25 protein-coding genes, 1 pseudogene and 1 riboswitch (2 of these 27 running past the window's edge) are annotated in these 57,671 nt (G+C 63.0%); of the genes and pseudogenes, 13 read left to right on the top strand and 13 right to left on the bottom strand.

Annotation, left to right across the window (positions count from 1 at the left end; all coding sequences use genetic code 11):
* Positions 1–544, top strand: the 3' portion of a protein-coding gene (locus BLU24_RS13330) for a helix-turn-helix transcriptional regulator (protein WP_093106653.1). Its footprint begins 185 nt before the window's first position; only the last 544 of its 729 coding nucleotides appear in the window; the start codon falls outside the window, past its left edge; it ends in the stop codon at positions 542–544.
* 10 nt (positions 545–554) lie between these two features.
* Here BLU24_RS13330 and BLU24_RS13325 read toward each other — a convergent pair whose 3' ends face one another.
* From BLU24_RS13325 to BLU24_RS13305, 5 genes are all read right to left on the bottom strand, one after another.
* Positions 555–2,513 carry a MacB family efflux pump subunit gene (locus BLU24_RS13325; protein WP_093100923.1) on the bottom strand — a complete coding sequence of 653 codons (1,959 nt, stop codon included), beginning with the start codon at positions 2,511–2,513 and terminating at the stop codon, positions 555–557.
* Between the two features lie 2 nt (positions 2,514–2,515).
* Positions 2,516–3,664 carry a macrolide transporter subunit MacA gene (macA, locus tag BLU24_RS13320; RefSeq protein ID WP_093100921.1) on the bottom strand — a complete coding sequence of 383 codons (1,149 nt, stop codon included), beginning with the start codon at positions 3,662–3,664 and terminating at the stop codon, positions 2,516–2,518.
* Between the two features lie 67 nt (positions 3,665–3,731).
* On the bottom strand, positions 3,732–12,032 hold the full coding sequence (locus tag BLU24_RS13315; protein WP_093100919.1) for a non-ribosomal peptide synthetase: 8,301 nt from the start codon (positions 12,030–12,032) through the stop codon (positions 3,732–3,734).
* Entirely contained in the window at positions 12,029–25,024 is a 12,996-nt protein-coding gene (locus tag BLU24_RS13310; RefSeq protein WP_093100917.1) for a non-ribosomal peptide synthetase, read from the bottom strand. Before BLU24_RS13310 ends, BLU24_RS13315 begins: the two co-directional genes overlap by 4 nt.
* Positions 25,025–25,217: 193 nt before the next feature.
* The gene (locus BLU24_RS13305) at positions 25,218–31,625 is read right to left on the bottom strand and encodes a non-ribosomal peptide synthetase (protein ID WP_093100915.1); all 6,408 of its coding nucleotides are present in this window, start codon (positions 31,623–31,625) and stop codon (positions 25,218–25,220) included.
* Positions 31,626–32,095: 470 nt separating this feature from the next.
* On the opposite strand from BLU24_RS13305, the gene BLU24_RS13300 reads away from it, so the two are divergent.
* Positions 32,096–32,890, top strand: coding sequence for a helix-turn-helix transcriptional regulator (locus BLU24_RS13300; RefSeq protein ID WP_093100913.1), 795 nt, complete (start codon positions 32,096–32,098; stop codon positions 32,888–32,890).
* Between the two features lie 89 nt (positions 32,891–32,979).
* A complete protein-coding gene (locus BLU24_RS13295) occupies positions 32,980–34,332 on the top strand; it encodes an efflux transporter outer membrane subunit (protein ID WP_231990223.1) in 1,353 nt (450 codons plus the stop codon).
* Positions 34,333–34,586: 254 nt separating this feature from the next.
* Here the strand turns inward: BLU24_RS13295 and BLU24_RS13290 are convergent, their stop codons facing one another.
* The gene (locus BLU24_RS13290; RefSeq protein ID WP_093100909.1) at positions 34,587–35,603 is read right to left on the bottom strand and encodes an ABC transporter substrate-binding protein; all 1,017 of its coding nucleotides are present in this window, start codon (positions 35,601–35,603) and stop codon (positions 34,587–34,589) included.
* Between the two features lie 356 nt (positions 35,604–35,959).
* On the opposite strand from BLU24_RS13290, the gene BLU24_RS13285 reads away from it, so the two are divergent.
* The gene (locus BLU24_RS13285) at positions 35,960–38,170 is read left to right on the top strand and encodes an LTA synthase family protein (protein ID WP_093100907.1); all 2,211 of its coding nucleotides are present in this window, start codon (positions 35,960–35,962) and stop codon (positions 38,168–38,170) included.
* Positions 38,171–38,320: 150 nt separating this feature from the next.
* Positions 38,321–40,591, top strand: coding sequence for a catalase/peroxidase HPI (gene katG / locus BLU24_RS13280; RefSeq protein WP_093100905.1), 2,271 nt, complete (start codon positions 38,321–38,323; stop codon positions 40,589–40,591).
* A gap of 80 nt (positions 40,592–40,671) precedes the next feature.
* Here the strand turns inward: katG and map are convergent, their stop codons facing one another.
* Entirely contained in the window at positions 40,672–41,463 is a 792-nt protein-coding gene (gene map / locus BLU24_RS13275; protein WP_093100903.1) for a type I methionyl aminopeptidase, read from the bottom strand.
* Positions 41,460–41,807, bottom strand: a complete 348-nt coding sequence (locus tag BLU24_RS13270) for a ParD-like family protein (protein WP_157720877.1) — start codon at positions 41,805–41,807, stop codon at positions 41,460–41,462. The genes map and BLU24_RS13270 overlap by 4 nt, the downstream gene beginning before the upstream one ends.
* A gap of 233 nt (positions 41,808–42,040) precedes the next feature.
* A riboswitch (cobalamin riboswitch) is annotated at positions 42,041–42,234 on the top strand.
* A 142-nt stretch (positions 42,235–42,376) separates the two neighbouring features.
* On the opposite strand from BLU24_RS13270, the gene BLU24_RS13265 reads away from it, so the two are divergent.
* From BLU24_RS13265 to BLU24_RS13245, 5 genes are all read left to right on the top strand, one after another.
* Positions 42,377–43,390, top strand: coding sequence for an ABC transporter substrate-binding protein (locus BLU24_RS13265; protein ID WP_093100901.1), 1,014 nt, complete (start codon positions 42,377–42,379; stop codon positions 43,388–43,390).
* The gene (locus BLU24_RS13260) at positions 43,387–44,403 is read left to right on the top strand and encodes a FecCD family ABC transporter permease (protein ID WP_093100899.1); all 1,017 of its coding nucleotides are present in this window, start codon (positions 43,387–43,389) and stop codon (positions 44,401–44,403) included. Before BLU24_RS13265 ends, BLU24_RS13260 begins: the two co-directional genes overlap by 4 nt.
* Positions 44,400–45,164, top strand: a complete 765-nt coding sequence (locus tag BLU24_RS13255; RefSeq protein ID WP_093100897.1) for an ABC transporter ATP-binding protein — start codon at positions 44,400–44,402, stop codon at positions 45,162–45,164. Before BLU24_RS13260 ends, BLU24_RS13255 begins: the two co-directional genes overlap by 4 nt.
* 1,095 nt (positions 45,165–46,259) lie before the next feature.
* Positions 46,260–47,636 carry a pyridoxal-phosphate dependent enzyme gene (locus BLU24_RS13250; protein WP_090284095.1) on the top strand — a complete coding sequence of 459 codons (1,377 nt, stop codon included), beginning with the start codon at positions 46,260–46,262 and terminating at the stop codon, positions 47,634–47,636.
* Positions 47,633–48,805, top strand: a complete 1,173-nt coding sequence (locus tag BLU24_RS13245; protein WP_093100894.1) for a cystathionine gamma-synthase — start codon at positions 47,633–47,635, stop codon at positions 48,803–48,805. Before BLU24_RS13250 ends, BLU24_RS13245 begins: the two co-directional genes overlap by 4 nt.
* A 33-nt stretch (positions 48,806–48,838) precedes the next feature.
* Here BLU24_RS13245 and BLU24_RS13240 read toward each other — a convergent pair whose 3' ends face one another.
* Positions 48,839–50,470 carry an ATP-binding response regulator gene (locus BLU24_RS13240; protein ID WP_093100891.1) on the bottom strand — a complete coding sequence of 544 codons (1,632 nt, stop codon included), beginning with the start codon at positions 50,468–50,470 and terminating at the stop codon, positions 48,839–48,841.
* A gap of 113 nt (positions 50,471–50,583) precedes the next feature.
* Between BLU24_RS13240 and BLU24_RS13235 the strand changes: the two genes are divergently transcribed.
* Entirely contained in the window at positions 50,584–51,183 is a 600-nt protein-coding gene (locus tag BLU24_RS13235; RefSeq protein ID WP_093100886.1) for a LuxR C-terminal-related transcriptional regulator, read from the top strand.
* 18 nt (positions 51,184–51,201) lie between these two features.
* Here the strand turns inward: BLU24_RS13235 and BLU24_RS13230 are convergent, their stop codons facing one another.
* The 4 genes and pseudogenes from BLU24_RS13230 to BLU24_RS13215 all read right to left on the bottom strand — a co-directional run bounded on the left by BLU24_RS13230 (position 51,202) and on the right by BLU24_RS13215 (position 55,324).
* Positions 51,202–51,570 (bottom strand): fe2+ zn2+ uptake regulation protein, encoded by a 369-nt coding sequence (locus BLU24_RS13230; protein ID WP_093100883.1) that lies wholly within the window; start codon positions 51,568–51,570, stop codon positions 51,202–51,204.
* 90 nt (positions 51,571–51,660) lie between these two features.
* Positions 51,661–53,898, bottom strand: a complete 2,238-nt coding sequence (locus tag BLU24_RS13225; RefSeq protein WP_093100880.1) for a TonB-dependent receptor — start codon at positions 53,896–53,898, stop codon at positions 51,661–51,663.
* Positions 53,899–54,008: 110 nt separating this feature from the next.
* Positions 54,009–54,410 (bottom strand): ParB N-terminal domain-containing protein, encoded by a 402-nt coding sequence (locus tag BLU24_RS13220; protein WP_093100878.1) that lies wholly within the window; start codon positions 54,408–54,410, stop codon positions 54,009–54,011.
* Between the two features lie 23 nt (positions 54,411–54,433).
* Positions 54,434–55,324: pseudogene (locus BLU24_RS13215) on the bottom strand (HpcH/HpaI aldolase/citrate lyase family protein).
* 614 nt (positions 55,325–55,938) lie between these two features.
* Between BLU24_RS13215 and BLU24_RS13210 the strand changes: the two are divergent.
* Both BLU24_RS13210 and BLU24_RS13205 read left to right on the top strand, forming a co-directional pair.
* Entirely contained in the window at positions 55,939–57,333 is a 1,395-nt protein-coding gene (locus BLU24_RS13210; protein WP_231990212.1) for a Y4yA family PLP-dependent enzyme, read from the top strand.
* Between the two features lie 13 nt (positions 57,334–57,346).
* A protein-coding gene (locus tag BLU24_RS13205; protein ID WP_090284111.1) for a PLP-dependent cysteine synthase family protein crosses the window boundary here: on the top strand, positions 57,347–57,671 show its beginning. Its footprint extends 719 nt past the window's final position; 325 of the gene's 1,044 nt are visible here — the first part of the coding sequence; the start codon lies at positions 57,347–57,349; its stop codon lies off the right edge, out of view.

Below are 57,671 nucleotides of genomic sequence, written 5' to 3'. Positions count from 1 at the left end.
GCGCGCCGACACGCTGTTCAGCGAACACAGCGACCGGCCGCCGCCCGAGACATCGCCAACCGCCGCCGACGCTGCGCAACTGCACCTGACCCGGCGCAAGGACGGTTACCGCTACGTGATTTCGGTGTACCGCAACGATCAGTCGGAACGTTTTTCCGCCCAGGAGCGCAGCCTGCTGCAGGACATCTCGCCGGTACTGCTGCCGATGGTCGAAAAACACATCAACGCCGTGCAGCCGCTGGAGATCGACTCGCAAGCTCTTGCACCGAACGCGGAAACCAGCGGCCTGGAGACCCTGCGCCTGCGCTTCAACGAGCGCTTGGAGCAACTGGGTTTGAAGCTGTCGAACCGCGAAAGCGCGGTGTGCATCGGCCTGCTCGCCGGGCACACCGCGCCGGAACTGGCCGCGCAGCTGCAGCTAAAGGTCAACACCGTGGAAAGCTACCTCAAGCGCGCGGCGATCAAACTGGGCATCAGCGGCCGACATTCGTTGATGAAGTGGATGTATTCGCCGCAGGACAGCGCGGCAGCCCCCACCCCCTGACCCAGCACGATCAATCCCGCGCCAGCGCTTCGATCGGGTCCAGCCGTGAAGCGTTGCGCGCGGGCACGAAGCCGAACACCACGCCGATCAAGGTCGAACAGAACACTGCGGTCAGCACCGAGCCCATCGAAAACACCATCTCCCACTCCTTGATGAACACCGAAAACAGATGGCCGATGGCGTACGACAGGGAAATGCCGATGGCGCCACCGAGCAGACAGACCATCACCGCTTCCACCAGAAACTGCTGACGAATGTCCGACTGGCGCGCGCCCACCGCCATGCGAATGCCTATCTCGCGGGTCCGTTCGGTCACGGAAACCAGCATGATGTTCATCACGCCGATGCCGCCGACCACCAGCGAAATCACCGCAATCAGCGATAGCAGCAACGCCAGCGAGCGGCTGGTTTTCTGCACGGTCTGCATGATGCTGTCGAGGTTGTTGGTGAAGAAATCCTTGCTGCCGTGACGCTGCAGCATCAACTTGTTGACGTTGTCCTCCACCACTTTGCTCGGCTGGCCGTCCTTGATGCGCACGCTGATGCTGTCCAGATAGCGCTGGCCGAGCAGGCGCCCGGCAGCGGTTTCGTAGGGCACCCAGACGTTGAGTGACTTGCTCGCGGCAAACAGGTTCTTGTTCTCCGCCGCGACGCCAATCACGGTGCACGGCAGATTACCGATCAGGATCACCTGCCCCAGCGGATCGACCTGCTCGCCGAACAGGCGCTGACGGGTCTTGTGATCGATCACCACCACCTGAGCCTGACGTCGCGCATCGCTTTCGCTGAAATGAATGCCCGCCGCCATCTTGATCCCGCGCACCTGGAAATACAGATCGCTGACGCCATTGACCTGGGCATCGACATCGATATTGCGGTAACGCAACAGCAGATTGCGGCCAACCACCGGTGTCGCGCTGTCGACGTAATACAGTTGATTGAGGGCCGCAACATCGGCAGGCACCAGGGTTTCGATGGCGGCGGATCGGCTGTCGCCGAAACTGGTTCCGGAATAGATATCGATGGTGTTGCTGCCGATCGCCTGAATGTCCTTGAGCACATAGCGCTTGGCACCCTCGCCGATCGCCGAAATGGACACCACCGAAGTGATGCCGATGACGATGCCGAGCATGGTCAGCAAGGTGCGCATGCGGTGCGAAATCAACGCGACCCAGGCCATGTTGAAGGCTTCCTTGAACAGCCCGAGGCTGGCGACCAGACGCCGTGCTGCGGTGGCTTGCGGCGCCGCCCGGTCGTCGCTCACCGAGGCTTCGCTGTCGGGCACGTTGCGCCGGTCGCTGAGGATTTCGCCGTCGCTGACTTCGATGATGCGCTCGGCGTTGGCCGCCACTTTCGGATCGTGGGTCACCAGAATCACCGTGTGCCCGGCGGCGTGCAGCTCCTGCAGAATGTGCATGACCTCCTTGCCGCTGGTCGTGTCGAGGGCACCGGTTGGCTCATCGGCGAGGATCACTTCACCGCCGTTCATCAAGGCGCGGGCAATACTGACGCGCTGCTGCTGGCCGCCAGACAGCTGGCTGGGCCGGTGCGTCAGGTGCCGTTCCAGCCCCAGCCGCGCCAACAGCTCGCGGGCGCGGGCGTGGCGTTGCGGCTCCGGGGTGCCGGCGTATATCGCCGGGATCTCGACGTTGTGCATGGCACTCAGATGCGGCAGCAAGTGATAGCGCTGGAAAATGAAACCGAAGTAGTCGCGGCGCAGTGCTGCCAGCGCCTCGCTATCGAGGTCGCGGGTTTCCCGGCCGTTGATCCTGTAACTGCCGGCGGTGGCGTAATCGAGACAGCCAAGGATGTTCATCAGCGTCGATTTGCCGGAGCCGGACGCACCGATGATCGCCACCATTTCCCCAGCGTGTATCGTCAGGTCAATGTCTTTCAGCGCCAGGAATTCACGATCGCCAGCAATGAAGCTGCGGGTGATGCCACTCAGTTGCAGCAGGGCTTCGGCCATGATCAGGACCCCGCCACAGCAGATACCGGATCACCGATCACCACGCGATCACCTTCAGTCAGACCTTCGTTGATCTGCACCTTGACGTTGTTGTTAATGCCGACCTGCACGGTGCGTGGCTGGGCCTGCCCCTTGGCATCGAGCACACGCACCGGATAGCTGCCGTCACCGTTGCGCGCGCCGAGTGCCGCCACTGGAACCATGAGCACTGACTTCGCCGTGTCGAGCACCACGCGCACCTGCGCGGTCATGGAAATGCGCAAGCGATGATCCGGGTTCGGCACCTCGAACAATGCGTTGTAGAACACCGCGGTGTTCTGCTTCGGCGTGCCGGCCGGCGGGGTTTCGAGGAAGTTCTGCGGTGCCGGCTCAGTGCCGCGCAGCTTGCCGTAATAACGCTTGTCTTCACCCAGAATGGTGAAATACACCTCCTGCCCCGGCGCGATGTGAATCACATCCGCTTCCGACACCTGCGCCTTGACCGTCATGGTATCCAGATCGGCCAGCTTGAGCAGGATCGGCGCCAACTGGTTAGCGATCACGGTCTGCCCTTCCTGCGTAACGATGCCGACCACATCGCCGTCGATGGGCGCAATGATCCGTGTATAGGCCAGGTTGACCTTGGCGGTGTCGATCTGGATATGCGCACTCTTGATCTGCGCGTCCAGTGACAGCAGATTGGCCTGCTGCACTTCGTAATTCGACTGCGCGGTTTCGAAATCCTGGCGAGAGATCGACGCGTCTTTCTGCAAGTTCCGGTAACGCTCGAACAAGGCCTTGGTCTGGCGCAGTTGCGCCTGGGTCGCACGTTTTTGCGCTTGCAGGTTTTCTTCATCGACCTGGGCCTGACGCAGAGTGTTCTGCAACACCAGTGGATCGATTTCCGCCAGCCACTGGCCCTTCTTCACCTTGTCGCCCACCTTGACCTTGAGCGACTTCAATTGCCCCGACACCTGCGCGCCGACATCGACCTGCTTGATGCCCTCGAGCAACCCGGTGGCGAGCACCGCGTTCTCGATGTCACCGCGTTCCACCGTGGCCGTCAGGTACTGCGGCGCTTGCGCCGGCGCCTGTACCGCGTACAGCAACAAGCCGGCGACCGCCGCCAGCGCCACACCCAAAGCGACTTTGCGCAACTTCGACTTTTCCATAAATAAACCACAAATCCGTTCAGAGTTGAGCCCGGCCAGCGACCGGGCTGCAAGACGTACACATCGATCAGGAGAACATTGCCTTGGCCGGTTGCTTGTGACCCTCGTGCCACCACGCGGCGAAACTGAACACGTTGGGCGCCTTGAGCAAGGTGAAATGGTTGCCCGGCCCGGACCACACCGTCAGATCCGCGACCTCGCGGCGCCAGCCTTCAACCATCGCCGCTTGCTCGCGCTGATTGCCCGCCGCATCGAGCGTCGGATCGTCCACCAGCGCCAACCGCACCGGGCCGCTGTAGCGCTGACGCGGTTGATACACCGTGCGCAACGCACTGGCGAACGTGCGCGTCGAGCCGAGCAAAGACTGCGGCGCAGATCGCGCCGACAGCACGCCCGCACGCACCATGCCCTCGTGCAGCAGACGTAGTTGCGTGGCGTCATCGGCTGCGGCGAACACCTCGGCATCGATGCCCAGTGAGGCGCCGGCCGACAGTTGCAGCGCCTCGATCAGCCGCTGTAACGCCGCGGTTGCGGTGTAGGGTTTGCCAACGACGCCGTTGCCGCCGGGTGACTCACTGTCGATCAGCGTCAGCGACGCCACTTCGCGCCCGTCGGCCTGTAATTGCGCGGCCAGAGCGTGCGCCACCCAGCCACCGAAGGAGTGTCCGATCAGGTGCACGGGGCCCTGCGGATAGAGCTGCTCGATCGCCCGCCGGTAACAGCGCGCCGCCGCCTCGACCTGACTGTGCGGCACCGCGTCGCCTTCCAGCCCGCGCGGTTGCAGACCATGCACCGGCCACTCGGGACCGAGGGCTTCGGTCAGATGAATGAAGCCGGTAACACTGTCGCCGGCCCCCGGCACGCAGAAGATCGGCGCCCTTGCACTGTCGCCAGTCTGGATGGTCACCAGCGGTTGATAGACCGGCAATGTCGGCGCCTTTGCTTGCACCAGTGCCTGGCTGAGCGCCTGACCCAGCGCTTGAATATGCGGGGCTTTCATCATGTTCTGGTGATCGCCGGGCACGTCGATGCAACGCAACTCGGCATTGGGCAATTCTTCGGCCCAGCCGAGGGTCGGGCTGAGCTGCGCCATCGCCGCTGAACGTTGCTGTGCGCGAAACACATGCAGCGGCACCGGCAGCGGACTGACCCGGTAATGCGCCAGCGCATGCCCGTGGGCAACTTCGCGATCAAGGTAATGCCAGGTATCGGCTGCCGAGGCTGCTGCCAGCTCCGGATGGAGCAATTGCTGCTGCTGGCAGCGCTCCAGCAGGTCGGCGAACGTCAGTGCGTCCAGCTCGGTTTGCAACGCGGCCAGCGCCGTCAATCCACGCTGACCATCCTCGCCAAGGCCCAGCCAGTGCGCGGTGCAATGCAGGAGCAACTGCCGCTTGTGCACGTGGGCATCGTTCCAGCGCGCCTTGTGCGGATCGGCCAGACGCGGCACGTAGCTGTCGATCAGGCCGATGAATTCGACCACTTCGTCCTGCCCCAGCAATTGCTGCGCGACTTCGTAAGCCAGTACACCGCCGAACGACCAGCCAGCCAATCGATAAGGCCCGTGAGGTTGTCTGTCGCGAATGATCCCGGCCATGCGTGTCGCCAGGCATTCGAGGGTGCGCAATTGCGCCTGGCCGAACTCGATACCGGGCAGACCGTAGATCGGGAAATCACCGTCGATGTGTCGGCCCAGCGCCGGGAAATACACATCGCGGCCGCTGAATTCATGCACCAGAAACAGCGGCGTACCTTGACTGCCCGCGCGGACCACGATGAGCCCCGGCTCCGCCTCGCTGATCCCGTCACGCTCAGCGAGCAGCGCAGCCATCGCCTCAATGCTCGGCTGCTGGAACAACTCGGCGAGGGTCATCGGCAGACCGGCCTGCTGCATCTGACTGACCAGCCGCACCGCCAGCAACGAATGCCCGCCCAGTTCGAAGAAATTGTCGTGACGACCGACCCGGTCAACCTGGAGGATTTCGCTCCACAATCCGGCGAGACGGATTTCCAGCGCGTTACCCGGCGCCTCGTACACGCGGTTGAGCAAAGCCTCCTGGGTCGGCTCCGGCAAGGCCTTGCGATCGACCTTGCCATTATTGTTCAGCGGCAGATTCTCCAGCCGCACCCACGCCGAAGGCACCATGTATTCCGGTAAGCGTGCCTGCAACAACGCGCGCAAGGTGGCGCTGTGCAGTTCGGCATCGTCAGCGCTGAAATAGGCCACCAGACGGGTGGTTTGCGCGCCGTCACGCCGCGCCAGTACCACGGCTTCCCTGACCCCGGGACAGCTGAGCAGACGGTTTTCGATCTCGCCCAGCTCAATGCGGAAGCCGCGGATTTTCACCTGATCGTCATTGCGACCGATGCACTCAAGCTGCCCCGGCGCCAGCCAGCGCACCAGATCGCCGGTGCGGTACATCACCGCGTCGGGCCTGCCGCTGAACGGGTCCGGGAGAAATTTCTCTGCGGTCAGCTCGGGCCGATTCAGGTAGCCCAGGGCAACGCCCTGCCCGCCGATGTACAACTCACCGGTCACGCCGAACGGTACCGGTTGCTGGAAGGCGTCGAGCACATAGACCTGGGTGTTGGAGATCGGCCCGCCGATCGACACGCTGTCGGCCTCATCGGCGACATTCTGCACGGCAAACGTGGTGGCGTAAGTGGTGGTTTCCGTCGGGCCATAGCAATGCACCAGACGCACATCCGGCGCCTCGGCGCGCAACGTGCGAAACGCCGCCGGATCGCCGCGCTCGCCGCCGCAGAGCAGGATGCGCAAGCCCTTCAGGGCGTCGGGAATCAGCTGCACATACTGGTTGAACAGTGCGGTGGTGACGAACAGGATGCTCGCGCCGCTGCGCTTGAGTTCGGCGCCGAACGCGTGCGGGTCGAGCAACGTCGCGTGATCGATGATCGCCACCCGCGCGCCGTTGAGCAGCGCGCCCCAAACGTCCATGGTGCTGGCATCGAACGCCGGATTGGAGGCAAACGCAACGCAATCCTGGCGATTGAAATCGGCGTAGCCGTTATTGATCACCAGCCGCGTGATCGCCCGGTGCGGGACCATGACGCCTTTCGGCATGCCGGTGGAGCCCGAGGTGTACATGATGTACGCCAGCGACTCGGCCGACTGCGGCAGATCCGGGTTATGGCTGGGCTGAGCCTCGAGCGGCAGCCGATCAAGATCGATGCGCCGTGCGGCAAAGGTCAGCGGGGTGGTGCTGTGCGTCAGCAGCGCGGCGGCCTGGCAATCCTCGAGCATGAACGCCTGGCGCTCGCTTGGGGCGTGAATATCCAGCGGCACCCACGCCGCCGCGCACTTGCCGACCGCCAGTTGCGCGATCAGCAGGTCCAGCGAGCGCGGCAACAGGATCGCCACCGCGTCGCCAGGTTTTACTCCGTCGCTGCGCAGATGATGCGCCAGCCGATTGGCCCGGCGGTTCAACTCGGCATAGCTCAGCGTCTGCTGGCCGTGCAGCGCTGCGACGGCGTCGGGTTGTTGCACGGCCAATGCTTCGAACAGATGCTGCACGGTGTGGTCGTGCGGGTATTCCCGTGCGGTGTCATTGAAATCCACCAGCAAGCACTGGCGTTCTTCGTCCGTTATCAATGGCACCTGGGCAAGCAGCGCCTGATCGTTGCTGACCATGGCCTGTAGCAGTTGCTGCAGGTAACCGGCAAAACGCTGCACCGTGGTTTCATCGAACAGCGCCGTGGCGTATTCCAGCCAGCCGCCAATGCCCGCGCCGGTGTCGCCGAGGGTCAAAGTCAGATCGAACTTGGCAAAGTGGCTCGGCTCGGCCACGGCTTCCAGGGTCAGCTCACCCAGGGCCAGTGCCGGGCCGTCGCTGTTGCGCCAGTTGAACATGGTCTGGAACAGCGGACTGTGCGCCAGGCTGCGCACCGGCCGGGTCAGCTCCACCACTTGCTCGAACGGCAGATCCTGATGCGCCTGAGCCTGCAAGGTCAGGGTCTTGACCCGCGCCAGCAGCGCTTCGCCGGTCAGCTCGCCCGCGGTGTCGATACGCAGGGCCAGAGTGTTGACGAACAGGCCGATCATGCCCTCGACTTCGGCCCGATTGCGGTTGGCCACCGGCGAACCGATGACCACGTCGGTCTGCCCGGCCAAACGCCCGAGCAGCAACGCCCAGGCACTGAGCAAGGTCATGTACAACGTCACCCCGTGGCGCTGACTCAAGGCCTTGAGCCCGGCGCTCAGACGCTCGTCCAGTTGTAGCGCAATGCTGCTGCCGGCGTAGTCCTGCTGCGCCGGGCGCGGCCGATCCGTCGGCAAGGTCAGCAAGGCCGGCACGTCACGCAGGGTGCGTTGCCAATATTCGCTTTGGCGCTGCAACACCTCGCCGCTCAACCAGCGCCGCTGCCACACCGCGTAGTCACCGTATTGCAGGGTCAGCGCCGGCAACGGATCGTCTTCGCCCTGACTGAAGGCCCGGTACAGCGCCATCAGTTCGCGGGTCAGCACGCCCATCGACCAACCGTCGGAGATGATGTGGTGCAGCGTCAGCAGCAGCACATGATGATCATCGGCCAGACGCACCAGACGCCCGCGAATCAGCGGGTCGTCAAGCAGATCGAACGGCCCCGAAGCCTCGCCCTGAATCAGCGCCTGCAACGCCTCGTCCGCCTGAGGGTGCTGGCGCAGATCCTCGACCCGCAACAGCAGGCCGCTGTCGACCGGCGCAATCAACACCTGAGCGTCGCCAGCGAGCGGTGCGAAGCGACTGCGCAACGTCTCGTGGCGGGCGACGATACGGGCCAGCGCGCGTTGCAGGGCATCGTCGTCCAGGGCACCGCGCAAGCGCAGGGCGATTGGGATGTTGTAAGCAGTGTTGGCGCCCTCCATCTGCGCCAGAAACCAGAAGCGCTGCTGCGAAAACGACAACGGCAGCGCCGTTTCACGCGATGCCGGCAGGATCGGCGGTTGCGTGCAGCGCCCGGCTTCGGTCAATACCTGCGCCACCGCTGCCAGCTCGGCGTTGGCAAACAGATCGCTGAGCACCAGCTCGACGCCGAGTCGCTGGCGCACCTGCGCAACCATGCGCATCGCCAGCAGCGAATGCCCGCCCAGCTCGAAGAAATGGTCTTCGCGCCCTACCCGCTCGACCTGCAGCACATCGGCCCAGATGTCGGCCAGGGCGATTTCCACTTCCCCTTGCGGTGCGGCGTATTCACGGGTGAACACGGCCGAGCGCTCAGGCTTGGGCAAGGCCTTGCGGTCGAGTTTGCCGTTGGCGGTCAGCGGTAATCCGTCGAGTTTGACGAAGGCAGACGGCACCATGTATTCCGGCAACTGCGTCAGCAACAACGCGCGCAATTCCCCAACGGCCAATGCCTGCACCTGCGCCTGCTCGGTGAAATACGCCACCAGGCGCGGCTGTCCCGGCTGATCTTCGCGCGCCAGCACGACCGCCTCCTGAATCCCCGGCAACTGATTGAGGCGATTCTCGATCTCGCCCGGTTCGATGCGCACGCCGCGAATTTTCACCTGGTCGTCATTGCGTCCCAGGTACTCAAGCGTGCCGTCTCTCCGCCAGCGCGCGAGGTCGCCGGAGCGGTACATGCGCGCCTGCGCGGTATTGCTGAACGGATCGCGCAGGAAGCGTTCGGCCGTCAGCTGCGGCTGGTTCAAGTAACCCCTCGCCACACCTCGGCCGCCAATGTACAGCTCGCCGACCGCGCCAATCGGCACCGGGTGCTGGTGCTCATCGAGCAGATACACCGTGGCATTGCTCACCGGTTTGCCGATGTGCAAGGCGTCATCGCTGTCGATGCGCCCGGAGGTCGCGACCACTGTGGTTTCGGTCGGGCCGTAATTGTTGATCACGTCGAAACGCTGGTTGCGCGAGAACTGGCGCAAGCGGTCGCCGCCGATCAGCAGCGTGCGCAACGTCGGGTGTTCCAGGTGTTGGCTAAAGGCGTATTCGGCCACAGGCGTGGGCAGGAAACTCACGTCCAGCGGCTGCGCGCGCCACCAGTCGAGCAACGTGTCGATGTCTTCACTGCCGTCATGCGCCGGGGCGATGTGTAGCGTGGCGCCCGCGCACAGCGCCGGCCAGATCTCCCACGCCATGGCGTCGAAGCCGAATCCCGCGAGGCTCGAGGTGTGACGGCCGGCACACAGGTCGAAGGCCGAACAGTGCCAATCGACCAGGTTCGACAGCGTGCCATGCTCGACCATCACGCCCTTGGGCAAACCGGTCGAGCCGGAGGTGTAGATCACGTAGGCCAGATGGCTCACCTGCAGATTCGGCAGGTGCGGGTTACGGGTGATGCCCAGCGGCCAGGTGCGCGGGTCGAGATTGAGCATCGGGATCGCCAGCCTCGGCAGGCGTTCACGCAGATCGGCGCTGGTCAGCACCGCCACCGGCGCACTGTCGCGCAGCAAATGCAGCAGGCGTTCGGCCGGGTGCGCCGGATCGACCGGCACGTAAGCGGCGCCGGCCTTGAGGATCGCCAGCAAACCGGTCAGCGCTTGCAGACCGCGGCGGGCGACGATGGCGACACGGTCATCAGGCTGCACGCCCAGATCGAGCAACTGGTGGGCCAGCGCATTGGCCTTGTGGTTCAGCTCGGCAAAGGTCAGCGACTCGCCCATGTGCACCGCGGCCAGCGCATCCGGACGCGCCAGCACCTGCGCTTCGAACCGCTGATGAACAGGCTGCGCTGGCGGGTAATCGACCTGGCTGGCATTGAACCCGTGCAACAGTTGCTCGCGCTCCTCCGCCGACAGCACCGACAACCGATTCAGCGGCGTTTGCGGCGCCTGTTCGAGTGCCGACAGCAATTGCTCGATCGCACACAACAGATAGGCGCACAGACGCTGACCGTCGACGGCGCGAGTGGCCAGCAAGGTCAGGCTGAAGCGCTCGCCGAAGTCGTCAATGCTCAGGGTCAGCGGATAATTGGTGCGTTCTTCCGAGCGCAGCACACTGATGCCCTCCCAGGCGGCGAGTGCTTCGGCGCTGGCGTTGGCGCCGGAAGCGCTGTGGCGATAGTTGAGCAGCGTGCTGAACAACGGCGATGAGGCGACCACGCCACTGCATCGCTGCGCCAATGCCAACGGCGCATGTTCGTGGCGCATCAGGGTGGTCAGCCGCGCGTGAGTGGCCTTGATCGCTTCAGCGACGGCCAGCGTGGTGATGTCGACTCGCAGCGGCAAGGTGTTGATGAAGATGCCCAGTGCACGTTCGGTGCCTTCGGCGTTGTGCATGCGCCCCATCAGCACGGTGCCGAAAACCACGCTCGCCTGCCCGGTCAGGGCACTCAGCACCTGGCCCCAACCGAGGTGGAACAAGCTCGCGACGCTGACGCCCTGGCGCCGCGCCTGTGCGCGCAAGCGGCGCTCAAGTGGCGGGTCGAGCGCCTGGCTGAATTCGACAATATCGCTGCCATCGCCGTGCACACCTTGCAGGCCATAGGGCAAGGTCGGTTGGTCGATGTCGGCGAGCATCTCGCGGAAAAACCCTTCGTGTTGCGCCTCGCTGATGCCCAGGCGCGCCTGCGCCACGTAATTGCGAAACGGCACAGGCGCGCCCAGCCGCGCGGCCTGTCCGCACAGGCAGGCCTGCAATTCCTCGCTGACCACCGCCAGTGCCGAGTGGTCCATCGCCATGTGATGGAACAGCAGCATCGCGACGATGCGCTGTTCGCGCGCGTCCCAGGCATGCGCCAGGCGCAACAGCGGCGCGCGCGTCACGTCGAGGCGGAACTGGCGAGCGTCGAAGCGTTCGTGCAGTTGGCTCAGCGCATCGCCGCCCTCAGCCTCCAGCAGCACTTCTTCCAGCGGCAGGCGGGCATCGCGCAGGACCACTTGCAGCGGCGTGTCGAGGCCTTCCCAGACCACCGCAGTGCGCAGAATGTCGTGGCGATTAATGACCGTTTGCAAGGCGTCGACGAATGCCTGCAAACGCTCCGCGCCGCTGAAGGCGAAATGCGCCTGCATGACATAGGGATCACCGTGCTGCGCGCTGACGTGATGATAGAGAATGCCTTCTTGCAACGGTGTCAGCGGATAGATGTCCTGCACGTTCGCCGCCCCGCCGGGAATGCCTTCGAGCAGTTGATCGATAGCGTCCTGGCTCAGTTGCGTCAGGGTCAGCATCGCCGGGGTGATCCGGGTGCAACCGGGCGCAATACCATTGGCCGGCACCTCGACCTGACCGACGCGGGCGGCGGAGTACCCGCCGGCCTTGATCAGTTCGATCAGCGCCGCCTTGTGCTCGCGCAACGACGCCAGCAGTGTCGGATCTCCAAGCGCCTGCTTGTTGCCATTGACGCGCAACTGGTCGTTTGTGACCGTCAATTGGATGTCGCGGGCTTTAAGGGTTGCCAACAAGGGATTCAGGCTCACAGGACGATCTCCATTCTTTCCGTGATTGCTGCGTAACCGGCCAGTGTCGGGTGCTCGAACAACGCCCGCACGTCAGCCTCTATGCCTTCCTGTTGCAGCCGGCCGACCAGACTCACCGCCAGCAGCGAGTGCCCGCCCAGCTCGAAAAAGTGGTCGTGACGGCCGACCCGTTCGACATTGAGCAATTCGCCCCACAGCCGCGCCAGGGTGATTTCCACCTCGCCGATGGGTGCCTCGTACGGCCGGCTGACCAGCGAATCCTGATTCGGCGCGGGCAGCGCCTTGCGGTCGAGTTTGCCGTTGGGGCTCAGCGGCAGACGGTCGAGATGGATGTAGGTGGCCGGCACCATGTAGCCCGGCAAGCCGTGCAGTAATGCGGCGCGAAGGATGTCGATGTCCAGCCGCGCACCGGTGTAATACGCCACCAGGCGCTTGTCCCCCGGCACGTCTTCGCGGGCCAGCACCGCCGCTTCCTGCACGCCGTCGATGCGGGTCAGGCCCGCCTGGATTTCCCCCAGTTCGATGCGCAGGCCGCGAATCTTCACTTGATCGTCGTTGCGGCCCAGGTATTCGATATTGCCGTCGGCACGATAACGAGCGATATCACCGGTGCGATACATGCGCGCTTGCGCCTGCGGGCCGAACGGGTCACGCAGGAAGCGTTCGGCACTCAGTTCGGCGCGATTGAGGTAGCCGCGCGCGACCTGTACGCCACCGATGTACAGCTCGCCGACCACACCTTGCGGCACCGGTTGTTGCTGCGCGTCGAGGATGTACATCCGCGTATTGGCGATCGGTTTGCCGATCGGCGTATTGTCCGGCGTGTCGTGCACCGGCCCGGCGCAATGCCACGCGGTGACGTCCACCGCCGCTTCGGTCGGGCCGTACAGGTTGTGCAACTGGCTGGCCGGCAACTGCTGTTTGAAACGCCGCACCAGACTGCCGGGCAACGCCTCCCCACTGCACATCACCTGGCGCAAGCCGGCACAGCGCTCGGTCTGGCCGTGGGCGAGAAACACGTCGAGCATCGATGGCACAAAATGCACGGTGCTGACCTGTTCGCGATCGATCAGCGCGCTCAGGTACGCCGGCTCCTTGTGCCCGCCAGGGCGGGCCAGCAACAGGCGCGCGCCGGTCATCAGCGGCCAGAAGAACTCCCACACCGACACGTCAAAACTGAACGGGGTTTTCTGCAACACGGTATCCGCCGCCGTCAACGCATAGGCGTCCTGCATCCACAGCAAACGGTTGACCACCGCACCGTGCTCGTTGGCCACACCCTTGGGCTGACCGGTAGAGCCGGAGGTATAGATCACGTAGGCCAGATGCGCCGACGTCAGGCGCTCGCGTGGCGGGTTGTCCGCCGGCATGTCGCGCCAGATGTCCTCGTCCAGATTGATCACCGGCACCGCCAGTGCGCCAGCCTGCGAGGCCGTGCTGCCCTGCACCAGCAGCGCCACCGGCGCACTGTCGGCAAGCATGCAGGCGATGCGTTCGGCCGGGTAGTCCGGGTCCAGCGGCACATACGCGCCACCCGCCTTGAGGATTGCCAGCAGGCCAACGACCATGGCGAGACTGCGCTCGACGCAGATCGCCACCCGCGAATCCGCCTGCACGCCGAGCCCGATCAGGTGATGGGCGAGGCGGTTGGCGCGCTCGTTGAGCTGTTGGAAACTCAGGCATTGATCGTCGATTTGCACCGCGACGGCCTGCGGCGTGCGCAACACTTGCGCTTCGAACAGCCCGTGCAGGGTTTGCTGCAAGTCGTAATCGACCGCCGTCGCGTTGAAGTCGAACAGCAAGCGCTGACGCTCGGCCTGCGGCAACACCGACAACTGCTCGATCGGTTGCTGCGGCGTCTGCTCCAACGCCTCGATCAGTGTCTGCAACGCCGTCTCCATGTAGTTACAGATGCGCAACGCACCGACCTCGGCCGAGGTGATCGCGGTGAGCCTGAAAGCGGTGCCGAGATCGTCGACGTTGAGGCTCAGCGGATAATTGGTGCGCTCCTCGCTGTGCAGGGTTTCGATGCCGTGCCACGCCGGATGCGCCTGCGCAAGCGTCGCGCTGCCATGCCGATAGTTGAGCATCGCACTGAACAACGGCGCCGGTGCAGCGATTCGGCTGCAACGCTGGGCCAGAGCCAGCGAGGCATGCTCATGCGCCAGCAGGCCGGTGAGCCGCCCATGGGTGGCCGCCAGCGCGGCGCGCACCGGTTGCGCGCCGAGATCGACGCGCAGCGGCAGGGTATTGATGAACATCCCCAGTCCGCGATCCGCCCCTGCCCCGCCCTGCATGCGACCCATCAGCACCGTGCCGAACACCACCCGCTCCTGCCCGGAAGTGGCGCCCAGCACCTGCGCCCACGCCAGATGAAACACGCTGGCGACGCTGATGCCCAGCTGTCGTGCCTGGCGGCGCAGGCGCTGTGCCAGGGCATCGGGCAGTGCCAGCGCGGCTTCCTCGCAAGTCCCCGCCGCGGCGTTGACGTCCTGCAAGCCGAACGGCAGCGTCGGCTCATCGACATCTCCGAGCATGTCGCGGAAGAACTCTTCGTGCTCCGTCTCACTGACGCCCAGCCGCGCCTGTGCCACGTAATTGCGGTACGGCACCGCCGGCGGCAGCGAGCGCTGTTCGCCAGCGAGGCTGATCTGCATTTCTTCGCGCACCACTTCAAGCGCCGTGTGATCGAGGGCGATGTGATGGAACAACAGCAGGCCGGCCACTAGCCCGGTGCTCGGATCGCGCGCATGCAACAAGCGGATCAGCGGCGCCTGGGCGAGATCCAGCGCGCGCGTCGACAGTTGCGCGAACGCGACCTCCTCCACTGGCAACTGCGCCTCGCGCCACACCACCTGCACCGGCGCAGCCAAGCCCTGCCAGACGATCGAAGTACGCAGGATGTCGTGGCGCGCCATGACCTGACGCAACGCGCTGGCAAAGGCTTCGACCCGCTCGACACTGGCGAACATCAGCCGCGAATGCAGCACGTACGGGTCGTGTTGCCCGGCCGTTATGTGGTGATAAAGAATGCCTTCCTGCAATGGCGCCAGCGGGTAAATATCCTGCACGTTGGCCGCGCCGCCCGGCACCGTGGCGACGATGCGTTCGATGCTGGCCTGGTCCAGTTCGAGCAGGCTGAGCATGCTCGGCGTGATGTAAGTGCAGTCCGCCGCGATGCCGTTGGCCGGCACCTCGATCTCGCGGCCGCTACCGACCGCCGCCGCCAGCGCCGCCAGGGTCGGCTGGCTGAACAGCACGCGCACGTCGGTGCTCAGATCGATCTGGCGCATGCGTTCGATGACGCTGATCGCCAGCAACGAGTGCCCGCCCAGTTCGAAGAAGTTGTCGTGCCGGCCGACTTGTTCGACCTTGAGCACTTCGCGCCAGATCTGCGCCAGCGCGGTTTCCACCGGGCCTTGCGGCGCCTGATACTCACGGCTGAGCCAGGCGCTTTGATCCGGTTCCGGCAAGGCCTTGCGGTCGAGTTTGCCATTGGTGGTCAACGGCAACGCGTCGAGACGCACGTAGGCGGCCGGCAGCAAGGCTTGCGGCAAGCGCGTCTGCAGGTGCTGGCGCAAGTCGTCGATAGCCACGGCGCCGCGCGCGGTGAACCACGCCAGCAACTGCCCGTCGCGCACCTGCGCCACGGCGTCCTGCAGCGCCGGATGACTGGCCAGCGCGGCTTCGATTTCGCCAAGTTCCACCCGCACGCCACGCAGTTTGACCTGATCGTCATTGCGGCCCAGATACTCCAGCGTGCCGTCGGCACGCCAGCGCACAAGGTCGCCGGTGCGATACATGCGCGCGTCTGGTTCAGTGCTGAACGGGTCAGCAAGAAAGCGCTCGGCGGTCAATTCATCGCGGTTCAGATAACCCCTGGCCACGCCTGCGCCGGCGACGTACAACTCGCCTTTGCCGCCCACCGGCGAAGGTTTCTGTTGCCCATCGAGGACATACACCCTGGCATTGGCGATGGGTCGACCGATGTGCAACGCCTGCCCCGCCTCGATGCGACCCGAGGTCGCCACCACCGTGGCTTCGGTCGGTCCGTAGTTGTTGATCACCTCGAAGGTCTGATCACGCGGGAACTGCCTGAGTTTATCGCCGCCGATCAACAGGGTGCGCAAGGTCGGATGGCCCAACTCGCGGCTGAACGCATATTCGGCCACCGGCGTCGGCAGGAAGCTCACCTGCAAGGGCTGCGCCCGCCACCATTCGAGCAATTCTTCAAGGTGTTCATTGCCGATCGACGCCGGCGGCAAGTGCAGGGTCGCGCCGACACACAAGGTCGGCCAGACCTCCCAGGCCATGGCATCAAACCCGAACCCGGCAACGCTCGCCGTATGGCTGCCGGCGTGCAGGTCGAACGCTTGCGCGTGCCAGTGCACGAGGTTTTCCAGGCTCTGGTGTTCGACCATCACGCCTTTTGGCTGGCCGGTGGAGCCGGAGGTGTAAATCACATAGGCCAGATGGTTCGGAGTCAAACCGGCCACTTGCGGATTTTGCTCGGGCAAGTGCTGCCAGCGCTCGTCGCCAAGATCGATCACCGGCACGTTCACCGCGCCCGCATTTCTTCGATGCGGTTCTGCTGGCCACGGGCCCACACCGGATACCAGCAACGCCAGCGGTGCGCTGTCGGCCAGCAGGTACGCGATGCGCTCGGCCGGATGCGCCGGGTCGATCGGCACGTAGGCTGCGCCGGCCTTGAGCACCGCCAGCATCGCCAGCAACATGTGCGGGCCGCGCCGGGTGGCAACCGCCACGCGCGCGTCGGGCCGCACGCCCAACTCGATCAGATAATGCGCGAGGCGATTGGCCTGTTGATTGAGCTGCGCGTAGGTCAGCTGTTGCTCACCCGCTTGCACCGCCACCGCCTGCGGATTGAGCAAGGCCTGCGCTTCGAAGAGGCGGTGCACGGTTTGCGCAGGCGGGAATGCCCTGGCGCTGGCGTTGAACTGGCTGAGTACTCGCTCGCGCTCTGACGGCGGCAGGATCGCCAGGCGATTCAGCGCCTGTTCGGGATTTTGCTCCAGCGCTGACACCAGCGCCGCCAGCGTGCTGTGCATCAAGTCGCAGACCCGTTGCGCGCCGACTTCGGCGGGCGTCAGCACCGACAGATCGAAGCCCTCGCCAAGATCGTTGATGCTCAGCGTCAGTGGGTAATGACTGCGCCCATCGTGAGCGAGAAATTCGATCCCCTGCCACGCTGCATCGTCGCAATGACCCGCCGCGCTGTGGCGATAATTGAGCACCGAGCTGAACAGCGGCGACGGCGCAGCCACCGCACTGCAACGCTGGGCGAGTGCCAGTGACGCGTGTTCATGACCGAGCAGCGCAGCCAGCCGCTGGTGCACACCGCGCAGCGCCACACCGATGCCGGCCTCGGCGACATCGACGCGCAACGGCAAGGTATTGATGAACATGCCCAGCGCACGATCAGCGCCCGCACCACCCTGCAGTCGACCGAGCAACACCGTGCCGAACACTACGTTCGGCTGCCCGGCCGTGACCGCCAGCACCTGCGCCCAGGCGAGATGGAACAAACTGGCGGCGCTGACCCCGAAGCGGCGCGCCTGCGCTCGCAAGCGCTGGCTCAACTCCACTGGCAATCCGCTGACAAACGCCTCGATGTCGTCGCCCTCACCTTTCACTTCGCGCAGACCGAACGGCAAGGTCGGCTCGTCGATGTCGCCGAGCATCTCTGAAAAGAACGTTTCGTGTTCCTGCTCGCTGACGCCGTGGCGAGCCTGCGCCACGTAATTTCGGTATGGCGCGGCGGCTGGCAGCGGCTCAATGGCACCGAGCAGACTGGCCTGCATTTCCTGACGCACCACCGCCAGCGCGGTGTGATCGAGGGCGATGTGATGGAACAGCAGCATGGCGACGACGCGTTTGTGCACGGGATCGGCGGCATACACCAGGCGCATCAGCGGCGCCTGGCCGAGATCGAGGCGCCATTGGCGGGCAGCGAAACGCGCTTGCAACTGGGCGAGCACGTCACCCTCTGCCGCGTCCAGCGCCACGCCATCGACCGCTAATGGCGCGCGCCGCCAGACCACTTGTTGCGGACTCGGCAGCCCTTCCCAGACCACGCTGGTGCGCAGAATGTCGTGGCGCTCGATGACGCCTTGCAGGGCGTGGACGAAGGCGTACAGGCGGTCGATGTCGGCAAACGCCAGACTCGATTGCAGCAGATACGGATCGCCCTGGCCGGCGCTGAGGTGGTGATAAAGAATGCCTTCCTGCAACGGCGCCAGCGGATAGATATCCTGCACGTTGGCCGCGCCGCCCGGCACCGTGGCGACGATGCGTTCGACACTGGCCTGATCCAGTTCGCTGAGGCTCAACATGTCGGCGCTGATGTGGCGGCAGTCGGCGGCAATGCGATTGGCCGGCACCTCGACTTCGCGACCGCTGCCCAGCGCAGCCGCCAGTGCGGCGAGGGTCGGCTGGCTGAACAGCACGCGAACATCGGCACTCAGCCCGAGCTGGCGCAGACGTTCGATCAGGCTCACGGCAAGCAGCGAATGCCCGCCAAGCTCAAAGAAATTGTCGTGACGGCCGACCTGCTCGACCTTGAGCAGATCGCTCCAGACCTGCGCCAGCGCCTGTTCCAGCGGACCGTGCGGCGCGGCGTATTCATGGCTGAGCCAGGCGCTGTGATCCGGCTCCGGCAAGGCTTTGCGGTCAAGCTTGCCGTTGGCGGTCAGCGGCATCGCCTCGACGCGCACATAAGCGGCAGGAATCAGCGCCTCCGGCAATCGGCTCTGCAAGTGCCGACGCAACTCGGCAATATCTACTGCGCTGCGTTCGCTGAACCAGGTCAGCAAGCGTCCGTCACGCACCAGCACCACCGCGTCTTGCACGTCGCTATGCGCGCGCAGCGCGGCTTCGATTTCCCCCGGCTCGATGCGCACGCCGCGCAGTTTGACCTGATCGTCATTGCGTCCCAGGTACTCAAGCGTGCCGTCGGCGCGCCAGCGCGTGAGGTCGCCGGTGCGGTACATGCGCCCGTTGGGTTCATCGCTGAACGGGTCGTCGAGGAACATCTCGGCGGTCAATGCCGGGCGATTCAGGTAACCGCGCGCGACGCCGGCGCCGCCAACATACAGTTCGCCCAGAACACCGACGGGCACCGGTTGTTGCTGACTGTCGAGCAGATAGACTTTGCCATTGGCGATCGGTTGACCAATGTGCAACACCTGCCCGGACTCGATGCGACCCGACGTTGCCACCACCGTGGCTTCGGTCGGTCCGTAGTTGTTGATCACCTCGAAGGTTTGATCACGCGGCAACTGCCGCAGCTTGTCGCCGCCGATCAACAGCGTGCGCAGGGTCGGGTGGCCTAGCTCGCGGCTGAACGCATATTCGGCGACCGGCGTCGGCAGAAAGCTCACCTGCAACGGCTGCGCCTGCCACCACTCGAGCAGCTCATCCAGGTGTTGATTGCCGATCGAGGCCGGTGGCAGGTGCAGGGTCGCGCCCACGCACAAGGCCGGCCAGACCTCCCAGGCCATGGCGTCAAACCCGAACCCGGCAACGCTCGCCGTGTGGCTGCCAGCATGCAGATCGAACGCTGCAGCATGCCAGTGCACCAGATTTTCCAACGTACGGTGTTCGACCATCACGCCTTTTGGCTGGCCGGTGGAACCGGAGGTGTAGATGACATAGGCGAGGTGCGCCGGGGTCAGCGCCGGCAATTGCGGGTTGGCGTCGGACAAATGCGCCCAGCCGTCGCTGTCCAGATCGATCAGCGGCACCGTGCCGAGCAAGCCGCAGGTTGCGGTCTCGGCGAGTACCGCCAGCGGCTCGCAGTCCTGCAACAGATAGGCGATGCGCTCGCTCGGGTGAGCCGGATCGACCGGCACATAAGCCGCGCCGGCCTTGAGAATCGCCAGCAGCGCCACGAGCATCTGCGGACTGCGGCGCAGGCACACCGCGACACGGTCATCCGGCTGTACGCCGAGACCGATCAGGTGGTGGGCCAGGCGGTTGGCGCGCTGATTCAGCTCGGCATAACTCAGACGCCATTCGCCCTGCACCGCCGCCCACGCCTGGGGATTGGCCAGTGCTTGCGCTTCGACCAGACGCTGCACCGTCTGCGCTGGCGGGAACGGCCGCGCGGTGGCGTTGAAGCCGAACAACACCTGCTGGCGTTCGCCCGGCGAGACAATCGACAACTGCTGCACGGGCAGCTGCGGCGAGTGTTCGAGTGCATTCACCAGACTGTGCAACGCGGTCTGCAAGTAATCGCACACCCGCGCGCCGTCCACTTCAGGCACAGCCTGCACATTCAAGAGGAAACCGTCACCGAGGTCATCGACGCTGACCACCAGCGGATAATTGCTGCGTTCGCGCGAGCAGAGAATCTCGATGCCATCCCATTTCACCGCGGCCGTGTCCGCCGGACTGTGGCGGTAATTGAGCAGCGTGCTGAACAACGGCGAGGTCGCCGCGACAGCGCTGCAGCGCTGGGCCAAGGCCAGTGAAGCCTGCTCATGCCCGAGCAACTGCGCCAGGCGTTGATGGGTCGTGAGCACGCTGTCCTGCACCGAGTCAGCGGCAACCGTAACGCGCAACGGCAAGGTGTTGATGAACATGCCCAACGCGCGATCCGCGCCCGCGCCGCCCTGCATGCGCCCCAGCAGCACGGTGCCGAACACCACGTCCTGCTGGCCGGAAACCTGCGCCAGCACTTGCGCCCAGGCCTGATGCACGAGGCTGGCAATGCTGATCCCCAGATGCCGGGACAACTCGCGCAAGCGCCGGCCAAGACCTGCGTCGAGGGGTAACTGGCTGTCGACGCTGGCACTGCCGTCACCGAGCACATCCTGCACACCGAACGCCAGCGTCGGTTCGCTGATGTCGCCCAGCATGTCGCGGAAAAAATCTGCGTGCGCTTGGTCATCGACGCCCGCACGGGCCTGAGCCACGTAATTGCGGTATTGCACCGCTGGCGGCAGATTGTTCGTGCGCCCTTGCAGCAGGTCGCTCATTTCCGCCACCAGCACCTCCAGCGCGGTGTGGTCGAGGACGATGTGATGCATCAGCAGGATGCCGACCCAGCGCTGCCCGGCGCGGTCTTCGGTGTAGGCGAACCGCAGCAGCGGCGCGTGCTTGAGATCGAGGCGATAGTGCCGCGGATCGAAACGTGCCTGCATCTGCTCCAGCACATCGCCGGTGAGCTCGTCGGCATCGATTCGCTGAAGATGCAGGGGCGCCTCGCGCCACACTACTTGCACCGGTTCCTCCAGACCTTCCCAGACCACACTGGTCCGCAGGATGTCATGGCGGGCGATCACGCTGTTCAAGGCACGCACGAAATCTTTGATCTGCGCCAGGCCATCGAAGGCGAACTGCGCCTGCAACACGTAGGGATCGCCGCTGTGGGTGGCGAGGTGGTGATAGAGAATCCCCGCTTGCAGCGGCGCCAGTGCATAGATGTCCTGAACATTGGCGACGCCGCCGGGCACGCTGGCCAGCACCGTGTCGATGCCGGCCTGATCGAGATCGGCCAACGGCAAATGCTCCGGGGTAATCGCCGTGCAGCCGGGTTCGATGCGATTGGCCGTTGCCGCGTGCACCTGCGTCGCGCCGAGACTGGCCGCCAACGCCGCCACGCTCGGCTGCCCGAACAGCACCCGCACATCGCAGTGCAAGTCGTGCTGACGCATGCGTTCGATCAGCCTGACCGCCAGCAGCGAATGCCCGCCCAGCTCGAAAAAGTTGTCATGCCGCCCGACCTGTTCGACGCCGAGCACGCTTTGCCAGATCTCGGCAATCAGGCTTTCCACCGCGCCCTTCGGCGGCTCGAATTCGCCTCGCGCAAACGCATCACTGTCCGGCGCCGGTAAGGCCTTGCGGTCGAGTTTGCCGTTGGCGGTCAGCGGCAAGGCCTCGAGACGCACGAACGCACTCGGCACCATGTAATCCGCCAGCGCGCCGAGCAGCGTTTCACGCAGTTGCGCCACGCTCGGTTCTTCGCCGCCATCAGCGGTCCAGTACGCGACCAGGCGCGGGTCGCCGGGGCTGTCTTCGCGGGCAATCACCACCGCGTCGCGGACACCGGCGCAGGCCGACAGGCGTGCCTGAATCTCGCCGAGTTCGATGCGAAAACCGCGGATCTTCACTTGATCATCGTTGCGTCCCAGGTAGTCCAGACTGCCGTCGGCGGCCCAGCGCGCCAGGTCACCGGTTTTGTACAGGCGCGCGTCGGCAGCGTGGCTGAACGGGTCGCGAATGAAGCGCTCGGCGGTCAGCTCTGGACGGTTGAGGTAACCGCGTGCCACCCCCGCGCCCCCCACGTACAACTCGCCGGTTACACCGACCGGTACCGGTTCACCTTGTGGGTCGAGCAGGTACAGTTGCAGGTCGGCAATCGGCCCGCCAATCGGGCTGACCCCGACCCGCTGCGCATCGGCAGCCTGCAATGGCCGATAGGTCACGTGCACAGTGGTTTCGGTGATGCCGTACATGTTCACCAGGCGCGTGCCGGCATTGCCGACCCGGGCAAACCACGGTTTGAGCAGCCCCGGTTCCAGTGCTTCGCCGCCGAAAATCACTTCGCGCAACGAATGCTGCAGCACACTGCGTCCCTGTGCGGCGATCAACTGGCGGAACGCGCTCGGCGTCTGGTTGAGCACAGTAACGCCGCTGCGGCACAGCAACGCATAGCACTCGTCCGGCGCCCGACTGATGGTTTGCGCCACCAGCAGCAGTTGCCCGCCGAACGCCAGCGCGCCCCAGATTTCCCACACCGAAAAGTCGAAGGCGAACGAGTGGAACAACGCCCATACGTCACGCTCATTGAAGTGAAACCACTGCACAGTCGCCGCAAACAGCCGCGCCACGTTGCGATGTTCGACCATGACGCCCTTGGGCAAACCGGTGGAGCCGGAGGTGTAGATCACGTACGCCAGATGCGCCGGGCTCAACCCGGCCACCAGCGGATTGCTTTCGGGTTCGGCGCGCAGCGACTGGCTGTCGAGATCGATCAGCGGCACTTGCAGTGTGCCGACTCGATCCCGTGTCGCGGCTTGCAGCAGCAGCGCCGCCGGGGCGCTGTCCTGCAGGGTGAAGTGGATGCGCTCCTGCGGATACGCCGGGTCGATCGGCACATAAGCCGCGCCGGCCTTGAGCACGCCGAGCAGGCCGATGATCATTTGCGGGCCACGCTCGACGCAGATCGCGACACGGTCGTCGGGGCGGATACCCAGCGCCAGCAGGTGATGAGCGACCTGGTTGGCACGGCGATTGACGTCGTCGTAGCTGAGGGTCTGCTCCTCGAACAGCAACGCCGTGGCGTGCGGGCGGGACTGGGCGTGAGCTTCGAACTGCTGGTGGATCAATGGCGTGTCAGGGAAATGCGCGCGCTTTGTATTGGCGCCGTGCAACAGCTGTTCGCGCTCGGCCGCCGGCAAAATGCGAATGCTGTGCAGCGGTGTCGGCGCGCTGGCCTGCAACGCATCGACCAGGCCTTGCAGCGTAGTCTGCAGATAAGCGGCGATGCGTTGCGCCCCCAGGCTGGCCTCGGCCAGCGCGGTGATACGCAGGTCTTCGCCCAGATCATCGATGTTGACGGTCAATGGATAGTTGGTGCGTTCGCGAGCGCCCAGCACCTGCACGCCCGGGGCGATGTCGATGACTTCGGCCACTTCATCGACGCTGCTGTGCCGGTAATTGAGGATCGCGCTGAACAGTGGCGTCGGCACCGCCACGGCGCTGCAGCGCTGGGCCAGCGCCAGTGAGGCTTGCTCATGGCCGAGCAGCGCGGTCAGCCGGCGGTGGGTCAGCAACACGCCGGCGCGCACGTCATCGGCGCCGACATCCACCCGCAGCGGCAAGGTATTGATGAACATCCCCAGCGCATGTTCACCGCCCTCGCCGGCCGCCATCCGCCCAAGCAGCACGGTGCCGAACACCACCGCCGTACGCCCGGACAACTCGCCGAGCACCCGCGCCAGCGCCAGGTGCATGACACTGGCCACGCTCACCCCGAGTTGCCGCGCCTGCTCGCGCAATTGCCGGCTCAGGGCGGCGTCGAGCATCAGCGAGGCTTCTTCGATCGAGTGCCCGTCACCCTGCACGTCACGCAATCCGCACGGCAGTGTCGGCTCGTCGATATCGGCGAGCATTTCCCGGAAGAACGCCTCGTGGGCCGACTCGTTCGCGGCCAGTCGCGCCCGCGCCAAATGATCGCGATACGGCACCGGCGCCGCCACTTGCGCGCTGTGCCCGAGCAGAAAGGCTTGCGCTTCGCGGCGGATCACGTCCAGCGCCAGGTGATCCATGATCAAGTGGTGAAAAAGCAACAAGGCAACCACACGGCCATTGGCCGGATCGTCAGCAAACACCAGGCTCAGCAGCGGCGCCTGCTGCACATCGAGACGGAAATGCTGCGGGTCGTGGCGCTGCAGCAGTTGGTCGAGCACGTCGCCGCGGGTGTTCAATTCGAATTCCTGGCAATGCAATGTCGCCTGCCGCTGGACCACTTGCAGCGGTTCGTCCAAGCGGTCCCAGACAAACGCCGTGCGCAGAATGTCATGACGGCCGATCATCCATTGCAGCGCGTCGGCGAAGGCTTGCAGGCGCTCGCGACTGGCAAAGGCGAAGCGCGCCTGCGAGACGTAGGGGTCGCCCGCCGCTGCCGATAAATGCAGATAGAGCATGCCCTCCTGCAGAGGCGCCAGGGGATAGATGTCCTGCAGATTGGCCGCACCGCCCGGCACGCCGGCGACGATGCGGTCGAGGCTGGCCTGATCGAGCGTCACCAGCGGCAGCATGTCCGGAGTGACACGGTACGCCGGGCTCAACCAGTCACCGTTGTGCCGGGCGACCAGCTCCAGCAACTGCGTCTTGTGGGCGGCGAGGCCGTCCCACAGCTCATCGTCCAGCGCGTCGTCACCGCCCAGGATGACCAGGTCTTCATCTTCCTGTTGAAGGCGGATCGCATGGGTCGAAATAACTGCCATCAGTTCGCTGAAATGCATGAGATAACCTGCTGTAAAGACTGGAAAAAAGCTGCACGCAGTGGCGAGTCCGTGGCGACCGCGCGCAACCGGGAAAAACTAAAACATCGGCGCTGCACTGTCTGACATGGGAAGCCGGGACAAGCCCCGCTGCGCAAGGCAGCGCAGACGCGTGTGCGCCGGCGCCGGGCTCGCGCAGAGATCCCTTGACGGGTCAGATCCGGCGCTTGCGGTTGAGCTGTGGAATGGTGGTCGGCGCGATGTTTACCTTGTGCGTCTGCCGTGAGGTCTGCGCCGCCAGTGCGGCCAGCGTCGGCTGACTGAACAGCGTGCGGGCATCGACGTGCAGCCCGGCCTGACGCAGGCGCGCCACCAGACTCACCGCCAATAACGAATGCCCGCCCAACTCAAAGAAATTGTCGTTGCGCCCGATCTGTTCGATGCCCAGCGTCTCGGCCCAGACCCGCGCGACCGCCTGTTCGATGTCGCCTTCGGGGGCCACGTAGGCGCGGCTGAGCAAGTGTTCGGCACCGGGGGCCGGCAACGCCTTGCGGTCGAACTTGTCATTGGGCGTCAGCGGCATGGCGGCAAGCCGCACGAACGCGGCGGGCACCATGTATTCGGGCAATTGCTGCAAGACGTGCTCGCGCAGTGCCTCGATTGAAGGTGCAAGGTGACCGTCAGCCACGGTGAAATACGCGACCAGCCGCTCGTCGCGTACCAGCACCAGCGCCTCGCGAACGGCGGCATGCGCGATCAGCCGCGCTTCGATTTCTCCCGGCTCCAGACGCAGGCCACGCAGTTTCAGCTGGAAGTCGGTGCGGCCGAGGAATTCGAGGTTGCCGTCCGCCTGATAGCGCACCCGGTCGCCGCTGCGATACAAACGATCCCCGGCCACGAACGGACTGTCGACAAAGCGCTCAGCCTGTATCTGCGGCAATTGGTGGTAGCCACGCGCGACGCCGACGCCACCGATGTGCAGTTCGCCGCTGACGCCCAAGGGCACCGGTTGATCGTTGCGATCGAGCACATACAGCCGCGTGTTGCAGAGTGCCTTGCCGATCGGGATGACCCGCTCGGGCACTGGCTCGTGGGGTTCCAGAGTCCAGGCGCTGCTGTCGACCGTGGTTTCGGTCGGGCCGTAGACATTGTGCAGACGAACCCATGGCAGGCGTTCGCGCACGGCACGGGCCATGGCAACGGTCAGGTCGCCACCGCCGCAGAATACGTCGGTGAGACTGGTACAGGTGCTGACATCATCCTGTTCGAGAAACTGCTGCAACAGCGCCGGGACAAACTTGACGACGCTGATACGTTGCTCGCGAATCACTTGGGTGACGTAAGCCGAATCGCGATTACCGTCAGGCCGTGCCAGCACCAGGCGCAGGCCGGCGCTCAACGGCCAGAAAATCTCCCACACCGAGCTGTCGAAGCTGAACGGCGCCTTTTGCAACAGCGCGCCGTCCGTGGTTGGCGGGCGAATCTGCGAGCCCCAGTGCATCAGGTTGCAGACACTGCGGTGCTCGATCATCACACCCTTCGGCGTGCCGGTGGAGCCCGAGGTATAGATCATGTACGCCAGATTCGATGCACCGAGATCCGGTACTTGCAGATTGTCGCTCGGCGCCTCGTCCCAGGTGCAGCGATCGAAGTCAACCACGGATACATCCGTTTCACCCAGCAGATCGCGGGTCGCCGCATGCAGCAGCACCGCCACCGGCGCGCTGTCGCGCAACATGAACTGCAAGCGCGCCAGCGGATAGTCCGGGTCCAGCGGCACGTAGGCACCACCGGCCTTGAGAATCGCCAGCAGGCAGATCACCAGTTCAACACTGCGCTCAACGCAGATCGCCACCCGCGTGTCCGGGCGTACGCCTTGTTCACGCAGGTGATGGGCCAGACGGTTGGCCTGTTCGTTGAGTTGCCGCCAGCTCAGTTGCGCCTCGCCGGCCTGCAACGCAATCGCATCCGGCCGGCGTTGCACCTGTTGTTCGAACAACCTGTGCAGCGGTTGCTCGATCGGGCAATCGACTGCGGTTGCGTTGAATCGGGTCAGCAACTGATCGCGCTCTGCCGGCGAGAGGATCGGCAGTCGGTCCAGGGGCAGATCCGAGTCTTGCTCGAGTGCCTCGACCAGCCCGCCCAGGGCCAGGTGCATGTAATCAGCGATGCGTTGCGCGCCGATGCTGGCGATCGCCCTGGCGGTCAATTGCACGCCATCGCCAAAGTCGTCGACGCTGAGGGTCAGCGGATAGTTGGTGCGTTCTTCGTTGGCCAGGGTTTCGATGCCTGGCCAGTGCGGCCCATCGGCCTGACCGTGCTGCCGTTCGCTGTGGCGATAATTGAGCAGCGCGCTGAACAGCGGCGCCGGCGCGGCAACACCACTGCAGCGCTGGGCCAGCGCCAGCGATGCGTGTTCGTGGCCGAGCAATCCGGTCAAGCACCGATGGGTGGCCTGCACCGCGGTTCGCCCGGGCGCTGCAACATCGACGCGTAACGGCAGGGAATTGATGAACACCCCCAGCGCACGGTCGGCACCCGCGCCGCCCTGCATGCGCCCCATCAGCACCGTGCCGAATACCACCCGCTCCTGCCCCGAGGTCGCCGCCAACACGCGCGCCCAGGCCAGGTGAATCAGGCTGGCGACGCTGACACCGAGCCGGCGGGCCTGCTGCCGCAGGCGGCCGTCCATTTCGCCTGCCAGTGGTTGCTGCGATTCTTCGATACCACGGCCATCGCCTTGCACATCGTGCAAGCCGAACGGCAGCGTCGGCTCATCGATATCACCGAGCATCTCGCGGAAAAACGCCTCATGTTCGGCCTCGCTGACGCCCAACCGCGCCTGCGCGACATAGTTGCGGTACGGCACCGCCGGCGGCAAAGGCTCGCGTTGCCCGGCAAGGCTGGCGGATATTTCGCCGCGCAGCACGTCCAGCGCAATGTGATCGAGCGCCAGGTGATGGAACAGCAGCACACCGACGACTCGTTCCTTCAACGGATCGCGGGCAACCAGCAAGCGCAGCAGCGGTGCCTGACTGACATCCAGGCGATAGCGGCGCGCATCACAGCGCTGATGCAATTGCTCAAGCACGTCGCCCTGCGCCGGGTCGATGTCGATTTCCTGCACCGCCAGCTCGACGTGCCGCAGCACCACCTGCACCGGCGTGACCAGCCCCTCCCAGACCACAGCGGTGCGCAGAATATCGTGCCGGGCCATGACCGTACGCAAGGCGCCGGCGAAGGCCTCGACGCGCTCCAGACTGGCGAAGGCCAGATGCGACTGCAGCAGATACGGATCGCCCTGCGCGGCGGTGATGTGGTGATAGAGGATGCCGTCCTGCAAGGGTGCCAACGGGTAGATATCCTGCACATTGACCGCGCCGCTGGGCACGCTGGCGACAACGCGGTCGAGGCTGGCCTGATCCAGTTCGATCAAGGGCAGCATGTCAGGGCTGATCGAGGTGCATCCAGCGGGTATGCGATTGGCCGGCACGTCGATCTCGCGCCCGCCGCCGACCGCGGCCGCCAGCGCGACCAGCGTTGGTTGGCCGAACAACACGCGCACATCACAGCTCATGCCGAGCTGCCGCATGCGTTCGATCAGGTTCACCGCCAGCAGCGAATGCCCGCCCAGCTCGAAGAAATGGTCGTGGCGCCCGACCTGCGGCACCTGCAGCAGTTCCTGCCAGATTTGCGCCAGAGCGTTTTCGACATCGCCCTGCGGCGCTTCATAGTCACGGCGGATCAGCGCGTCCGGCCCCGGTGCCGGCAAGGCCTTGCGGTCGATTTTGCCATTGGCGGTCAGCGGCATTGCCGTCATGCGCACATACGCCTGCGGCAGCATGGCGCTGGTCAGGCGAGCCTGCAGATACGCGTGCAACTGAAGGATATCCACCGGCCGGCGTTCGCTGAACCACGCCAGCAACTGCCCGTCGCGCGCCAGCACCACCGCTTGCGCAATCGCCTCGTGACGACTCAGTGCCGCCTCGACTTCGCCCGGCTCGACGCGCACCCCACGAATTTTTACCTGGTCGTCGTTGCGCCCCTGATATTCCAGCGTGCCATCGGCGCGCCAACGCACCCGATCGCCGCTGCGATACAGACGTGCCGCCGGGTCGGTACTGAAGGGGTCGCGCAGAAAGCGTTCAGCGCTCAGGTCCGGGCGATTCAGGTAACCACGGGCAATGCCGGCGCCGCCGATGTACAGCTCCCCCGTGACACCCATCGGCAGCGGCCGCTGTTGTTCGTCGAGGACGTACACCGTTGCGTTGCTCACCGGTCTACCGATATGCAGCGCCCGTCCGGGCTCGATTCTGCCGAACGTCGCCACCACCGTGGCCTCGGTCGGGCCGTAATTGTTGATCACCTCGAACGACTGCGCGCGATTGAACTGGCGCAGCCGATCACCGCCAATCAACAACGTACGCAAGGTCGGATGCTGCAGTTTGCGACTGAAGACATATTCGGCGATCGGCGTCGGCAGGAAACTCACATCCAGCGGTCGCGAGCGCCACCACGTCAGCAGCGCATCGATGTCTTCGCTACCGTCATGGGCCGGCGCCAAATGCAGCGTCGCACCGCCACACAACGCCGGCCAGACTTCCCAGGCCATCGCGTCAAAGCCGAACCCGGCGAGACTGGACGTGTGCTGGCCGGGGCCGAGGTCGAAGGCCTGACAATGCCAGTCGATCAGATTGCCCAACGCGCGATGTTCGACCATCACGCCTTTGGGCAGCCCGGTGGAACCGGAGGTGTAAATCACGTAAGCGAGGTTGGCGTCGGTCAATCCCGCCACCGGGTCGGCCTCGTTGGCGGTCGGCCAATCGGCTTGATCGAGCTCGATCACCGGCACCCGCAACAGCGGCAAGCGAGCGCGCAGATCACTCTGCGTCAGCACTGCCCGGGGGGCGCAATCGCTGAGCAAATAGCTCAAGCGCTCGCTCGGCTGCACCGGATCGATCGGCACATAAGCGCCGCCGGCCTTGAGCACGGCAAGCAGTCCCGCCAGCGTATCGAGACCACGACGGGCGACGATGGCGACGCGATCATCGGGTTGTACACCGAGTTCGATCAGGTGTCGGGCAAGGGCATTGGCCTGACTGTCGAGCTGGCCGTACGTCAGTGGCTGCCCTTGATGAATGGCGGCGACAGCGTCGGGGCGCTGCGCAACTTGCGCGGCGAAGCGTTGCGCAACCGTTCGGCCTTGCGCAAAGTCCACCCGCGTGTCGTTCCATTGCTGCAACTGCCGCGATTCGTCGGCGGTACTCAGGCAGAAATCCGCCGTCGACAGCTGCGGTTGCTCCAGCCCCTGCTCAAGAATCAACAGCAAGCGTGCGCCCAGCGCTTGAACGTCCGTGGCGTCAAAGTACGCCTGGTCGTAGACCAGATGCAGCCACGCCTGATCGTTGAAGCGATTGCTGCGCAGATGAATCGCCAGTGGCGTCGCTTCATGGCCATTGGAGACCTTGACGGTGTGCGCCGAGGCCGCGCCGTAACGGTAGTCGTGATCGTCCTGCTCGTACGACACCGACACTTCGAACAACTGCGCGCGGTCCTCGCGCAGCAGACCCAGCGCGCGATTCATTTCACTCAGGGAAAAACGCTGGTGGCGCAGGTCCTGTTTCAGCTGAGTCGCGGTGGCCCGCACCAAGTGCGCAAACGGCAAATCCTGAGCAAAATCCAGGCGCACCGCACTGACCTGGGCGAACAGGCCGAGCGTTGTTTTGAAACGCGCACCCGCGCGGTTGAGAATCGGCAGGCCCACCACCCACTCGTCACGCTGCGCCGTGCGGCTGAAATACACATGCAACGCCGCCAACAGGACGTGAAACGCCGACGCCCCGAACCGTTGCGCCGCTTGCTGCATGCGTTGGTGCAGCAACGCGGGCATCGCTTGCACATGCGCCTGCGACGGCCGCGACCGTTGGCTGGAATCCTGACGATGGCGCGGCAGCAGCAACGGCTCCGGCTGCGTACGGTATTTGTTGAGCCAATAATCGCGATCACGGGCGTGGCGGTCCGAACCCTGATAGCGCGCATCGTCGGCTATGAAATCGACATAGGACGGCGCCGACATCGCAGGTATTTGTCCCTGGCTCAGCGCGCTGTAAATCTCGCCCAGCGACTTGAGCATCTGACCAAAGCCCCAACCGTCGAGAATCAGGTGATGCGCCTGAGTCGCGAGCCAGTGACGCCCTTCGTCGAAGCGAATCAGACTGAAGCGCAACAGCGGCTGGCCATCGAGGCGATAGACCTGCTCCATCTGCTGTTGCAGCAATGCCTGCGCCGCCGCGTGCGCATCGTCGAGACCGGAAAAATCAAACAGCGGCATCGCCACCGCCATCGTCGGCAAAAAAGCTTGCCGGGGCAGGCCATCCTCGCCGACATCAGGCAGCAAGACGGTGCGCAATGCGTCGTGGCTGGCGATCAGCGATTCCAGCGCTGCCTGCATCAGTGCCTGATCCAGCGGCCCGTCAAGCTCGACATAACCGCCTATGTTGTACAGCGGCGAATCACCACGGCTCAGCTGATCCAGCCAGATATCCCGTTGGGCGGCGGTCAGCGCAAAGGTTTCGCAAGGCACGGACAGATCGTCCGCTGCTGGAGCAGAAGTAGGCTGCATAAGATCCATCTCATGTGATTTGCCGGGTATTCAAGCATCGGCCCCGCTCGCGGCATGACACCTGAAACCCGGACAAGCGCAGCGCGCCCCGCCCCGCTTTCCCTGACCGCCGGTGCTTGGGCACGCCCTGCCCGGCTGGCGGAGCAACGGCTGAAAAATCTGTAGGAAAAACACCATGCCACGGTAGTGCTTTTCACTGGGCAGTCGGCACCGGAGAAAGCTCGTCTGCCGACATTCCGGGCGCCTGATGTGACCCGTCAGTCACGCAGGCGGATAACAGGCGCAATCCTGGCCCCGGCAGGTCGGCAGAAATAGTGGCATTTTGTGTCCCTGTTTTCCCCTACAGACGCAGGACAAATGCATCGGTTTAATTGCGCTGCAGATCAGTTCAAGGAGCAATGACTAAGTGGTCGCGTGTGCATGAACGGCAGACGAAACGGTGATGACTCTGAACCAGGGATGAGAAGGATATGAATCTGACCGGCAGTATTCGCAACATGGAAAACCCGCACTTCTACTGGCAACTGGGAGAGCTGATAGCCAGTACCGGCGACGATCATTTCGCCAGCAACATGTTCCAGCTGGTGGACACGCTGGTGCCGGTCAATCGCCTCGACCTCAGTGAATGGACGCTGGATGAGCGCCAGGCCAGTGTGGTCGAGATCAACCCGCTGGGCTGTGCGGGCCTGCCTGTGGCCAGCCACTGCCACGCGACGCTCGAACGGCCGGATGATCATCCGCTGCTGCAGAAAATGATCGAGATGAACGACTCGCTGCTTATTCAGCTGAAAGCTTCACTGTTACCGCGCCATCCGCAACACGGCGTGCATCAGTGCAATCTGGTGTCGCGCACCTCCAATCGCCGTTGCGTGATCTCGGTGTATCGGCCGCACACCCAGCGGGTGTTTTCCCTGCCGGAACTGGCCTTTCTGAAAAGCCTCTCCGACACCTTGCTGCCGCTGATCGAGCGGCATGCGCAAATGACCCGTCAGAGCCTCGCCCGCCAGCCTCGCCCGGCGTTGGCCGAGCTGGATCAGGCGCCGCTGTCGCAAGTCTTCGATGAGCGTTTGGCGTTGAGTGACGTCGTCTTGTCGGCACGCGAGAAGGAAGTCTGTCTGGGCCTGCTGACCGGCGGCACCGTGCCGCAAATGGCGGAAAAACTGCGGGTCAAGAACAGCTCGATCGAAACCTATCTCAAGCGTGCCGCGGCCAAGCTCGGCGTCAGCGGAAGGCATGGGCTGGCGAAATGGATGGCCGGGGCTTGAACGGGTCTCGATCGTTACCGCTTCCGGCGCGCAAACGCAGTTGTGCGAAGTCCGGGTTGTGCCTGCCCGTGCTGTGCACGGCGGTGCTGATGGCCGGGTGTTCGTTGATTCCGGATTATCACCAACCGCCATTGCCGACTGCTGCGCAGTACCCCACTGCAACGCAGCCACCGACCCGCCATGCAGACTGGCGCACGCTGTTCAACGACCCGGCGCTCAGGCAACTGATCGAAAGCGCGCTGGCCAACAATCGCGACCTGCGCGTGGCAGCGCTGAATGTTCAGGCATTCCAGGCGCAATACCGCATTCAACGCGCCGACCTGGTGCCGGCGGTGGCGGCCAATGCCAACGAGTTGCGCCAGCGCATGCCGTCCAGCGTCACCGGCGGCCCGGCGCAGATCAGCTCGGCGTATACGGTCAACCTGGGCATCAGCGCCTATGAGCTGGATCTGTTCGGTCGGGTGCGCAGCCTCAGCGAGCAGGCCTTGCAAAGCTGGCTGGCCACCGAACAGGCGCGGCGCAGCGCCGAACTGAGTCTGGTGGCCAACGTCGCCAATGCCTACCTGACCTGGCGCGCCGATCAGCAGTTACTGGTACTGAGCCGCGACACCCTCGCTGCCGACGAACAAAGCCTGCACCTGACCACGCGCAACCGCGAAGCGGGCAAATCCTCAGCGCTGGAACAAGCGCAGGCACGCACCAGCGTCGACAGTTCGCGGGTCAATCTGGCGCGCTACCAGCGTCTGGTCGCACAGGATCTGAACAGCCTGACGCTGCTGGTCGGCGCGCCGGTGCCAGCGCAATTGCCGGCGCTCCCGCTGGCCAGTGAACTGGTATCGCCACTGCCGGCCGGGCTGCCATCGGATCTGCTGCAACGGCGCCCGGACATTCTCCAGGCCGAATACCAGCTCAAGGCCGCCAACGCCAATATCGGCGCAGCCCGTGCAGCATTCTTTCCCAGCGTGAGCCTGACGGCCAATGCCGGCACCGCCAGTCGCGATCTTTCCGGGCTGTTCAGCGCAGGCTCCGGCGCGTGGACATTCCAGCCACAGATCAGCCTGCCGATTTTCAATGGCGGCAGCCTGCGCGCCAGTCTGGATTACGCCCGGCTGCAGAAAGACGTCGCCATCGCCGAGTACGAAAAGTCGATTCAAACGGCGTTTCAGGAAGTCGCCGACGGACTCGCGGCGCGCAGCACCTATGAACAGCAGCTGCAGGCCCAGCGCGATCTGGTCCAGGCCACCCAGGATTACTACAACCTCGCGCAGAACCGTTATCGCAACGGCGTCGACAGCAGCCTGACGTTCCTCGATGCGCAGCGTTCGCTGTTCACTTCGCAACAAGCCTTGATCAGCGACCGGCTGGCGCAGTTGGTGGCTGAGGTCAACCTCTATACCGCGTTGGGTGGTGGCTGGCGGGCAGGTGAAGCGGTGGCGCGGTGATCTGCGGTGGTTTCCATGATGAGCATGGGTGTTCGGCTTGAGTTTCAGGGTGGAGCTACCCCTCATCGGAACGCCGCCCGCCCAGCCCTCTCCCCCAGGAGAGGGAGCCGATTTGTGGGCCGTTCAAAATTTTCGTTCGACTCGGTATCGCAGGTTGGCGTATCTCTCGCATGCACCTCGGTCAGTCCCCTCTCCCTCTGGGAGAGGGCTAGGGTGAGGGGCTTTGCTTTTCAAGCCTTAGCCGGCGCGGAACATCAACTCCCCGCCCCACCATGCGCCTCTTCAAAGAAGTAATCCTTCCAGCTTCCCGCCTTGTTTTTCAATACGCCCAACTCCTGCAATTTCTCGGCATAGATAAACGTACGCTGCGGCACCACTGTGAAGTCGATTTCCGGATCGTTGACGATCTGCTCCACCAGCGCCAACGGCAACTTCGACTGTTCGACCCGAATATAGGCCTGGGCCGCTGCCGGTTTGTCAGCCTTGATGATTCTCTCGGCCTCGGCCAAGGCGTCGTAGAACGCCTTGTAGGTCTTGGGGTTTTCGTCGTGGAATTTTTCCGTGGTGTACAGCACGTTGAAGGTCGCCTGGCCGCCGAGTACGTCGTAGGAGCTCAGCACTTTGTGCACATTGGGGTTCTGCAACGCCTGATACTGGAACGGCGGGCTGGAGAAATGCGAGTTGATCTCCGAGCCACCAGCGATCAGCGCGGCCGTCGCATCGGGGTGCGGCAGGCTGACGGAAATGTCGTCGAACTTCTTGTATTGGGCATCACCGAACAGCCTGGCGGTTTCGATCTGCAAGGTGCGCGACTGGAAGCCCACCCCTGCCGCCGGCACGGCGATGCGGTCTTTGTCGCTGAAGTCCTTGAGGGTTTTGATATTCGGATTGTTGGTCAGCAGGTAATTGGGCATCGAGCCGAGCGCGGCGATGGCCTTGACGTTCTGTTTGCCTTTGGTGCGATCCCACACGGTGAGCATCGGCGGCACGCCGGCCGAGACCACGTCGAGCGAACCGGTCAGCAGCGCTTCGTTCATCGCAGTAGCACCAGAGATGCTGTTCCAGTCGACCTTGATGTCCAGGCCCTGAGCTTTGCCATGTTTCTCGATCAGTTGCTGGTCACGGACCACGTCGAGGATCAGATAACCGATGCCGAACTGCTGGGCGATGCTGATCTTGCCCTCGGCCTGAGCGACCGAGCTGAACAACGCTGTGCCCGCCAGGGCGGCGGCCAACAGGGTCAATGCGGAACGTTTCAACGGTGTGGCCATGACAACCTCGCAGCAGGGGGTGGTTTGCTGAAAGGCCTGACTTTATCGCTATAAAAAATAGAAATTAAATATCTTTATTGCATATCGATAGCACTGGACGCTGAGCGTATGCCTTGCGCTGCTACAACGTCGATCGTTAACAGCCTGACACAATAAAACCCCGGGAAAATCCCCATCGGCAAACAGGCCGTTCGCCGCGCTCCACCAGCAACCATAGGGGTTTCCAGTCGCTTTTCCATTCGCGCCAGCGCTTGTCCCTGCGCATCACCCGAGCGTTTTAAAAGGCAATCAGATGGCCGAGCCTTGCTATCATCGCCCACACTTTTATGACGATTTAATGGCTGGAAGGTCTTTTTGTGAGCGCTCTTTTCAACCGGTTGCGGCAACCACACGCCCGACTGTTTTCTCTGCTGCTGTTGGTATTGATCGTGCCGATGGGCCTGCGCGCGGCGTTGGGCTGGTCGAGCCCGTTGGGTTATCTGTCGGATCTGGCCGTGGGCAGCCTATTGCTGGTTTTGCTGCATCGCCGTGCGTGGTGGCTGGCTCTGCCGGTGCTGCTGTTGTGGAGCGTGCTGGCGGTGGCGACCGCGGAACTGGTCAGCGCGGTCGGTCGGTTGCCGACGCCTTCCGACATTCATTACCTGGTCGACCCGCAATTCGTGGAAAACTCCACCGGCGGCGGCCTGGCGCACCCCGCACTGGGCCTGACATTGCTGCTGGCATTACTGGTGTGGCTGCTGACCCGCTTCGCCGGCCGCGACCGACCGCTCACGCCTCTGCCCCGTGCAGTCTGGGGCGCGCCGCTGGTGTTGTTCGCTGCGCATTGGGGCGCGCAGAACCTGTGGCCGAACGAAGCCGACCCGTGGCGTTTGTATAACTTGCCGCATCAACTGCTCGCCAGTGAAGTGGCGGACCTGCAGATTCGCGCCGAGGAATGGCTGGACGGCGATGCCGAAGAACCCGCACCGGCGATGGCCGGGCTGACCGATGTCGACCTCAACGGAGAAAAACTGCTGACCGCACCGGGACAGGCGCGCAACGTGCTGATCATCGCACTGGAGGGCATCCCCGGCGCCTACATCCGTGCCAACCGCGAGGCCATCGGCAGTCATTATCAGGAAGACCTGATGCCCAACCTCAGCCGCTGGGCCGAGCGCGGCATGAACACTCCGGATTACGTGCTGCACACGCACCAGACCATTCGCGGTCTGTACGCCATGCTCTGCGGCGACTACGACAAACTCAACAACGGCACGCCCAAAGGCGTGGAAATGCTCACCCTCAACGAGCGCAATCAGGCCTGTCTGCCGGCACAACTGCGTGACCACGGTTTCAGCACGCATTACCTGCAAGGTGCCGGGCTGCGCTTCATGGCCAAAGACAAGATCATGCCGCACATCGGCTTCGATGCCACCCATGGGCTGGAATGGTTCAGCAACAGCAACTATCTGGAATTTCCATGGGGCAAGGATGACAAGGCGTTCTTTGAGGGTGCGCTGGATTACGTTGGCCAGTTGAAGAAACACAAACAGCCGTGGATGCTCACCCTGCTCACCGTGGGCACTCACCAGCCCTACTCCGCACCGGACGATTATCTGCAGCGTTACGAAACGCCGAAGCAGGCCGCCGTCGGTTATCTCGACGATGCGCTGGATCAGTTTCTCAGTGGCCTGGAACGCAAAGGCGTGCTCAAGGACACGCTGGTGGTGATCACATCGGACGAATCCCATGGCATCGACGGCGTGCGTCTGGCCTCCTCGTGGGGGTTCAACCTGACCCTGGCACCGGAGCAGGCGCAACTGCCGCGCCTGAACAAAGGTGTCTATGGTCACGTCGATCTGAGCACTTCGATCCTCGACTACTTCGACCTGCCAGTGCCCTCCGCGCTGAGCGGTCGCTCGCTGTTCCGTGACTATGATTCCGGCCGCGAAATCATGTCATTCACCAATGGCAAGCTGCGCTATCACGATGGCCGCGGCATCTTCTCCGAATGCGACATGCCGCGCCGCTGCCGCTATTACGAAAGCGCTGGTTTCATCGCCGACAGCGCCATTTACAAGGGTCGCTACAGCGGTCATCCGGCCCGGCAGATCGCCGCCCGCGCCAATGCCCTGGACCTGTCGCTGCTGCGCACACCGCTCAATCATCGCTACCAGTTCGGCAGCAACAACATCATCCCACTGCAAGCGCAGATCAAGGATGACTGGGCCGACAACCTGATCGGTGCGCAGTATCTGGAAATGCCCAAGGGCTCGCACACTCGCGTACGCCTGACCGTGCGCGCGGTCGACCCGCAGCAAGCGGCGTACATACAACTCAAGGCCAAGGAGTTCGAACAGGACGTGCAGCTGGGCTTACCGGCGGAAATGGTCGCAACGGCGGATCAGCCGCTGGAAATGGACTTCAGCTTTGAAAACCCGCAACAGCGCAAGGCGTTTTCGTTTCATTTGCTCGGTTACGGGCAAGGCGCGGTGGAAGTCAGTGACTTCAGCGTGATCACTGAACTGCCGGGGCAAGAGGACATTCTCGACGATGTGCCCGATGACGACACGGCGCAATCGAGCTGATCCCGCTGACCAGAAGCAGCGCGGCGCTGAGAGAGTTTGCCTATCGGCGCGCAATACCTGCGCTATTAGCTGGTTTGCCAAGTCGGGTCTAGCCTTACAAGTCCGAAGTCGGCACCAGCCGGCCGCAGCAGACCTGATAGGGACTCGAACATGGCAAGCGAATCGAAATGCCCGTTCAACCATGCCGCCGGTGGCGGCACGACCAACCGAGACTGGTGGCCGAATCAACTGAACCTGAAAATCCTCAGTCAGCACTCGCCCAAGTCTGACCCGCTGGGCCAGGACTTCGACTATGCCAAGGCGTTCAAAAGCCTGGATTTTCAGGCGCTGAAGCAAGATATCAGCGCATTGATGACCGATTCTCAGGACTGGTGGCCGGCGGACTTCGGTCACTATGGCCCGCTCTTCGTGCGCATGGCCTGGCACAGCGCCGGCACCTACCGGACCGCCGATGGTCGCGGTGGCGCCGGCTCCGGTCAGCAACGGTTCGCCCCGCTCAACAGTTGGCCGGACAACGTCAGCCTCGACAAGGCCCGCCGCCTGCTCTGGCCGATCAAGCAGAAATACGGCCGCAACATTTCCTGGGCCGATCTGATCGTGCTCACCGGCAACGTCGCGCTGGAATCCATGGGCTTCAAGACCTTTGGTTTTTCCGGTGGTCGCGCCGATGTCTGGGAACCGGATGAAGACGTGTACTGGGGGTCGGAAACCGAATGGCTGGGCGGTGACAATCGTTACGGCAAGAGCAACGGCCCGGTACAGGAACCCGGTGACGGTACGCTGGTAGCCGAACCGGATCTGCACGGCAAGGAAGAAAGCCGCACCGATCAGGGCGAACGCAATCTGGAGAACCCGCTCGCTGCGGTGCAGATGGGCCTGATCTATGTGAACCCGGAAGGTCCCGAGGGCAATCCGGACCCGGTCGCCTCGGCCAGGGACATACGCGAAACCTTCGGCCGCATGGCCATGAACGATGAAGAAACCGTGGCGCTGATTGCGGGTGGCCACGCGTTCGGCAAGACCCACGGTGCCGGCCCGGCCGACAACGTCGGCCCTGAACCGGAAGCGGCCGGCCTCGAACAGCAAGGCCTGGGCTGGAAAAATGCCTTCGGCACCGGCAAGGGCGCAGACACCATCACCAGTGGTCTGGAGGTGACCTGGACCACCACGCCCACCCGCTGGAGCAACAACTACCTGGAAAACCTGTTCGGCTTCGAGTGGGAACTGACCAAGAGCCCGGCCGGGGCGCATCAGTGGCAACCGAAAAACGGCGCCGGCGCCGGCACGGTTCCGCATGCCCACGACCCGAGCAAAAAGCTGTCGCCTACCATGCTCACCTCTGACCTGGCATTGCGCTTCGACCCGGCGTACGAGCAGATCTCGCGACGCTTCCTGGCCAATCCCGAGCAATTGGCCGACGCCTTCGCCCGCGCCTGGTACAAACTGATCCACCGCGACATGGGGCCGCTGTCACGCTACCTCGGTCCGGAATTGCCCAACGAAGAATTGCTCTGGCAAGACCCGTTGCCTGACGTCAGCCATGCGTTGATTGACGACAGCGACGCCGCCGCGCTGAAAAGCAAAATCCTCGCCTCAGGCCTGTCGGTTGCGCAACTGGTCTCGACGGCGTGGGCGGCGGCCTCGACCTTCCGCGGCTCGGACAAACGTGGCGGTGCCAACGGCGGGCGTTTGCGTCTGGCACCACAGAAGTTCTGGCAAGCCAACCAGCCAGAGCAACTGGCCCATGTGCTGCAAACCCTGGAGGGCATTCAGGGCGAATTCAATGGCGCAAGCACCGGCAAGAAAATCTCGCTGGCGGACCTGATCGTGCTGGCCGGCAATGCCGGGGTCGAGCAAGCCGCACAGAACGCTGGTCATTCAGTGAGCGTGCCGTTCTCGCCCGGGCGCGTGGATGCCTCGCAGGAGCAGACCGATGTCGAATCGTTCGGCTTTCTTGAACCGATTGCCGACGGTTTCCGCAACTACAGCAAAGGCAAATACACCGTCGCGGCTGAAACCCTGCTGATCGACAAGGCGCAACTGCTGACCCTCACCGCCCCGGAAATGACCGTGCTGCTCGGCGGCCTGCGGGTGTTGAATACCAACGTCGGGCAGACCCGGCATGGTGTCTTCACCGATAAACCCGAAGCGCTGAGCAATGACTTTTTCACGAACCTGTTGGACATGGGCGTGGAGTGGCAACCGACGACGCGCGATGCTGATGAATTCGAGGGACGGGACCGCAAGACCGGCGCGCCGAAATGGACCGCAACCCGGGTGGATCTGGTGTTCGGTTCCAATGCGCAGTTGCGCGCGCTGGCCGAGGTGTATGCCAGTGCGGATGCACAACAGCAGTTCGTCAATGACTTCGTCAAGGCCTGGACGAAGGTCATGAACCTGGATCGGTTCGATCTGAAGTAACGGCCAAAAGAAAACGCCGCTTGTTCAAGCGGCGTTTTTTATGCGTTGGATTTCACGAATCCTGACCGCCAAACGCAGTATCAACTGATAGCCGCATACCCCTCGATCTGATCCGGCCACGCCGTCAGCACTTCAAATCCGGTCTCCGTCACCGCCACCATGTGCTCCCACTGCGCCGACAGCGAGCCATCCTTGGTCAGCACCGTCCAGCCATCGGGCATGTTCTTCACGTGGCGTTTGCCGGCGTTGAGCATCGGTTCGACGGTAAAAATCATTCCCGCCTTGAGCTTCATCCCTTGATTGGGAAAGCCGTAATGCAGAATCTGCGGCTCATCGTGGTAGATCTTGCCGATGCCATGGCCGCAATACTCGCGCACCACGCTGAAGCCTTCCTTTTCGGCGAGGCTCTGAATCGCGTAACCGATATCGCCCAGCGTGGCGCCCGGTTTGACCGCGCGAATACCTGCGCACATGGCGTCATAGGTGGTCTTGATCAGATGTTGCGCTTCAGGCGTGGCCTCACCGACCACGTACATGCGGCTGGTGTCGCCGAACCAGCCGTCCTTGATCACGGCGATGTCGAGGTTGAGGATATCGCCATCCTTCAGCGGAGTAGCAGAAGGAATGCCGTGGCAGACCACGTCGTTGACCGAGGCGCAGACGGTTTTCGGGAAGCCGTGATAACCGACGTTGGCCGGAACGGCTTTCTGTACGTTGACGATGTAGTCGTTGCACAGCCGATCCAGTTCATCGGTGGTCACCCCGGCCTTGACGTGGGGTACCAGCATGGCCAGCACTTGGGCGGCCAGTCTGCCGGCCGCGCGGGATTTTTCGATCTCGGCCGGGGTGTTGAGCTTGATCTGGTTTCTCATGCGAGGGCGACTTCCTGTGTCAGTTGGTGCAGGTCGAGCCCGCCATTCTGTTCGGCGCGGATCAGCAAACGGCAGATCGCGCTGTGGTCGAGATTGGGGTGCAACTCGGCGAGCATGCCGATGCGCATCCAGTGCTCGGCCTGCGCGTTGATCGAGCGGCTGAGTGCGTTGCTGGAGATGCGCAGGTTTTCGTGCATGTCTTCGGAAATTTTTACGATGCCCATGGAGGTAATCCGATACGGAATGTATATGGATCGTATATTAGCGTTTGGGGTTCGCGTATTGCAAATCAGGGTTGTGACGTTTGTTTTTTTCAGGATCTGCAGGCGGGTGGCTAGAAGCATGCGGTCGGCTTTGGACTTGTGGTGGCCCCGCCCCTCACCCCAGCCCTCTCCCCTTGGAGAGGGAGCCGATTTCGGTTGGTTTTGAAATTTGCATTCGACTCGGTATTTCATGTCCACATAGCCCTCGCATCCACCGCAGTCAGTCCCCTCTCCCTACGGGCGGTCCGACGTTTCGGGAGGGCTAGGGTGAGGGGCTTTTCAAAAGATTCATCTCCCCCTCATCCCCCCAAATCGTCTACCATGCCGCCGCCGGTTTCCGCATGGGATTAATAGGGAATCCGAGGTGCTTGTTCAGCATCGATCGGAACTGCCCCCGCAACTGTAGGTGCCGAGCCTGCTCCTCGACTGCCACTGGGTAACCCCCGGGAAGGCCGGAGCCAGGCGATGACGCATCAGTCAGGAGACCTGCCGGCACAATGACTACTAACCGGCGGGGTGTCCGGGAAGGACATCGTGCCGTGCGCGTTTTTCGCGTGATGACCGGCCTTGCGTTATTTCCTGATGGCGCTTGATGGTGTGTTTCCAAACCGTACCCGCCCTCCCCGTACGGTTCCATTGGAGACTGCCCCATGCTGCTGCCCCGTATTGCCACCCTGTTCACCAGTCTGGGCCTCTGTGCCTTGGCGCAAGCGGCGCCCACGGTTTATCCGCTGACGATCGAGAACTGCGGCAGCAGCCTGACGTTTCAGCACGCCCCGGCACGCACGATCACCATCGGCCAGGCCGGCACGGAAATGCTCTATGCCCTGGGGCTGAGCGACAAGGTCGTTGGCACTTCGCTGTGGTTCAACGACGTGCTGCCCCAATACAAGGCGCAGAACGAAAAGATAGAGCGCCTCGCTGATAACGAACCGAGTTTCGAAGCGGTGATCGGCAAGCGCCCGGAGCTGGTCGCGGTGGAGCTGGAATGGATGGTCGGCCCGCAAGGTGCGGTCGGCACCCGCGAGCAGTTTCATGAATTGAAGATTCCTACCTACCTGCTGCCCTCCGATTGCGAAGCCAAGGACAACCTCGTCGGCTCCGATGGCACGCGGCTGGCGCCGTTTCGCATCGACAGCATTTACAAAGGCGTGAGCCAACTGGCGCAGGTTTTCGATGTGCAGGCGCGTGGCGAACGGCTCAACGAACAACTCAAGGCCAGCCTCGCGCAATCGATCGCCACGGCGAAAACCCAGCAGCGCAAGGATGTCAGCGCTGTGGTCTGGTTTTCCAGCGCCGAGATGGACATCGAGCCGTTTGTGGCCGGGCACAAAGGCGTTCCGGATTTCATGCTGAGCACCCTGGGCGTGCGCAATGTGGTCGAGTCGGATGAAGAATGGCCGACCGTGGGTTGGGAAACCATTGCCAAAGCCAACCCGACTTTTCTGGTCATCGCGCGCATGGATCGTCGGCGTTTCCCGGCTGACGACTATCAGAAGAAACTCGCCTTCCTGCGCAGCGACCCGGTGACGCGCAACATGGACGCGGTGAAACACAACCGCATCATCATCCTCGACGCCATGGCCATGCAGGCCAGCCTGCGCACCTTCGACGGCCTGGCGCAACTGGCCGCCGCCATCAACGCCTACGACCTGGCGCCATGAGCAGACGCCTGATCCGTTCGCTGCTGGTACTGCTGACGCTATCGGTTGCGCTTATCGGCGGAGTGGCGATCGGTGAGACTTCGATCGAGCCGGGCGTGGTGCTGCAAGTGCTGGCCAACAAGCTGTGGGGCGCCGGTTATGTGCTCGACCCGATCGATGAAGGCATCGTCTGGAATTACCGCCTGACCCGCGCACTGGTCGCCGCTGCCTGCGGCGCCGGGCTGGCAACGTGCGGGGTGATCTTGCAGTCGCTGTTGCGCAATCCGTTGGCCGATCCTTATCTGCTGGGCATCTCCGCCGGGGCCTCGACTGGCGCGGTAATGGTCGCCTTGCTTGGCGTGGGTGCCGGGCTGGTGTCGCTGTCAGCCGGCGCGTTTGCCGGTGCGGTGACGGCATTCGTGCTGGTGATTCTGCTGGCACGGGTCAGCGGCTCGACCAACGGTACCGGGCAGATCATTCTGGCCGGGATTGCCGGTTCGCAATTGTTCAATGCGCTGACCGCATTCTTGATTACTCGCTCGGCGAGTTCCGAGCAGGCCCGCGGGATCATGTTCTGGCTGCTCGGCAACCTCGGCGGGGTGCGCTGGCCGTCGGTGTGGCTGGCGGTGCCGGTGGCCCTGCTCGGGCTGGTCGTGTGCCTGTGGCATCGGCGCGCGCTGGATGCGTTTACCTTTGGCGCGGATTCGGCGGCGTCGCTCGGCATACCGGTGCGCCGCGTGCAGATTCTGCTGATCGGTTGCGCGGCGCTGGTCACGGCCGCGATGGTCTCGATTGTCGGTTCGATCGGTTTTGTCGGCCTGGTGATCCCCCATGCGGCGCGGTTGTTGCTCGGCACCGGGCATGCTCGACTGCTGCCGGCGAGTGCCTTGGGCGGCGCGGTGTTTCTGATTGCCGCCGATGTGTTGTCGCGCACCCTGATCAAGGGGCAGGTGATTCCGGTCGGGGTGATCACCGCGCTGGTCGGCGCGCCGGTGTTTGCGCTGATTCTGGTGGGCCGGAGGTCGGCGCGATGAACGCGGTATTGAGTTGCTCAGACTTGAGTTTCAAGGTGCGCGGCGCCGAGTTGCTGAAGGCTGTCAGCCTGCAGGTGCAACGCGGCGAAACCCTGGGCATTGTCGGGCCGAATGGTGCGGGTAAATCGACCTTGTTGAAGCTGTTGGCCGGCCTGCGCGAGCCGAGCGCTGGCGAGGTACTGCTCGACGGTCAGCGCCTGGGCAAAATGGCGCGCCGCAGCGTTGCGCAGACGCTTGCGGTGGTCGAGCAACAGGCTGACACCGATGACGGCATTCGCGTGTTCGATGCGGTGGCGCTGGGGCGTACGCCTTGGTTGTCGGCGTTGCAACCGTGGTCGACTGCGGACGCTGCCATCGTTGAGCAGGCGCTGGTGGATGTCGATGCGGTGCACTTGCGTCAGCGCGTCTGGCGCAGCCTGTCGGGGGGTGAGAGACAACGGGTGCACATCGCCCGTGCCTTGGCGCAGCGGCCGCAGATTCTGTTGCTGGATGAGCCGGCCAACCATCTCGATATTCAGCATCAGTTGACGATTCTCAGTGTTGTGAAAGCGTTGCCGGTGACTACGTTGATTGCGCTGCATGATCTGAACCAGGCGCTCAAGTGTGATCGTCTGGCGGTGCTTGAGCGTGGGGAGTTGGTGGCGCTGGGCAAGCCGCTGGAAGTGCTGACGCCGCAGCGTTTGTTGGAGACGTTTGGGGTTCGGGGGCGGTATTTGACTGATCCGTTTGATGGTGAGCAGATTTTGCGTTTTCACTCGTGACGTTGTGGGAGCCGGGCTGCTGTTTTTGATTGGGGACATATCCGTTGCTGCGGTTATGGCGGCTTAGGGTTTCGCCCTTACGGCGAGGCACTTTTTCCAGACGCCGAAAAAGTACCCAAAAAGGCTTGCTCCTGCGTTCGGCCCTCGCAGGCTCGGGTCCCTTCGCTGCGGGATCGCTCCGGGCGCAGCGGCTACGGTTTGCTTCGCTGCACCTACTTCCGCTGTGTACGACTTCGTCGTACGGTCGCTGCGCTCCCACGCCCGGATCAATCCCTCCACTCAGCCTTCCGATGTCGCCGGTGACGCAAGATCAAGGGCACTCGAGCTGGCGCTCATTGTTGAGTGGTTAGAAGCGGGTGGTTGGCTTGGGATTTGTGGTGTGGCTGCCCCTCACCCCAGCCCTCTCCCCAAGGAGAGGGAGCTGATTTTGGTTGGATTTGAAATTTGTATTCGACTCGGTATCGCAGTTCGGCGTAGCTCTCCCATCCACCTCGATCAGTCCCCTCTCCCTACGGGCGGTCCGACGTTTCGGGAGGGCTAGGGTGAGGGGCTTTTGATTTTCAGACTGCGCTCGAACTGAAGAAATGCAATCAAAATGTGGGAGCTTGCCTGCAAGCGATGGCGGCCTGACAGCCGACCCGCACTTGAGAATGTACTCAATCCAAGTGTAGGAGTGAGCCTGTTCGCGATAGCGGTGGGTCATCCAGCACTTCGGCGACTGACGGATAGCCTTCGCCAGAAGGCTGGCTCCCACAGTGGATCTGCATGTTGTTCCAAGCCTTGCCTGCACCGCGAAACCGGTGGGAGCCAGCCTGCTGGCGATTTGGGCAGTCTCCGCCCACAAAAACGCTTCAGAAAGTCTCCTTGATGTTCAAGCAATTCACGCTTCTATGCCGCCCTTCGGAAACTCAATGACGCGTCTGTGTAAACCCGTTCAAACCCGCCCGGCACGGCGCTGATTTCGTTCTATCGTTAGATCAAACTGGCTGCATCAACGCAGGACTAAAGGTTGCGACGGATCATCGCTGAGCCTATGTTGCACGCGAGTCTTTCTTCGCGACTGGAACGCGATCAACACCATCATGAGGTGAAGAAATGTCAAAGGAATCACGCCCTGCCGTGCTTGGGCTGATAGGCAATACTCCGCTGGTTCAGGTCACCCGTTTCGATACCGGCCCGTGCACGCTGTTTCTCAAACTCGAATCCCAAAATCCCGGCGGCTCGATCAAGGACCGCATCGGTCTGGCGATGATCGATGCCGCTGAACGCGACGGCCGTTTGCAAGCCGGCGGCACCATCGTTGAGGCGACAGCGGGCAACACCGGCCTTGGTCTGGCGCTGGTTGGCCGCGCCAAGGGCTACCGGGTGGTGCTGGTGGTGCCGGACAAAATGTCTACCGAGAAAGTCCTGCATTTGAAGGCCATGGGCGCCGAAGTGCACATCACCCGCTCCGATGTGGGCAAGGGCCATCCCGAGTATTACCAGGACGTCGCCGCCCGATTGGCGAAAGACATTCCCGGCGCGTTTTTCGCCGACCAGTTCAACAACCCGGCCAACCCGCTCGCCCATGAATGCAGCACCGCGCCGGAAATCTGGGCGCAGACCGAACATGATCTGGATGCGATTGTGGTGGGTGTCGGTTCGGCCGGTACGCTGACCGGCCTGAGCCGTTTCTTCAAGCGTGTGCAACCGGATCTGGAGATGGTGCTGGCCGATCCGGTCGGTTCGGTGATGGCGCAATACAGTCGCGACGGCAGCCTGCCGACGCCCGGTTCATGGGCGGTCGAGGGCATCGGTGAGGATTTCATCCCGTCGATCACTGACCTTTCCAGCGTGCGTCACGCCTACTCGATCAGCGATGCCGAAAGCTTCGATCACGCGCGCCAGTTGCTCAAGGCTGAAGGCATTCTCGGCGGCTCGTCGACCGGCACCCTGCTCGCCGCTGCGCTGCGTTATTGCCGCGAGCAGACCGAGCCGAAACGCGTGGTCAGTTTCGTCTGTGACACCGGCACGCGTTACTTGTCGAAGGTCTACAACGACCAGTGGATGACCGATCAGGGCCTGCTGCAACGCAAAGGCTACGGCGATTTGCGCGACCTGATCGCTCGGCGTTTCGAGGACGGCCGGGTAATCAGTGTCGGCCCCGACGACACCCTGCTGACCGCGTTTCAGCGCATGCGTCTCGCCGATGTTTCCCAACTGCCGGTGCTGGTCGAAGGCAAGCAACTGGTGGGTGTGATCGATGAGTCGGACATCCTCATGGCGGTGCACGAAGACGCCGCGCGCTTCAGCCAATCGGTGTCCAGCGTGATGACCGACAAGCTGCAAACCCTCGCCCCCGGCGCGGCGCTGGCCGAGCTGGAAGCGGTGCTCAGCCGTGGCCTCGTCGCCATCGTCGCCGATGCCACGGGCTTCCATGGCTTGATCACCCGCACCGACATGCTCAACCAATTACGGAGATCCCTTGCATGAGTCAGCACGACGATAAATCCCAGGGTTTCGCGACCCGGGTGATCCACGCCGGGCAACAACCGGACCCGACCACCGGCGCGCTGATGCCGCCGATCTACGCCAACTCCACCTACCTGCAAGACAGCCCCGGCGTGCACAAGGGTTTCGACTACGGGCGCTCGCACAATCCGACGCGCTTTGCCCTCGAGCGCTGTGTGGCGGACCTCGAGGGTGGCACCCGCGCGTTCGCTTTCGCTTCGGGGCTGGCGGCGATTTCCACGGTGCTGGAATTGCTCGATGCCGGTTCGCACATCGTCTCCGGCAATGACTTGTACGGCGGCACGTTCCGCCTGTTCGACAAGGTCCGCCAGCGCAGCGCCGGGCACCGTTTCAGTTTTGTCGATCTGACTGATCTGTCGGCATTCGAAGCGTCGTTGCAGGATGACACGCGCATGGTCATGGTCGAGACACCGACCAACCCGCTATTGAGCCTGTCGGACCTGGCTGCCATCGCCCGCATCTGCCGCGCCCGCGGGATCATCTGCGTGGCCGACAATACGTTCGCCAGCCCGTACATTCAGCGCCCGCTGGAGTTGGGCTTCGACATTGTCCTGCACTCGACCACCAAGTATCTCAACGGGCATTCCGATGTGATCGGCGGTATCGCCGTGGTCGGGCAGAACGCCGAACTGGCGGAGAAACTCGGCTTCCTGCAAAACGCGGTCGGGGCGATCTCCGGGCCGTTCGATGCCTTCCTCACGTTGCGCGGGGTGAAAACCCTGGCGCTGCGCATGGAGCGTCACTGCAGCAACGCGCTGGATCTGGCGCAGTGGCTTGAGCAACAGCCGCAGGTCAAACGCGTCTACTACCCGGGCTTGCCGTCACACCCGCAGCATGAACTGGCGAAACGGCAGATGCGCGGTTTCGGCGGGATGATTTCCGTGGACCTTAACAGCGATCTCGCCGGTGCGCGGCGGTTTCTCGAGCATGTGAAAATCTTCGCTTTGGCGGAAAGTCTCGGCGGCGTGGAGAGCCTGATCGAGCATCCGGCGATCATGACCCACGCGACCATTCCGGCCGAAACCCGCGCAAAGCTTGGGATCGGCGATGGGCTGGTGCGGCTCTCGGTCGGGGTTGAAGACGTCGAAGACCTGCGTGCCGACCTGGCCAGGGCACTGGCAAAAATCTAGCACAGCACTGACGTAAAGCCTGCAGAGCAGATTTTACGTCAGTACGTTTTCGGCGGATTCGCCTCGTCGATCACGCAGGGCGCGCAGCGTCGTGCGTAACTCGGCGGGGTGCACCGGTTTCGACAGAATCGCAATCTGCCGATCGTGCAAGGCCGCCTGAATCCTTTCGACATCGTGGCCGGTAATGATCATCGCTGGCACTGCCCAACCGCGCTGCCTGCGCACTTCATCGATGCATTCGATGCCAGTGGCATGGGTGCCGAGGTCATAGTCGGCGACCAGGATGTCGCAGTCGGTGACCAGGTTTTCGGCCGACCACTCGGCTTGCACGACACAGCCCCAGCGCTCGAGCAACGTCGATGTCGCCAGCAATACGTTGCGATCATCCTCTACCAGACACACCTTCAGCCCCTTCAACAAACCCACCTGTCGCGCTTCACCGCGGACAAACCGTGACTGCGCCGCCGCTACGATTGGCAAACCGGCAAGGGTCACCGCCGTGCCGCACCCTACCCGCGAGCGCAGAGCAACGTCCACATCGATCAGTTCACCCAGACGCTTGATGATCGACAGGCCCAGCCCGACACCCTCGACATCTTTGTCGCGTACCTGCCGCACCCGATAAAACTCCTCAAATACCTTGTGCAGGTGCTCTTCGGCAATGCCATTGCCGCAGTCATGGATGACGATAGCCAGCCCTGCCCCGCGTTTACGCACGCCGATCAGCACCGGCCGCTGCGCGCCGTATTTGAAGCAGTTGGAGAGCACGTTCTGCACCATGGTCGCCAGCAGCGCCGGGTCGGTTCTGACCCAGTGGTGACAAGGTCGCAAACGCAGCTCGACACCCGCCCAACGCGCCGCTTCCTGATGTTGGCGGACGATGTCCGCGAGCCAATCACCGAGGTTCAGCGTTTGCATTTTTGCTTCGACCCGGCCGTTATCGAGGGTGTAGAGGTCGAGTATCGAACGGAACAACTGCGAGACGTTGAGCAGTGAACGGTCGATATTATCGACCAGTCTGCGTTCGCTATCGCCCAAGCGCGACTCGCGCAGACACGCGGTGAACAAACCGATGGAATGGATCGGCTGACGCAGGTCATGACTGGCCTGGGCGAGAAAGCGTGATTTCTCCAGATTGGCCGCCTCTGCCTCCTCCGACGCCTTGCGCGTGCGCTCGAGCAGCAGGTGTGCGTAAAACGGGATCACGGTGCTGGTGATCATCAGCATCAGGACCATGAACGGTTGCGCCTGCCAGTACGGCGTCAGGCGATAGACCGCCAGCAGCGCCAGCAACGCCAGACCGGTGGCCACCGCGAGATAGCGCGAGCCATAGCGCATGCCATTGCCGAGGTTGACCCAGACCATTACCGCGTACAACGGCAGCGCGGCTTCGCCGCCGACTACCAGACCGAAACAGGTGCCGGTGTAATCGTGAATCATGGCAAAAACCCGCCGCGCCGGATAATGCCCAGGCCAGCGCGCAATGGCCTGGCGGAACACAATGGAAGCCAGCAAAAACAGGCTGATGTAGGTAATGACCGGTAGGTAGGTATCGACGCGATGGCCGGGCACAAAGCTCAACCCGATCATGTAAACCACAGCGATGGCCGCGATGATGATGCGCAGATTGGCCTGATCGAGTTCGGTGTTTTTCTCGAATTTCATGTAAACGTCCTTGTGCAGCGTTCGTCAGTTTCGGAAGCAGCCTACAGGCAACCTTCGCGTCCGATGCTAAGGTGCCAGCCTTGATTAACGCTTGACCCAGGGAGGGTCGCGCCATGGCATGCCGGATCATCATAGCCGACGATCACCCACTGTTTCGCGAAGCGATGTTGCGCACTGTGCAGCGCTTGCTCCCCGAGGCGACTATCGACGAGGCCGGTGACCTCGACGCTGTCACCGCGCTGCTGGGCAGCGAGCCGGATACGTTGATACTCGACCTGCGCTTTCCGGGTTTGACCTGCATTACCCAACTCGCCGAACTGCGCCGACGCTTGCCGCGCACCACGCTGATCGTGGTGTCGATGGTCGATGACCAGGCGCTGATCAGCGAGGTCATGAGCGCGGGTGTTGACGGTTTTATCGGCAAGAACATCGCCCCGGATGAAATCGGTCAGGCGATTCTGGCGATCCGCGCGGGCGAGGTACTGGTGAAGTTTGCCCCGTCAGGCTTGCTGCCGCTGGAGCCCGCCAGCGCCCTCACGCCTCGTCAGCAGGAGGTGTTGCGGCTGATAGCGCAAGGCAAGACCAACAAGGAAATCGCCCGTGAGCTGGACATTTCACCCTTCACGGTGCGCATTCACGTGTCTTGTTTATTACGCACCCTCGATGTGCCTTCGCGAGCTGCCGCCGCGGTGAAGTATCTCGGGCTGGTGTAGGCGCAGTTGGTCCCGCGCCTACAAGCAATGGTCGTGTTGCTGCAGGATGGCCCGGGCTTGCCGGGTGAAGCGGTAGTTCTTGTCCTGTTCCAGGGTGATCAAGCCTTCGAGGCACAGGCGCTTGAGCACTTCACGCACACTGATGAACGACAACTGCGGTGACGACGAGGCCACCCACGCGTGCACGCCGTTGACTCCCGTTGAATAGCCATCACGGCTGGCAAGCAGCAGCGCATTGAGCACCTTGAAGCGGATCAGGCTGCTGCGCAGTCCGAAGTGGCTCAGCAATTGACGAATGTGTTGATTGGCACTGCGATCGAACTCGCGCGGCACCGGGGAAATTGCGGGCCGAGCGCCAAGCGCCGCAACGCCGGGATTGTTCAACATGACGAAGATTCCTTTTCTGAAATGTTCAAGCCGCTCTCTATATAGAAGAGGCAGTCGCCGGATGACCGGGCAACTGCCTCGCTGCTGTCATCAAAAATCGACGGTGGCCGACAATTGCAGCGTGCGCGGATAGCCCGGCGAAAACGCGCCGTAGGAAGCCACGCCCGACCAATACTCGCGATCGAAGACGTTCTGCACCGTGGCGCGGAACGTGGTCGGCCGGCCTTCGATTTTGGTCGCATAACGCGCACCGGCATCGAAACGCGTCCAGGCATCCAGTTCCTGCGTGTTGGCCTGGTTGACGTATTGGCGGTCGGTGTAAATCGCCCCGCTGGTCAGGGTCAAGCCTTCCAGCCACGGCGTATCCCATTCGGCCCAGAGGTTGGCCTGCACGTCCGGCACGCCGACCGGTTTGTTGCCGCGATTGGCCGCTGTTGCCGAATCGGTCAGCTCGCCGTCAAGCACGGTGACGCCGCCCATCAGACGTGTGCCCTTGGCGACTTCGCCGTACATGCTCAACTCGACGCCGCGGTTGCGTTGCTCGGCTTGCACCGAGAACACATTGCCGGCGCCGATCTCGCCGCTGGGTTTTTCAATCTGGAACAACGCCAGCGTGGTCATGAATGTGCCGTGTTCGTACTTGACACCGATCTCATGCTGCTTCGATTCGTACGGGGCGAAGGTCTCGCCCGCGTTGCTCGCAGTGCCCGGCGCGATGTCGCCTTTGGACAGGCCTTCGACATAGTTGTAGTACAGCGAAACGTCCTGCCACGGCTTGACCACCACGCCAACCAGCGGCGTCGTCGCGTTGTCGCTGTACTTGGAACTGACCGCACCGGCCGCGTTGTAATTGCGCGACTCGATGTCCTGGCGGCGCACGCCGAGGGTCAGCTGGAAGCGGTCATCGAGCATCGACAAGGTGTCGGTCAACGCCACACCGGACAGCTCCGACTCGGACACCCGCTGAACCTTCGGCGAACTGAGGTACTGCTGCGGCACGTCAACCGGGTGATAGATGTTCGACAGGATCGCGGTGCCATTGGTGATCCCGCGTGACAGCTCATCCTGATAACGGGTGGCCATGATCGTCGTGGTATGCGTGATCGGGCCTGTGGCGAATACGCCGCGCAGGCCGACATCGGCAGTCGAGCGGTCGACATTGAATTTGTAGTAGCCGGGAATATTGCTGGTGTCGCCGGCGTCATTGAGGATTCTCGGCACCTGATCGGACAGGCGCTTGACGTCGGATCGGCCACCGCCGGCGTGAGCGAACACCGTGACGTTGTCGCTCAGGTCATATTCGCCACCGAGCAGCGCCGACTGCTCCCTGGTGTCCGACCAGCCCCAATCCTGCGGCAGGTTGGTGCGGCCGTTCGGTGCGGACGGCACATCGACACCCGGTGCGATGGTGAAGGGCCGCGAGGCGGCTTCCCAGCTCTCTTTCTGGCTGATGTAGTCAAGATTCAAGCGCAGACGCTCGCCGCGATAATCCAGCGCGATGGCGCCGACGCCGAGGTCGCGCTGCTGATCATCGACCGCCGTGTCGCCGCCTTGCAGGTTGCCGTTGAAACGCACGCCGAACTGGTTCTCCGAACCGAAGCGCCGGCTCAGATCCAGATGCCCGCCAACCTGCGAGTCGGAGGCGTAGCTGCCGGTGAATCGGGTCAGGTCTTCGTCCAGCGGACGCTTGGGCACGATGTTGATCACCCCGCCGACGCCACTGTTCGGGGAGATACCGTACATCAGCGCGCCGGGGCCCTTGAGCACTTCGACCCGTTCGGCGTAATCGGTGAATACCCGATAGTTCGGCGCAACGCCGTAGACGCCGTCGAACGCCAGCTCGCCGAGGTTGCCTTCGCCAATCGGGAAGCCGCGGATGAAAAACGAATCGACGATGCCGCCCGTCTGGCCGGTCGAACGCACCGAAGGGTCGCGCTCCAGCGCATCGGCGACCGTCACGGTCTGCAGGTCGGCGAGGGTTTTCGCGGTGTAACTGGTGACGCTGAACGGCGTGTCCATCACGTCTTTGTTGCCCAGCATGCCCAGCCGCGCACCACGCGCAACCTGCCCTCCGGCGAGGGTTTCCGGCAACGCCGTGGCGCTGTTGTAACGGGCGCTGATGTTGGTGGTGTCGAGGGTCAGCGCGTCCTTGCTGTCATCGGCCGGCGCGGTGGGTGCGCCGTTCGATGTCTGGGCGGCGACGTCGGTCTGCCCGGAGCCGGCGGCCCAGGCATTGGCGCTTCCTGCGACCAGAACGAAATTCAGCATGGCGGTACGCACAGCGAGTGTTAACACCCGCTCACCGCAAGGACGACTGACAACAGGCATGACGTGAGGATCCTTTTCATCGAGGGAAAATGGTAATCACTCCTATTGCCAGTCGATTTGCGAAAAAGTATCACCCGCAGTCGGTTTTATTTTTTTGCACTCGCTGCGGGTCAGGCGTACAGGCGCTCCAGCGGTATCGCCACCACCGGCAACGCCGGGTCAAAGGCGTGCCGGGTGGTCTTGTACGGGAACATCTCGCCACGGGCGATGGTGCGGAAAATCCGCTCCACCTCGAACACCTGCCCGGTCTGCCAGTGCCGCACGCAGACCCGCGGATCGCCGTAATCGAGCTGGATGCACGGCACCCGCTTCAGGCCCAGTTGCAACGCCGCGGTGAAGCGGTGATTGCCATCCATCACGATGCCGCGCGAGCGCTCGACGATGATTGGCTCGAGCCAATGCCCGGCGCGGACAATCGACTCGCACAGCATCGTCACGTTGGCCGGATCGACCTGCTCGGACTGCCGCACTTCGCAGAGCGGCCGCAGCGCTATCTGATAACCGTGTGCCATGGTGCTCTCCTGTGCGCCGCGATTCAGCAGGCATCGGCGCGAACAATCGGCGCGTGCTGGCGGGCGACGTCGAGCAGGCGCTGGGCATGTTCGATCAACGGCAGATCGACCATCTCGCCATCGACTTGCACCGCGTGGCTGCCGGTGGCCACGGCGCGCATCACCCGGTCGGCCCAGGCCAGTTGCCGCGAATCCGGCAGGAAGGCGCGTTGCACCGTAGCCAGTTGGCCGGGGTGGATGCACAGCTTGGCGCCGAACCCCAGCGACCGGGCGTATTGCGCGTCTTTGGCGACCACCGCCAGATCGCTGATTGCCGGCGTCACGCCATCGATCGGCGCCGGCAGATCGGCCGTGCGCGACGCCAGCACGATGCGGTTGCGAGCGAACAGAAACGCCTCGGGAGTCTGGCTGCAATCGATGTCCAGGGCGAAATCCAGCGAGCCGAACGCCAGCCGCGCCAAGCCTGGAATCGCGGCAATCGATTCGACCTGTTGCAACCCCTTGGCGGTCTCGATGATCGCAATGACGAGCAATTTCGGCTGCCACGCCAGCAGGCGCTCGACCACCGCCGCCAGCGCCTCGGGGCATTCGGCCTTGGGCAGGAAAATCCCGCTGCAGCGCTCGGGATAGCGCATGTCGCTGAGCCAGGTCAGGTCCTGGCGAAACAACGCACTGCTGACGCTGTTCAAGCGGATGTAGCGCTCGCAGGCAACGCTCGGCGCGCTCTCCTGCTAGGCCCAGATGGCGGCGCGGGCGGCGGCCTTGCTGTCCGGATGAACGGCGTCTTCGAGGTCGAGAATGATCGCGTCCGGCCCTGCTTCGACCGCTTTGGCAAAGCGCTCGGGACGGTTACCCGGCACGAACAGGTAGCTGATCGCGCGCCGGGTTTTGCAGTTGAGTCGATCCGATTGCATGGCGTTGCTCCTTGGTGTGAACCAGTCGTGGTTTGGGAAGATTCCCGCAGCCCTCGCACGGGACTTTTCGCCTGCCGTTGCGGGGCTTGTCGCGACAACCGTTAATGCCTTGTCGATCAAGCAATTAACCGTTGTTTTTATTTGCGGGCGAACGAGTCCTTGAGCGTGTTAATGCACGTTCATGGGTTCGCCTTGCGTTGGGCTTTATTCAAAAATATTTGAAAACCTTACTTGATAATCGTTCCTGTTCGCAATATTGTTCACGCCGCCAACAGGAACTATCGGCGTTTCAAAGCAAGTCAGTGACGCCTGGAAAAGATCGATCAGCTGATGTCACTTGAACATCAGTTCTGGTATTCCAAGAGTATTGGCCTACAACTAATGGCCAGTTAGCACATTCGTGCAAAACCTTATGGATCGGGGTTCTTATGCAAGCGCTTGATGAATTATTTATGACGCCAGGTATATCGGATCCAACATCTACCCTCATTTGGCATCCGCCACCCGCCAATATAAAAACCCGTCTCTGACGAGCAGCGACACTTCATGATTCGATAACGACTTGTTGTCGATATTGCTATGGCGAAGTTATTTTTCCGCGCCAGAGGTTAACTATGCCTGGAATAAATACCGCAACTTCCGAGCAGGACCATAAAGTCCATCATCCGCTCATGTTACAGCCATTGATCGACCCGGTTATTACCACGTTTATCAAGCACTTCCCGAATACATTGGGCAGTTTGCTGGAACACCACGGATCCCCTCTGAATCTGGTCTGGCCGCATGCGTTTGAAGCCAATGCACAAGCGCTGTTGAATGTGTTGAAACGGTTCAACATTGCCCACGCAATCTTTTATGGCGCCAAGGCCAACAAGTCGCAAAGCCTGCTCGGCGCCGCAGCCAAGTCAGGCATCGGTGTCGATGTGTCGAGTCTTCACGAGCTGCAGGACGCGCTACACGCTGCCATTCCCGGCGAGAACATCTGCGCCACCGGACCGGCGAAAACGGCGCTGTTTCACCAGGCGCTGATCGATGCAGGTTCACTGATCTGCCTGGACTCGCTGGAAGAATTCGACCACCTGCGCAACGTGCAGGAAGCACAACCAAGCCCCGTAAAATCAAAGGTTCTGCTGCGTTACCGGCCGAAGAACAGCGCTAAAAGCCGTTTCGGAATGGGTGCTGAAGACCTGCTCGAATGTCTGCAACGATTGGCCAGACACCCTGAGATTTTCCGCTTCGAAGGGTTTCATTTTCACCTCGGCGGCTACGGCTTCGAATCCCGCGCTCAAGCGTTTCGGGAAGTCACCGGATTCGTCGAAGCGGCACGGGAAATGGGCCTTGATCCGCAGATGATCGATATCGGTGGCGGATTGCCGATTCGTTATGTCGAGCCCCAGAGTTATGCCGGCTTTTTGCAGAACGACAATAACCCGAGCCACTATTACAACCAGAAAGTTCCGGCCGACTATTACCCTTACGGCAGCGACCTGACGGCGCCGCAATGGCTGACATTATTCCTCGAAGCCGAACATTCGCCGGGGCGGTCAATTGCCGCTTACTTGCGGCAGCAGTCAATAACACTGGCACTGGAGCCGGGAAGAAGTCTGGTGGACCAAGCGGCGATTTCGATTTTCCGCATCACCCGAACAAAAAAGCTTGCCGACAACAAAACCGTCATCTTTGTTGAGGGCAGTAGTTTCAGCGCCTGCGAAACCTGGTTCGCCTCGGAATATCTGGTGGATCCGCTATTGATCAGCCCAGAGCCACGCCCCGCCGCCCCGAGCCAGGCCTATATTGCTGGGCATAGTTGTCTCGACGACGACGTCATCAGTTATCGCTTGATCAACTTCGCAACCCCCCCCGAAAGCGGCGACTTATTGGTTTACATCAATACCGCCGGCTATCAGATGGACTTGCTGGAAAACCAGTTTCATCGCCATCCCCTGCCCCGGCGGTTAAAGGCAACCTGTTGTACGGAAGGTAATTACGCGTTCACACCTGACTACTGAAGGGACTAACTAAATGATCTTGAATAAAGTTTCCGATCTTATCGGTAATACACCGATGCTGGCTATTGATGTACCGGATACCAACGCCCGGTTGTTATTGAAGGTTGAAAAGAACAACCCCGGCGGCAGCATCAAGGATCGCATGGCGCGCAACATGGTGCTGGCGGCGCTCAAGTCCGGGCGACTGAAACCCGGCGGCGTGGTGGTCGAGTCGTCGTCCGGCAACACCGGGATCGGTCTGGCCATGGCGGCGGTCGAGTTCGGTCTGCACTTCATCGCGGTGGTCGATCACCACGCCGCGCAGGACAAGATCGCGGTGATGAAAGCGCTCGGCGCCG

This window comes from Pseudomonas sp. Z003-0.4C(8344-21) (genome assembly GCF_900104975.1).
In the GTDB taxonomy this organism is placed as follows: domain Bacteria; phylum Pseudomonadota; class Gammaproteobacteria; order Pseudomonadales; family Pseudomonadaceae; genus Aquipseudomonas; species Aquipseudomonas granadensis.
Note: the sequence above shows the minus strand (reverse complement) of the source record. Positions and strands in the feature narration are given on the sequence as shown.

Excerpts from the sequence above, each read along its gene's own strand:
- BLU24_RS13325 (WP_093100923.1), bottom strand. The coding sequence starts at position 2,513 with ATGGCCGAAGCCCTGCTGCAACTGAGTGGCATCACCCGCAGCTTCATT.
- macA (WP_093100921.1), bottom strand. The coding sequence starts at position 3,664 with ATGGAAAAGTCGAAGTTGCGCAAAGTCGCTTTGGGTGTGGCGCTGGCG.
- BLU24_RS13310 (WP_093100917.1), bottom strand. The coding sequence starts at position 25,024 with ATGCATTTCAGCGAACTGATGGCAGTTATTTCGACCCATGCGATCCGC.
- BLU24_RS13305 (WP_093100915.1), bottom strand. The coding sequence starts at position 31,625 with ATGCAGCCTACTTCTGCTCCAGCAGCGGACGATCTGTCCGTGCCTTGC.
- BLU24_RS13300 (WP_093100913.1), top strand. The coding sequence starts at position 32,096 with ATGAATCTGACCGGCAGTATTCGCAACATGGAAAACCCGCACTTCTAC.
- BLU24_RS13295 (WP_231990223.1), top strand. The coding sequence starts at position 32,980 with ATGGCCGGGTGTTCGTTGATTCCGGATTATCACCAACCGCCATTGCCG.
- BLU24_RS13290 (WP_093100909.1), bottom strand. The coding sequence starts at position 35,603 with ATGGCCACACCGTTGAAACGTTCCGCATTGACCCTGTTGGCCGCCGCC.
- katG (WP_093100905.1), top strand. The coding sequence starts at position 38,321 with ATGGCAAGCGAATCGAAATGCCCGTTCAACCATGCCGCCGGTGGCGGC.
- map (WP_093100903.1), bottom strand. The coding sequence starts at position 41,463 with ATGAGAAACCAGATCAAGCTCAACACCCCGGCCGAGATCGAAAAATCC.
- BLU24_RS13270 (WP_157720877.1), bottom strand. The coding sequence starts at position 41,807 with ATGCTTCTAGCCACCCGCCTGCAGATCCTGAAAAAAACAAACGTCACA.
- BLU24_RS13265 (WP_093100901.1), top strand. The coding sequence starts at position 42,377 with ATGCTGCTGCCCCGTATTGCCACCCTGTTCACCAGTCTGGGCCTCTGT.
- BLU24_RS13260 (WP_093100899.1), top strand. The coding sequence starts at position 43,387 with ATGAGCAGACGCCTGATCCGTTCGCTGCTGGTACTGCTGACGCTATCG.
- BLU24_RS13255 (WP_093100897.1), top strand. The coding sequence starts at position 44,400 with ATGAACGCGGTATTGAGTTGCTCAGACTTGAGTTTCAAGGTGCGCGGC.
- BLU24_RS13250 (WP_090284095.1), top strand. The coding sequence starts at position 46,260 with ATGTCAAAGGAATCACGCCCTGCCGTGCTTGGGCTGATAGGCAATACT.
- BLU24_RS13245 (WP_093100894.1), top strand. The coding sequence starts at position 47,633 with ATGAGTCAGCACGACGATAAATCCCAGGGTTTCGCGACCCGGGTGATC.
- BLU24_RS13240 (WP_093100891.1), bottom strand. The coding sequence starts at position 50,470 with ATGAAATTCGAGAAAAACACCGAACTCGATCAGGCCAATCTGCGCATC.
- BLU24_RS13235 (WP_093100886.1), top strand. The coding sequence starts at position 50,584 with ATGGCATGCCGGATCATCATAGCCGACGATCACCCACTGTTTCGCGAA.
- BLU24_RS13230 (WP_093100883.1), bottom strand. The coding sequence starts at position 51,570 with ATGTTGAACAATCCCGGCGTTGCGGCGCTTGGCGCTCGGCCCGCAATT.
- BLU24_RS13225 (WP_093100880.1), bottom strand. The coding sequence starts at position 53,898 with ATGCCTGTTGTCAGTCGTCCTTGCGGTGAGCGGGTGTTAACACTCGCT.
- BLU24_RS13220 (WP_093100878.1), bottom strand. The coding sequence starts at position 54,410 with ATGGCACACGGTTATCAGATAGCGCTGCGGCCGCTCTGCGAAGTGCGG.
- BLU24_RS13210 (WP_231990212.1), top strand. The coding sequence starts at position 55,939 with ATGCCTGGAATAAATACCGCAACTTCCGAGCAGGACCATAAAGTCCAT.